This is a genomic window from Rhizobium zaerense, assembly GCF_051810725.1.
GTDB classification, from domain to species: Bacteria; Pseudomonadota; Alphaproteobacteria; order Rhizobiales; family Rhizobiaceae; genus Rhizobium; species Rhizobium leguminosarum_I.
This window is the reverse complement of sequence record NZ_CM132690.1, coordinates 2,946,090-3,002,381: the sequence shown is the minus strand read 5'-3', so window position 1 is coordinate 3,002,381 and position 56,292 is coordinate 2,946,090. Positions and strand designations below refer to the sequence as shown.

The window sequence follows — 56,292 nt, the reverse complement described above, 5'->3', positions numbered from 1 at the left end:
TGGTCAGGCAAAGCCGAGCGGCAGGTTTTCCACTTTCCTGTCATTGCCGTAGTCGCGCTCATGCGGCGAGCGACTGCGGCCGTCGCGGCGAGCGGAAAGATCGATCCGGTTTTCGGCAAAGATCCCATCGGGATAGGTGCCGGTGTCATGGCAATCGGCGTCGATCTTGGGTGCAAGGATTTTCAGGATCATCGGGGTTCCTCCACGGCGCAGCATCAACAGTTGGAAAGGTTGTCTGGTTCCATTCATAATCCCGCAATTATTAATAAATTAACCATAAATGCCGGTCTTCGGCAAAGGAGATCGCCATCGGCCTAGCCGGACAGCCGCGATCGTTCTCAGGAACGTTCAATGGACGTTTGACGACGAGGACATCGACGCCAGCATTCCCTCGGTCGTGCGGACCAGCCGCACTGTGTGCGCCAGCACTTCGGCGCCGGCCTTTGTCTCGCATGCTCTCCAATCCGTCCGCCATCTCAATCAGCGCTGGCAGCATGTCGGCCCGTCCGATCACTTCGGCCGATCTGGCGAGTTTGCGCAACGCCTCCGAATAGCTCGATATCATTGTGCGTTTCCGATCTGCCGGAATATCGCAGAACGAGCGTTTTTCAGCAGGCGACAGTAGTGACATCGACATGGACGCGACCTGTTGAACCTCGAACGAGCTCGCATCCGCATTATTTGTTCCCGAGCCGGTCAATCGTCGCGAGGGCCGGCCGCTTGCATTGAAATGGAACTCCGGACCTGGATGGCCGTTGAGGTGCATGAACACAGGAGGTTTCCATGCAGCTGATCGATACTCGGGTGACACAAGCCGGCGACATCTTCACCGTGGAATTCTTGGGCGAGGGAGGAGAATCGATTTCCGTCAAATTCGACAACTCCCATGGCGAGCTCGACGATACGACGGCGGTCGAGCACGCCAAGGTCATGATGGTTCAGCTGACCGCCTTTGCCGGCGGCGGAGCCGACGGCAGCATCAACCGTTACGATGCCTTGAGCAACGGCAATTTCGACGAAGGCAGCAAGGGCTTGATCGGCCAGCCGAGCGCGCGTTCGGCCGGCGACAGGCAAACGCTGGAAGAGGAACTCGACGAAGGCCTCGAGGACAGCTTTCCTGCAAGCGACCCTGTATCGGCAACGGTATCGTCCATTCCCGCAAACGCGCCACGGCACTGATTGCAACGCAATGTTGCAGGCGCCCGCATGTTCTTAATTCCAAACACCGGCCAAGGCTGCTCCGGTTTCCACGCGCTGCCTTGGTCTGCATGACAGATTGATGTCAAAACTGAGAAACAGCTGAAAACCTCAGCTGTGTGATTGACATGGGAGCCTTCTAGAGAGGGCAGGAGAAGGGAGCGCGGGTGACGCGCTGCCGAGGTCTCGGAGACGCGCCCATGAAAATCATTCAGATCACCGACACCCATTTCAGTCCCGGCAAGCCGCATTTCAACGGCAACTGGGCACCGCTTCTGAGCTGGATCGAAGCGACCGGCGCCGACCTGATCGTCCATACCGGCGATCTCACCGTCGACGGCGCCGATAAGGACGACGACATCACCTTTTCGATGGATCTGATGCGCCAGGTGTCGATCCCGATGCTGATCGTCCCCGGCAATCACGATGTCGGCCACCTCAAGGGATCGGATCAGCCCGTCAATGCCGAGCGGCTGTCCCGCTGGCGCAGCCTTGCCGGCGACGACCGCTGGCTGGAGGATGCGGCCGGCTGGCGCTTCATCGGGTTGAATTCGCTGCTTCTCGGTCATGAGGATGACGAGGAGGACGCCCAGTTCGAATGGCTAGCTCAGGCGCTTTCCGACAGGGCAGGGCGACGCGTTGCGCTTTTTGCGCACAAGCCGCTATTCGTAGACGCGCCAGATGAAGGCGATACCGGATATTGGAGTGTTCGCCCGTCTGAGCGCCGGCGGCTCTACGATCTGATCGCTGCCCATGACGTGGCGCTGTTTGCAAGCGGCCATCTCCACTGGGCCTGGCAGGGGCGCTTTGACAATACCCAGCTGACATGGGGTCCGTCGGCCGCCTTCATTATCGACAAGATGGAGCGCGAGATGCCGGGTGAACGCCTGATCGGCGCGGTCGTCCACGAGTTCGATACTGCTGTCGAAAGCACGATCATCGCCGTTCCCGGCATGACTGCGCATGTGCTCGACCATGTCGTGCACGAGGTCTATCCCCAGGCGCTCAAGCAGCGGGAACCCGCCGAATGAGCGCGCTCTCGCTTCGCGGCATCAGCAAGGCTTTCGGCGGCAACCAGATCCTCAATGGCGTCAGCCTGGATGTCGCCGCAGGCGAATTCATCGCGCTGGTCGGCCCTTCCGGCTGCGGCAAGAGCACGCTGTTGCGCGTCCTTGCCGGCCTCGATCACGCCGACCGGGGCGAGATCCTGATCGGCGGACGAGATATGTCCGGCGTTGCGGCCGCCGACCGCAACATCGCCATGGTCTTTCAGTCCTACGCGCTTTATCCGCATCTGACGGCCTCTGAAAATATCGCCGTGCCCTTGGCGATGCGCCGGCTGTCGAGAATGCAGCGGCTGCCCTTCATCGGGTCGCTGATACCGGGCCAGCGCGCCACCCGCAGGGCGATCGCCCGCGACGTTAGGGATATGGCGACGTCGCTGAAGATCGACCACCTGCTTGACCGCAAGCCCGGTCAGATGTCGGGCGGCCAGCGTCAGCGCGTGGCGCTGGCCCGTGCCATGGTGCGCCAGCCGAGCATCTTCCTGATGGACGAGCCGCTCTCCAACCTAGACGCCAACCTGCGCGTCCACGCCCGCGGCGAGATCGTCGATCTGCATCGCCGCGCCGGCGTGCCGACACTCTATGTGACCCATGATCAGGCGGAAGCGCTGTCGATGGCCGATCGTGTCGCCGTGATGATGGGCGGAAAGCTGCTGCAGATCGCCAGCCCTGAGGTCATCTACGATGATCCCGCCCATATCGAGGTCGCTCGCTTCATCGGCCAGCCGCGCATCAATCTGCTGCCGGCCTTTGCCGAAGGCGGCGTCATTCTCTGCGGCGGCCTGCGCCTGATGCTTGAAAACGCAGCCGACGGGAAGACGCCGGTCACGCTCGCTATTCGCCCGGAATTCGTTTTTCTCTCCAAGAGCCGGCATGACGGCCTTGCCGCCCGGATTGAACGCGTCGAATTCCTGGGCTCCGAGGTCATTCTCCATTGCCGGCTCGACGCGATCGGCGAGACTATCGTCGCCAAGGTTCAGCCCTCCGAAGCCTCGGGCCTCGCGGCCGGCGATCCGGTCGGGCTGCGGCTTTCGCCCGGTCGCACGCTGATCTTTGCCGAGGACGGCAGCCGGCTGGCCGGCAGCGTTGCAACAGGCGATGCCGGGCTGATTGCGGGCGACTCTCAACGGGAGAGGGCGCATGGCTAGCATCGTTTCCATGGCCGTGGGGTACGATGCCGCCGTTGCGCATCGGCGCAGCGAGGCCCGTATCGCCTGGATGCTGGTGATGCCGGCGATGATCCTGCTGTCTCTCTTCGTTCTTTTGCCGGTTGTATCAGTCATCGTGCTCGGCTTTACCGATTTCGAACTCGGCTACGGCAAGTTTCGTTTCGTCGGCTTCGAGAATTACGCGCACTTGATCACCGACCGCACGTTTCGCAAGTCGCTGTGGAATACGACGGTCTATACGGCGATCGTCGCACCAATTTCGATCCTTCTCGGCCTTGGCATCGCCATGCTGATCGAGAGCGAGACGAAGGCGCGCAGCTTCTTCCGCACTGCCTATTTCCTCCCGGTCGCCTCGCTGATCGTCGCCATGGCGACCGTCTGGCAATACATGTTCCACCCCACAATCGGGCCGCTCAACGCACTGCTCGCCCTCGTCGGGATTCCCGGCCCGAACTGGCTCGGCAGCTCCGGCACGGTGCTTTACAGCCTGTCGATCATCGGCGTCTGGCAATCGGCCGGCTTCAACATGGTGCTGTTCCTGGCCGGGCTGACGGCGATCCCGCGCGAGCTCTATGCGGCCGCCGAGGTGGACGGCGCCAGATCCTCCCTCGACCGTTTTCTGCTGGTGACCTGGCCGATGCTCGGGCCGACGACGCTCTTCGTCGTCACCATCAGCATCACCAATTCAGTCAAGGTCTTCGAGACCGTGAAGACGCTGACCGAGGGCGGTCCGAACAAGGCGTCGGAAGTGCTGCTCTTCACGATCTACCAGGAAGGCTTCGTCTATCTGCGCGTCGGTTATGCCTCGGCGATGACGGTGGTCTTTCTGCTGATCCTGGTGGTGCTGATGTTCCTGCAGTACCGCATTCTCGATCGCCGGATGCATTACACATGATGACGAGCGCTTTTTCCCTCGGCAGGATGATCCGCCTGACCCTGCTTTCGCTCGGCGCGATCATCTTTCTGTCGCCCTACGTCTTCATGATCTCGACGGTAGGCAAGGCCCAGAGCGACATCTTCACCTCGTCGCTGTCGCTGATCCCGGCGCACTTCACCTATGCCGAGAATTTCGCCAAGGCCTTGAGCCGGGTGCCGATGGCGCAGCTGTTGTGGAACGGCGTCGTCGTCTGCGGGCTGATCTTCTTCTTCCAGGTGCTGGTGGCGATCCCTTGTGCCTACGCCATGGCAAAGCTGCGCTTCGCCGCCGCCCGCGCCATGATGGTGCTGGTCATGCTCGGCCTTCTGGTGCCGATCCATGCGACCGCGCTGCCGCTCTATGTTGCCTTCGACCGCGCCGCGCTGCTCAACAGCTATGCCGCCCTTGTCGCGCCCTTCACCATTTCGGTTTTCGCGATCTTCATGTTCCTGCAGTTCTTCCGCGCCATGCCGGATGATCTGATCCATGCCGCGCGTCTCGACGGCATGTCGGAACTCGGCATCGTCGCCCGCGTCATCCTGCCGAATGCCTGGCCGGCGGTTACCGCCTTCGCCATCTTCTCGGTCGTCGCCCATTGGAACGATCTCTACTGGCCGCTGATCGTCATCAGCAAGCAGGACTATGCCACACCGCCGCTTGGTCTGATGTATTTCCGCGCCGCCGAGGCCGGCGACGATTACGGCGCGCTGATGGCGGCGACCCTCATCATTACCCTTCCCCTCGTCATCGCCTTCCTGCTTGCGCAGAAGCGCTTCGTCGAGGGCATCACCATGACCGGTCTCAAAGGCTGACCGGTTTCAACCCAGGAGAACGAGCGATGAAACATATCACCCAGCTTCTCGCCGCAGCGGCCGTCTCGATGGCAATCGCGCTTCCCGCGCACGCCGAGACGACGTTGACGGTTCACTACCCGATGCCGGGCTTCTTCAAGGACGTGATGGACACGATCTCGAAGAAGTTCATGGAAGAAAATCCCGACATCAAGATCCAGTTCGCCAGCCCGTCGGCCACCTATGAAGAAGGCATCCAGACGATCCTTCGCCAGGTCGGCACCAGCGAAATGCCTGATATCACCTTCATCGGCCTCAACCGCCTGCGCATGCTCGATGAGCGCGACGTCGCCGTCGATCTCGGCCCGCTCGTCCAGAAGGATGGCAACATGGCCGAGCAGGGCTTTTCCGACACGATCCTCAAGCTCGCCCAGGTCAAGGGCAAGCAGGTGGGCCTCGCTTTCGCCACCTCCAACCCGATCATGTATTACAACGCCGATCTCGTGAAGGCGGCCGGCGGCGATCCTGAAAATCCGCCGAAGACCTGGGACGAGGTCATCGCGCTCGGCGGCAAGATCAAGGCGCTCGGCAACGGTGTCGACGGCATCGATTTCCGCTGGCAGGGCGACGACTGGATGTTTTCGGCACTGCTCTTCGGCGCCGGCGGCAAGATGCTGAGCGACGACGAAAGCAAGGTCGCCTTCAACGGTCCGGAAGGCCAGAAGGCCTTGCGGTCGCCAGCGAGCATCCTGCCCGGAATGCGACCTGCTCCAACGTCGCCATCGAAAGCGCCTCCTGGTGACAGCATCGAAGCGCAATCCTTTAGGCGGGTTCGATGACATTGGTCTGACACTCAGAGCATGATGCCGAAAAGTGTGAGCGGTTTTCGGACGACATCATGCTCTAACTCTTTAATTGAGAACAGGATTCAGATTTTAGGCCGACCGGGCCTAAAATCATCCTGTTCTAAGCAGAGTTATCTACTTCTTATTCATTTCATTTGTTCACACACATGGAAGTTGCTGGGGAATGCAACCTGTGGAATAGTAAGGTTGACGCCATCTACCCTCTTCATTCTCATCACTTGGACAAGAATGTCTCACAAAAAAATGGAATGCTCCACGGCGTGGTGGTTTTTTGCGACGGCCTCGCTCGTTGCAAACTTCGCGTTGCCAGCCTATGCGGACACCCCGTCCGTGCCCTGGCCACAAACGCAAAGCGACATCCAAGCCGAGTCCGATGTGCATTTCGGCACGCTCGCCAACGGTATGCGGTTTGCGATCACGCGCAATGCCACGCCGCCCGGACAGGCAGCTATCCGCTTTCGCATTGGCTCCGGTTCGCTCGACGAAAACGACGACCAGCAGGGCCTGGCGCATGTTCTCTAGCACATGGCCTTCAAGGGTTCGACACATGTCGCCGAAGGGGAGATGATCCGTATCTTGCAGCGCAAGGGCTTGGCCTTTGGACCGGACACCAACGCCCATACCTCTTATGACGAGACCGTCTATGCGCTCGATCTGCCCGAGGTCGATGCAGACACGATTTCGACGGGCCTGATGCTGATGCGAGAAACGGCGAGCGAGCTGACCCTCGATGCCAGCGCTTTTGATCGCGAACGCGGCGTCATTCTGTCGGAGGAGCGGCTGCGCGACACGCCGCAGTATCGCGCGTCACTCGGAATCATGAATTCGCTGCTCGCCGGCCAGCGCGCGACCATACGCGCGCCGATCGGTAAAGCCGACATCATCAGCAATGCGCCCGTGGACCTCGTCCGTGATTATTACCGGACCAATTACCGACCTGACCGGGCAACGCTGATAGTGGTGGGCGATATCGACCCCGCTGCCATGGAAGTCGAAATCCGGCAGCGCTTCGGCGACTGGAAGGCCGTGGGTCCGGCGCCGACAAAAGCGGATCTTGGCGCGCTGGTGACGAAGGGCGAAAGCGCCGAGGTCATCGTCGTTCCCGGCGGCATGACCAGCATACAGATCGCCTGGACGCGTCCCTATGACGCCGCGCCTGACACCTTCGCCAAGCGCCGCGCTGGGCTTATTGAGGATCTCGGTTTTCTGGTGCTCAAACGTCGGGTGAGCGCCGTGGCCAGCAAGGCGGATGCCCCTTTCATCAGTGCGGACGTCGGCTCCCAGGATCTCCTCGATTCCGCCCATATCGTCCTGATCGCGGCGAATTCGGAGCCGGACAAATGGCAGGCGGCGCTCACGGCCATTGACCAGGAACAGCGCCGAATCCAGGAGTTCGGCGTTGCGCAGGCGGAGATCGATCGCGAAATCCGCGAATATCGCTCGGCCCTGCAGGCTGCTGCGGCCGGAGCCGCGACGCGGATGACCACCGACATTGCTTCCATGTTGGCTCGCAGCGTCGATGACGATCAAGTCTTCACCTCGCCCGCCGAAGACCTCTCAATGTTCGAGACCATGACGAGCGGCGTCACGGCGGACGAGGTCAATCGGGCCTTGCAGCCTGCTTTCTCCGGCAACGGTCCGCAGGTCGTGCTACAGACCGACCAATCACCTAAGGGCGGGGCCGAAACGGTTCGGCAAGTCTATGACGCTTCAAATGCCATTGCCGTCTCGGCACCATCCGGTGCAACTGACGTCGCCTGGCCCTACACCCATTTCGGCGAACCGGGCGCTGTGGTCGAACGCCGTGCGGTTGAAGATCTCGGCTTGACCATGGTGCGCTTTTCCAACGGCGCACGGCTTACCGTCAAGCCAACCAGGCTGCGTGCCAACGAAGTGCTGGTGCGCGAAGATATCGGCCGCGGTCGGCTGGACCTGCCGCACGACCGTTCCGCCGCGATCTGGGCATCTCCGGCCGTCGTGCTGTCTGGCGTAAAGGCCATGGATTACCAGGATATACAGAAAGCGCTGACGGCCAACATTGTCGGCGTCGACTTCTCGGTCGGCGACAGTTCCTTTAGGTTCGACGGTCGTACACGGACTGAAGATCTTGCGACGCAGCTGCAGCTGATGAGCGCATATACCTCCGATCCCGCCTATCGCCCCGAGGCGTTCAAGCGTGTGCAGCAGGCCTATTTGAGCGGCCTCGATCAGTATGACGCGTCGCCTAGCGGCGTTTTCAGCCGCGATTTCGCAGGTCTCGTGCATTCCGGCGACCCACGCTGGACCTTCCCCGACCGCGCGCAGTTGTCCGCCGCCAAGCCAGACGAATTCGAGGCGCTCTTCCGGCCTATGGTTTCCAATGGTCCCATCGACATCACCATCGTTGGCGACGTGACGGTGGACGACGCAATCCAGCTGACGGCTGAAACCTTTGGCGCTTTGCCGCCGCGCCCGGAGACGGGGTCGAGCAACGCTCGGGACGACGTGCATTTTCCGGCAACGACCGAGAAACCCGTTTTACAGACCCATAGCGGCAGGGCAGATAATGCCGCCGCCGCCGTAGGGGCTTCCATCGGCGATTTGCTCTCCGATCTGCCGCGATCCTTCACCGCCAATATTGCCACCCAGATTTTCCAAAACAGATTGATCGACCAGTTTCGCATTGCGGAAGGAGCAAGCTATGCCATGCAGGGCGATGTTGAACTTTCAAGAGAAGTTCCCGGCTACGGCTACGCATATTTCTACGTCGAGACCGACCCGGCAAAGGTTGCGCGCTTCTATGCACTTGTCGACGAGACCGCCAATGATCTGCGGTCGCATGACATTTCCGAAGACGAACTCGCGCGTGCCCGGAAACCCATCATCGAGACATTGAAGCATCAGCAGCAGAGCAACGAATATTGGATCGCATATCTGCACCACGCCCAGACGGACTCGCGTCGTTTGGACCGGATACGCGATAGTCTCAGCGGCTACGGCAAGGTCACCGCCGGGGATATCCGCGCGTTTGCCGCGGCCTTTTTCAGCCCGGAAAAATTCTGGAAATTCGAAGTGCTGCCGGTGGCTGTACGATAGGTGGTGAGCACCGCTCAGGACCGGCGTTTGACCACACGCATGTTCATCTCGGAGCGAAGCGCGAAGCCGTGTGTCTTGTAAAGCGAAATGGCGGATGTGTTCGCCGCATAGGCATGCAGATAGGCCGTGTCGCCGCTGGATGCGATTTCGCTGGCGACGAAACGGAAGAGCAGGGTGCCGAGGCCGCATCCCTGGAAATCGGGATGGGTGCAAAGCCCGCTGAGCTCGATGAAGCCAGTCTGCCGCATCCGCTGCCCGGCCATCGCCACCAGGCGGCCCTCGCTTCTGATCCCCCAGAAGCTGCCGAGGCTCTGGGCTCGCAACGTGAACGGCCCGGGTTTGGTCAGTGTCGCCAAATCAAGCATGTCGGCGGCATCGGCCTCGGTGAGCGGCTGGATGCGGGAATCCGAAAGCCTCTCATGGGGCCGCTCGGCTACCATCTGGACCAGCGATGCTTCTGTGACGACGGCAAGACCCGGTGGAATGGCGATCGGACCTGATTCGACGAGGATCATGCTCTCCTCAGGTAAAGGAAGGTCCTCCAATGCGTCGAGGCTCTCCGGCGTATCGTCGGCGGACGCCGCGAAGGGAACGATGGAAGGTGGGTAGCGCCGCGCGGACTTGCCGCCTTCGGCAAGATCGGTATGCGCGGTCTCCAGCGCGGTCCAGATCGGCCGGTCGAGGATATGAGGCATTATCGTTCCTCCTTGGCGGCGTTGCGGCGCGCAAGCGATGCCACCGCAAGCCCGTCCTCGATAGCGGCCAGCTGTTCGAGGATCGGTCCGTCGAGATCGCCGCAGAGATCGGCAACGGCGGCGGCGATGCGCGGCCAGATCACCTTCTTTGAATGATCGATGAGATCCTGTCCCTTGTCGGTCAGCGAGACCAATCTGCGACGCTGATCATCCGGTGCCGGCTGCATGTCGACGTAACCGAGTTCGAGAAGCTGGCCGATGGTTCGGGTTGCGCCGGGCTGGGTAATGCCCACCGCCCGCGCAAGCTCGCCGATCGTCAGCGGCCCGGCCCGGTCGATCGCCGCAAGGAACGGATACTGGCCCGCTTGGATGCTGAGACCGGCCTCGTCGATGACCTGCTGCGTATCGGCCTGCAACCTCTCACCGATGCGCCGCAGCCGGCTGCCCATGCACAGAAACCCAAGCGTTCGGACCACATCCTCGACCATGCCGATCTCCATTTGTATGGGATGTTATATAACATGTTATGGATTAAATCGCAATTGTTCTGCGGAAGGGGCCGGCATATGAAGCCGGGGGCAGGGCGGCACGAACAAGTGCCTCGATCAGCCTCGCCATCTCCTCGCCATCAGCAGCACCACCAGCACACAGCTGAGCAGGCCAAGGGATAATGGCAGGCCCTGATGTCCGATCAGTTGCATCGCCAGTCCTGTTGCCGGCGAGCCGACGATGCCGCCGATACCCCATACCAAGGCGAAGGCCGCGTTACCGGCGATCAGAGCTTGGCCGGTGAACCGCTCGCCGAGTTGGATCAGCGACAGGGTGTAGATCCCGAACGAGACTCCGCCCCAGGCGAAAACCAGTGGCCAGATCAGCCAGGTGGTGAAGACCGGCGGCAGCAGCAGGCAGCCGGTGAGACAACCCAGGACGCAGAATGACATCGTCCGCGTCGAGCCGAACCGTTCGGCGATGCGCCCGAGCAAAATCTGCAGCACGGCATTGCCCGCGATGAAGCAGGTGATGAGCGACGCGATGCGCTCTTCGGCGCTGCCGAGCGCTGCGCCATAGACCGCGAACAGGGAAAGCAGGATCTGCTCGAAGGCGGCAGCCGTGAAAACCGCAAACAACAGCAGCGGCGCCAGTGGGAAGAAACCGCCGACCGATGTTGCCTCGCCTTCATCAGGCATGCCGGGCAGACGAGGGGCGACCGCAAGCACGATCAGGCCGCAGAAAAGGAAGGCCGCAATACCGATCATGAAGGGCGGCCAACCCTCGGCGCCGGTAAGGCCGAGCGACAGTGGGCCGATGGCAAAGCCACCCGAAACGATCGATGAATAGAGGCCCATGATACGGCCCCGGCGTGGCGCCGGCGTGAGCGTGATCAGCCAGGTCTCGCTGATCACGTAAAGCGGATTGGCGAAGAAGCCGAGCAGGAAGCGCAGCAGCATCCAGGCCCATACGTCCTGCATCCATGCAATTGCAAACAGGGTGAGAGCGGCCAGGATCGAACACAGGATCGCAAGCCGCCCTCCGCCGACACGCCGCGAAAGCGCCGGAATGAACGACGCTGATATAATGAAACCCAGCGGCGTCATCGCCGCCGACAAGCCGATCAGGCCCGATGTTGTTTCCTGCCGCTCCAGGATGAAACTCAGCAGCGGATAGGTCAGCCCCTGTGCCACGGCGAACACCGTGACGGTCGCGATGATCCCCGCCATTGCGGCCCAGGGGATCCGATCCACGCGCGGTGATGTGACGCTTTCGGCAGCCATGCAGATGTCCTCGTCAGACCGTATGGTTGAAGGTCCGGGTAAACCTCAACCTCAATGAGGATGAATTCTGCAGGAGGCGGGGAGCGTCGTACTTAAGTTTTTCCAAAAAGTTCTCAAAAACGTCCAAAGGGACTAAACAGGTCAGCATCAAATTTTGCCCCGACCGCAAGCCATCACCACGAAAATTCCGCCGGACATCATCAGGACCATCTGGAATGACCGCTTCACCTTTCTTTCTCGGCCTACCCTGTCACCTTGCCGATGGGCGTTTGCCCCGTGTGGTGATCTTCGCAGCCGCTCACGGCAGCACCTATCCCGGCAAGGACAGCAGCGGCTACGCCCTGGCCGCTCATGCGATCCGCGCTGCGAGCCAGGACGATGCCCCGCTCGTCGAGCACTGGGATTTCGATCTCGGAGGGCCGCTGTTCGACGGTGGGCCGGTCTCATGCATCGACGCCGGCGACATTCAGACCACCATGCACGATAATGCCGGCAACCGGGCCCGGATCGAGGCGAAGACGCGCGAGGTGCTGGAGTTGCCGGCTATCCCGATCCTGCTCGGTGGCGACTGTTCCGTGACCTTTCCCTTCCTCGCCGGCTTTGCGGATCAAGGGCCGGTCTGGGTCCTGCAGATCGACGCCCATATCGACTGGCGCGATGACGTGCATGGCGAGCGCTACGGCTATTCAAGTCCGATGCGTCGGGCGAGCGAGATGCCGCATGTCGCCGGCATGGTGCAAGTCGGTCTTCGTAGTGTCGGCAGCGCGCGCGCCACCGACGTCGAGGCGGCTCAGCACTATGGCAGCCGCTTCGTGACCGCTCGTGAGGTTCACGCTGAGGGCGTCGAAGCTGCCCTCCAGCATATTCCGGAAGGAGCCCAGGTCGTCGTCACCCTCGATTGCGACAGCATCGATCCCAGCATCATGCCGGGCGTGGCGGCGCGTACTCCCGGCGGCCTCACCTACACTGAGGTGATCGATCTGATCGCTGGCCTCGGCAGGCGGGCGAGGATTGCGGGATTCGACCTTGTCGAGCTCTATCCTCCCGCCGACATAGACGGCCTGTCGGCGCTAACCGCCGCGCGCATTCTCGTCAATGCGGTCGGCGCCATCGTCCGGCAATATTGAAACCCTGCTTCCTCTGAGCAAGCAGTGCATGGTGCTGCATTTCGCCTCTAGGCGACCTTGCTAAGAGGTGGCTCCGTCCCAGCCAGAAGCCGCCGAATGTTGGCGCAATGTAGTGCAATCACGTAAATGCCGTCGATACCATGCGACCTAAGCGGACGAACAGTTCCATCCAAGCTTTAAAGACTCTAGGATGCGCCCTATGCAGGGGTCACGCTTTGCTTTTGGTCCGTTTGTGCTTGATCCGGCTGCGGGAACGCTTCTTCGGAATGATGATCCCGTTGCCGTTGGCCACCGCGGGGTAAAGCTGCTTGCAGCACTCGTCGCGCGGCCCGGCGAAATCCTCGGCAAGGCCGAGTTGATGGATGCGGCCTGGCCGGGCAGGATCGTCGAGGAAGGCAACCTCACGGTCCAGATCGCGCAGCTGCGCAAGCTGCTCGGTCCGGCTACCGATGGCGGTGAATGGATATCCACAGTGCCGCGCGTCGGCTACCGCTTCGTAGGCGCCGTCATTCAGCTCAGCGGCGTGAAGCGAAAAGCTTTGGCGTTGCCCGACAAACCATCGATATCAGTGCTGCCCTTCCTCAATATCAGCAACGATCCCGAACAGGAATCCTTCGCCGATGGGCTGACTGAAGACCTGGTCACAGACCTCTCCAGGATACCGGGCCTGTTCGTCATCGCCCGCAACTCGGCCTTCGCCTACAAGGGAAAGGCGATGGATGTGCGCGAGATCGCCGAGGAGCTTGGCGTGCGCTACCTGCTGCAGGGCAGCGCAAGACGCGTCGAAGCGCGCGTGCGCATCAACGCTCAGCTGGTCGATGCGGCAAGTGGCGATCATCTATGGGCGGAACGCTTCGACCGCAGCCTGGACGATATCTTTGCCGTTCAGGACGAGGTGACGGCCAAGATCGTCGAGGCGCTGCTCGGCCGGCTGCGCGCACCGCCGCCGCGCAACCGGCCTAAAAATCTCGAGGCTTACGATCTCTGTGTGCGGGCGCGCAGGCTGATGGATGACACGCGGCAGGCGGCGCGGGAAGCGCATCTGATGCTGACGCGCGCGATTTCGCTCGATCCCGACTATGCCGAGGCCTATCGCTGGCTTGCCATGAACCACTGGATGGGAGAGGTGCATTCCGCCGGACCAACGCAACCCACCCGAAGCCTTGGTTTGGAGCTGGCGCGCAAGGCCGTCGCGATCGACCCCAATGACGCCGGCTGTCGCTGGGTCCTGGCTTATCTGCTCGCCTATGAGCGCAGCTTTGCCGAGGCGGATGCGGGATTCGCCAAGGCGATCGAGCTCGACCCGAACGAGGCCGATACCTTTGCGGCATTATCCGACATCACGGTCCTGGCTGGGCGGGTCGGGGAGGGTCTCGAGCATATCGCCAAGGCCTTCCGGCTGAACCCGTTTCCGGCAAGTTGGTACTATCTGGCGCTCGGCCAGGCGCAATATGCCGCCGGCCAATACCAAGCCGCTGTCGAGACGCTGCGCAGCGACGAGACCTATCGCACGAGCTCACGCCGTTTCCTGGCAGCAAGCCTTGCCCAGCTCGGCCGGCTCGACGAGGCGCGCGCCGAGGTCGAACTGTTCCTTGTTGCCAACCCGCGTTTTTCAATCCGCCATTGGGCTGCGACCGAGCCATTTCGTGAAGCTCGGACGCTTGCACATTTCATTGACGGCTACCGCAAGGCCGGGCTCCCAGAGTGATGCCGGCGCGCCTCAAAGACGGCCGGCCGGTCGACTTCCGCGTCACCGATAAAGACCTGCCCGCGAGGCTCTGCATCGTCGCAGAGCCTCCGCGCATATGATGGGATCGGGATGCGTTGACCACGGGAGGGGAAATGCGCCGAGTCCTTCTGTCTCTGATCCTTTGCGCGCAGTCCGCATCCATGTCGGCGGCGTCTGGGCATGTCGTCTTCCACACCACTTCGTTCGGCAGCGGCCGCTCGGTCAGTCTCGGTCTGGCCGGGGGCGGGCCTGCCCGCGATCCCGCCTTTGATTTCGACGTCGTCATCACACTCTCGGAATTCGACGGTGGCGGGACAGTGATCTATCGGGACGGAGGAAGACACGAGGCGAGCGTGCGCTGCGGTTCGCCCGCCATGGTGCGGATCAATTCAGCCGACTATAGGGTTGACGTGTCGGCGCGGGCAGGAACGGACTGGAAGCATGATCTCTGGGCGGCGCTCTGTGCCGCTCCAGTTTCCTGAGCGCCATCTCGGCCTTGATTGATCGAGGGCATCAGCCCTTCCGGGGACGAACCTCCATGAACACGTATGGCGCGCCGGTTCCCGAGGGGACCGCATACACCGCATAGAATGCCTGCGGATCGTCGCCCATTCCCAAGGAGCCAGGTGGCATGCCCGGCACGGCCAGCCCTCGGACTGGCGGCCGCTCCTGCAAAAGGCGTCGGACGGCCTCGAGCGGCACGTGTCCCTCAAGGTAGTATTTCTCGATGACGGCGGTGTGGCATCCCTGCACGTCGGCCGGCACGCCCAACTGCGCCTTCAGCGCTGCAAGATCGTCGGTGTCGCGGGCTTCAACCGAAAATCCCGCTGCCGCCATTGCCTTCGACCATTTATGGCAGCAGCCGCAGCTGGGATCCTTGTAGACCGTCATCTTCGCCGGCGCGGCGGCGTGTGCCTCTCTGCCAAAGAACGCCAGGGCGAATGCCGCCATTGTAATGAAGCTTCTCCTGTACATCGTCTCCACTCCGTGATGTCCTGCCGCCCGGATCGGGGCCGGGCGGCAGGAGCCCACTATTTTACTTCAGTGACGGTGAGCTTGCCATTCACGCGCTCTGCGACAAACTCAATATTCGAACCTTCCTTCAGTCTTTCCAGCAGGGCCGGGTCTTCGACCCGGAAGACCATCGTCATCGCAGGCATGTCGAGGTTCTTCAGATCCTCATGTTTGATAGTGACCTTGTTCGCCTTGGTGTCGACCTTGTTGACGACACCCTTGGTGAATTCCTGGGCAAACGCGCCGAAGGCCGCGCTGGCAGAGAGCAGGGCGGCTAGGCTGATTTTGATCATGGCAGTTTTCATGTTCTTGGCTCCTTTTTCGCGGATTATTTCCCGGCGACGGTGACGTCGCCGTGCATGCCGGCTTCATAGTGGCCGGGGATCAGGCAGGCGAACTTGAACTCGCCGTCGGTGGTGAACTTCCAGACGATCTCGCCGGATTGACCGGCCGGAAGGCGGATGGAATTGGCGTCGGCATGTTCCATCTCCGGAAACTTCTCCATGACCTTCTTGTGCTCCAGAATCTTGTCTTCCTGATCGAGCACGAATTCGTGGTCGACAGTTCCGGCATTCTTGATCGCGATCTTGACCGTCTGCCCCTTGCGGACATTGAAGACGGCAGGGGTGAATATCATCCTCCCGTCTTCGGTTTCCTTCATCGTGACGCGGACCGTCTGCGTCGCCTTGGCCTTGTCGCCGGGTTCTCCAACAGCCATTTTTTCACCGTGGCCGCCGGCGTGATTGCCGGAAGCCAGGGCAGGGGTTGCGAGGGCGAACAGCGCTAGTGCCAATACATAATTCTTCATGCGTAAATCCTTTTTTGGATGTGGGAGGTTGAGCCTCAGCCGTTTTTCGGTTTCGGCGTGATTTGCGTTTTCGCGTCTTTGGCCTTGGTCGCGTCCGGCAATTCGCCGGTCCATTCCCAAGCCTGGGTCCCGGGTGGGTTTTCGTACCAACCCGGATCTGAGTAATCGTCCGCCGAGATACCCTCGCGGACCTTCACGACCGAGAACATGCCGCCCATTTCGATCGGACCATGCGGCCCCCAGCCGGTCATCATGGCAACCGTGTTCTCGGGGATGGGCATTTCCATCTCGCCCATGTCGGCCATGCCCTTGGTGCCCATGGGCATGTATTCCGGCTGCAGCTTCCTGATCTTCTCGGCGACCTTCGATTTGTCCGCACCGATAAAAGTCGGGATGTCGTGACCCATGGCATTCATCGTGTGGTGCGACTTGTGGCAATGGATCGCCCAGTCGCCGAGATACTTGGCATCGAACTCGTAAGCACGCATCGCGCCGACCGGGATGTCGATGCTCACCTCGGGCCACCGCGCCTCCGGCCGTACCCAGCCGCCGTCGGTACATGTCACTTCGAAATCGTAGCCGTGCATGTGGATCGGATGGTTCGTCATGGTGAGGTTGCCGACCCGCACCCGCACCCTGTCGTTCCTGGAAACGACCAGCGGGCTGATGTCCGGAAACACGCGGCTGTTCCAGCACCACATGTTGAAGTCGGTCATCTCCATGATCCGCGGCACATAGGAGCCGGGATCGATGTCGTAGGCGTTGAGCAGGAAGACAAAGTCGCGATCGACGCGCATGAACGTCGGATCCTTGGGATGGACAACGAAGAAGCCCATCATGCCCATGGCCATCTGCACCATCTCGTCGGAATGCGGGTGGTACATGAAGGTGCCGGATTTCACGAGGTCGAACTCGTAGACGTAGGTCTTGCCGACCGGAATGTGCGGCTGCGTCAGCCCGCCGACGCCGTCCATGCCCGATGGCACGAGCATCCCGTGCCAGTGGATCGTCGTGTGCTCCGGCAGCTTGTTCGTCACGAAGATGCGGACGCGGTCGCCTTCGACCGCCTCGATGGTCGGCCCCGGAGACTGTCCGTTGTAGCCCCAGAGATAGGCGGTCATGCCGTCGGCCATCTCGCGCTCGACTGGTTCGGCGACGAGGTGAAACTCCTTGACGCCGTTGTTCATCCTGTGGGGCAGGGTCCAGCCATTGAGGGTGACCACCGGCTGATAGTCCGGACCTGAGGCCGGGTGGAGTGGCGGCTGCATGTCCGCGGATTCCATTGTCGGTGCGTCGGGCAGCCCCATCGCCGACGTCTTCGTCCAGGCGGCTGTGGTGAGCAGAGCGGCGCTGGCTCCAAAAAGTTGTCGTCTGTTGAACATGATGTGTCCTTTCTTAATGACCGCCGCCAGCGCTGCCTTCGGAAGCAGCGGCGACCTCGGTCTCTGCCGACACCTTCGTCGCGCCGCCGCCGTAGATCGCAGGCGCGAGGTTGGCTTCGGCCAGCCAGAACTCGCGCTTTGCGTTGACGGAGAGCAGGATGGAGTTGATCTTGTCACGGGTGTCGGTGAGCAGCTCGAACGTGTTCGAGATCATGCCATTGTAGGTCAGCAGGGATTCTTCCTCGACCTTGGTGCGAAGCGGTACGACGTCGTTGCGGTAGTGCCGCGCGATATCGTAGTTCGAGCGGTAGGCTTCGTATGCCGATCTCGCCTCCGAACGGACATTGACGGCCTTCTCCGCCAGCAGATTCGCGGCCCGCATATATGCGACTTCTGCCTTGCGCATCCGGGCCTTGCCCGTATCGAAGATCGGGATTGCGAACTCCAGTTCGACCTGAGCGGTCGTCCTGGTCTTCTTCTCGTCGTCCTCGATTTCCCGTTCCGTTTCGAAGCCCGTCAGGATTTCGAGGTCGGTGACATAGCGCGTTGCTTCGGTCAGGCCATACGACCTGGCAGTGGCTTCGAGTTCGAGCTTTGCGACCTGGAGGTCTATCCGATTTCGGAGTGCTTCGGCCTCGATGGTGTCTCGCCTGGCGACGGACTTGGGTAGCGGGGGCAGGCCGTTGGGAACCTGGTAGTCCAGGTCAGTGCCCCAGAGGCCCATCAGCCGCGTCAACTCCTCCTTGGCGAGACGGGCCGCCAGCCGGGCCTTCGCTGTCTCTCCGGCGAGTTCAGCAACAAACACATGTTCGCGGGCCTGGGCGCCCTTGGTCATCGCACCGGTCTCGCCCAGCTTCTCCGCGAGCTCGGAAGCGGCGTCCGCCGCGGCCTGGGCACGCTGGAGCTGCGCGACGTTCTCCCAGGCCGCGACCGCGCCGATCCAGGCCCGCCGGGTGTCGGCAGCGACCTGAAGCGTCTTCACGGCCGCGGTCAGTTGCGACTGCCGAAAGCGAGTGTCGGCGATCGCGATATCCCTGTTTCTCGTGGCAAGCGCCAGGATGTTCGTCGTGATCATTCCCTCGATCGTCTTGAACGCCCCCAGCTCCGGCGTCCCCATGCCGGTCGTGCCGATGGAGACGGTCGGGTTGAGGAACATCGTCGACTGCCAGGCGTCGGCGGCGCTGTCGCCAAGATCGGCGTAGGCGGCCTGCAGACCCTTGTTGTTGAGCAGCGCGATCTGGACGGATGTTTCGACGTCGAGGGTCTTCCTTCGCGCGAGCAGGCTTCTGACCTGCGCGGCCGCCGACCGGGCTTGGTTCTGGTTCTGGATCCAGACGGTCTCTTTCGCCGTGACAGTGGCGGTCTTGTTGAAAACGGCGGTGAAGCCCGCTTCCTTGCTGGAATACTCGGCGTCTGTGGCGCAGCCGCTCAACACCATCGGGAATATCAGCGCCACCAATGTTCTTCTTGGCTCGATCATGAGGCGTCTCCATTCGCTGGAGACTGCAGATCGTTCTGTCTACGCCATGGCTTGGGATCGACGGGCTGCCTGGTGACGTAGCCCGAGATCGGCGACCGGTATGCGGCCGGGCGCGCGGTTGGCTGTTCGACCGCTGCGGGGGACGCCACCACGTCGGGAGGAAGCGTGGATGCGCAGCCGCCGACAAGAAGCGGCAGCCCCACCACGAAAAGCGAGGGTTTCATTATGAAATTTCCGAATAAGAGATAGCCTACGGTGCGCCCGCCCGAATGCGGGGCAGGCGACCGACTGGACCCGATCGAGCGGGCGCGTCTCTATTCAGATATTGGGGGGACGGTGGAGAGTCGGAAGTTCCCCAAGTGTCGTCCGGTCGTCAATAAATTCCCGGATGGAATTCACGATGGGTCCGCCGACTTCGGGACCTTCACAAATGATGCCAAGCCCGCCGCAGAAATCCTTGCAGCATTCCTGCTTGACCAGCTTCGATACGCCATCTGCATCATCACCGACGTCGCCCTGCGAATGGTCATGAGCAGCCATCTTCGTCATGTCATGGCCATCGTGATGCTGCATTGCATCGGACTCGGACAGTACCGCTGCCACCTCGGGGAAGGAGGAGCCATGCATCGCGGCGCTGGCGTTCGACAGCGAGTACCCTGCCAGTGATACGACGATCACCAGCCGCATCATCACGAGCAGCCTGCTCATTGCGATTCGGTACATCTTGCCCATGCTCCTCGAACTACATGCAAAGCAGATCGATTTCAATTGCGACTCATCTGTCGTCGATGTTCGCGTCCTTTATGTGGCACGGAACCGCCCGTCCCGTTCAGTCCTGGTGTTCTCAGCCATGAGCGGCCGCTGCGTCGTGCTGATATTCGCCACGTTACAGATCCTCGGCTGACCGCTTCCGGCGCGGGAACACCATCCGGTCGACTGTCTCGTCACGGACGACGAGCGTGTGCCAGATCGCCGCGGCGAGATGCAGCGCCACCATCGCCAGGATGATCTTCGACCCGACGACGTGGTACGGCGCGATCTCGAACCAGAAGTAGCTCGCGACAAATCCCATGCAGGCCTGTCCGATGATTGCGGCGTAGAAGGCGTGATGAAGCGTCGCGGCGGCTCGCCCGGTCCATGTGCCGGGCGCGCCGGTCTCGGGCGGGTGAAGGACACGAAGAGCCAGCCGCAGGCCCATCAGCAGGCCAATCGCCATTCCCGCGTAGTTGTGGAGCTGGTGCTGGACGACGTCCCAAGGCGATGGCGTCATGCCCATGTGGACGGCGTGGTGGGTTCTCTCGATGCTGCCGCCCGTCAGATACTGGACCGGCACCAGGAGGGCGATCAGCCAGTGAAGTCCTATCTGGGCTAGCGAATAACCAGGTTTCATCGAATTTTTCCGAGCGAGAGGCGCAGACTAGCCGGCGATCGTTAATGCTTCCTCATAGGCCGTTGCCAAAACGCAAGGCCGCCACAGATCACTGGTACTGTGGAACATTACCGCTGCCGCACAGTTCGGCGCCCGAAGGAAACCCAGCCGAATGAGACTTGGAAGCATCTTCCGGTACGCTCAGCTTTTGGTCGTCGCTCTCCTGGTGACGGCAAATCCTTTCGGCATGGCCACGGCGCGAAGCGTTCCAAGCCAGCACTGTGCCGTCGTGGGTGAGCGTGATCACCATGTGCGGCACGCCCACGGCATGCAGGCCGGGTGCTGCTCGGCGATGCACTGCTGTCCGATCCTTCCGGAACTTGCCAAGGTCGCGGCTCCGCGCTTTGAACCGGGGAAGCATGAAGCGACGCAGTCCGTCGACAGGCCGCTCCTGCTGATCCGTGCGATCGATCCGCCGCCCCGATTTCAGACGGGCTGACACGGACCAAACAATCAACCAGATTTCGGAGATCGAAACATGAAGACGTTCACCAAGCTTGCCTTGTGCTCGGCAGTCGCCGCCTCCTTCGCAATCCTGCCGTCGGGCGCTTCCGCCCAGTCGACGATGGCCTATCCGGAGAAATGCAAGTCCGAAAGCATGAACACCGACATGTCGAAGATGGACATGTCGGGCGGCATGCCGATGGGCGACATGACCGAGTACCAGAAGGCGTCGATGGACGGCATGAAGGACATGCACATGAACATGATGCAGGGGATGATGAAGAAGGACGCCGACGTTTCCTTCGTCTGCGGCATGATCGCCCACCATATGGGCGCGATCAGCATGTCGGAGGTCGAACTCAAATACGGCGACAATGAAGAGGCCAAGCAGATGGCCAAAAAGGTCATCGAAGCCCAGAAAAAGGAGATCGAAGAGATGTCCAAGTGGGTGGACAAGGAAGCCAAATAGGAGATTGAGCCATGCATCGCATGTCGACCGAGATGAAAGCCTGCATCGACAACTGCCTCGCCTGCTACAGCGAATGCCTGTCGATGGCCATGGGCCACTGCCTGGAACTGGGCGGGGAGCACACCAAGCCTCCGCACTTCAAGCTGATGATGGCATGCGCGGAGATCTGCCGGACCTCTGCGCACTTCATGCTGATCGGCTCGGAGCACCACAAGCATTTCTGCCGGGAATGCGCAGAAATCTGCGGCCAGTGCGCCGAAGACTGCGCGCGGGTGGGCGACATGCAAAGCTGCGTCCACGCCTGCCGCCGTTGCGCCGATAGCTGCCGCAAGATGGCGGCGTGATCGGGGAAGGCGGTCTCCGTCCGCCCTCTTCCTGCCCAAATGAGAACGGATATCCGGTGAAGCCACGGATATCCGAAGCAAGCGGCATGGCCCGGTTAGGAGCGCAGCGTTTATGAAACAGGCCGCTTACATGAAGAAGGTTGGACTGCTCTCCGTCGTGGGAGCAGTCCTGATGGCGAGGGTTCCGTCGCCAGCCGCGGAGGACCTCGTCTCCCGTCGACAGGCGGACATGAAAGCCATGGCCGCCGCGGCGAAGACGATCTCCGGCATGTTCAAGGATCCGGCCGCCTATAAGGCCAGCGAGTTCAAATGGGCGGCCGACACCATCCGTGACAAGTCCGGGAGCGTTCTCTCCGCACATTTCGCCTCCGAGGCCGCCAATCTGCAGTCGAAGGCCGGGCCGCAGTCGAAGGCCAGGCCGAACATCCTCGAAGAGCGCGACCGGTTCGACCGCATCGCCAACGATCTGCGCGACTACGCCGTCGCACTGGATGCCGCCGCGCAGAACAACCCCGGGCCGATGACTGCCAGCATGCGCATGAAGCCCGGAGAGGCCATGGGCGGCGGTCCTTTCGGCACTCATGTTCGCAACGAGCAGGAGCTGCTGGCAATGCCGGCGGAACACGCGTTCCACCTCATGCTTCAGACCTGCACGACCTGCCACGCCAGGTTCAGGATGGAATAAGGGCGATCATGCGGGACCGGGAATGGCTCGCCTTGTTCAAGCGCCCGACCTTTCAAGCACGGCCTCATTCGCTTCAAACAGCCATGTTCGACGCTGCCGACATCACTTCCCGAGGGGCGGGACCGCCGAACATATGGCGGCCATCCTCCTCGACTTCCGTGAAACACCAGCGCACGACGCCATCTCGATCGAGCAGGAATTCGCCGACGAGTTGGCCGTGGCCGGTGGCGATCATCTGCTTGTCATCCTCGGTAAACTCATAGCCGTCCGCCTTGTCGAGGAATTCCGACGCCGCCATCGGGTCCATAGGCGCTGGAAGCTCGCCCGGCATGTCGATGCGCATCGACATCACCGTGTTCATGCTGACTTTGCGCGGCCACTCATTCTCATCTTCGGTGAACTGCAGATTCGGCAGGCCGAAGGCCCTGTGCGATACCCGTTCCGGGTCCGAGGCCGCCAGCAGATTGGGAAGCGGATGGTAGCGGAAATAAAGGCGGGCGCGCTCGATCGGCGTGTTGACGACGGTCAGGCTATCGATGCCCTTCTCCTGCAATGCGCCGGTGAGTTCGGCCATGGCGGCGATTTGCCGGCGGCAGAAGGGGCAATGCAATCCGCGGAACAACCCGACGAGCACCGGCTTCTGGCCGCGAAAATCGTCGATGGCGACCTTGCCCTGGCGGGTGATCGCATCCAGCACCACGTTCGGCGCGCGATCTCCCGGCTGCAATGGTCTTGCGGCGTGGTTCTCCTGCATGTTTCGTTCCTCCCTTTATGTTTTTGAATCGATTTGCCAAATCGATCTCCGGCGATCACTGCAACGAGGACAGGTCAGTCGAGAAACGGCAAGACGACGAGCGTGCCTGGATCGAGGTTGTGGCGGATGCACACATCCTGCGCCAGCGTGAAATACCGTTCCGCCTCGTCCATGTCGTCATGCTCAAGGCTGAGTGTCGCCAAGCCATCATAGCACGGAAAGAGCAGTTGCGGTTCATCAATTTCCTTCGCAACCTCAAGGGCTTCCTCGTAATACTTATGAGCTAGCTTCGGCTGCCCGTGGCACTGATGAATCTGGCCCAGCACGATCAGCGGCACGGAGAGATGGTCGCGTTGATCAAGCGCCCGGTCGATTTCGACGGCCTTCTCCGCCGCCGGTACACCTTCGGCGGCGCAGCGATCGGTGAAGGTACAGCATGCAACCGCGAGGTTGGCGAGAAGGCGCGCCTGGAAGCTGAGATCGCCGATACGGGTCGCAACCTCCAGACCGCGCCGGCAGATTCTGATGGCGTTGGCAGGATCGACAATCGTGTAGAGAACACCGAGATTGGAATAGGCGCGACAGGCGGCACTTTGCAGATCGGCCTTTTCGGCAACCGAGAGGCTGCGCTCCACTTCCTGTACGGCCTCGCGGCGACGTCCGAGTCGCGCAAAGGCCGCACCCTTGGTATTCAGCGCCTCCGCCATCGCTCGCGCTGTCTCCCGTCCGGCCTCGGTCGTCCCGTCGATCGGCAGCGTCTGCAGGCATTGCAGCGCCTGCGTCGCCCACTCGGCGGCAGCGGCCTGATCCCCCATGCGGAAAGCCAGATGGCCGCGCTCCTGCAGGACATGGGCACGTTCGACCGGCGCATCGATCGTTGCGATCATCACTTCGGCTTCGGCCAAATGTGTCTCCGCTAGATCGCGGCGTCCTGCATCGAGATGCAAACGGCCGATCTTGCGCAATATCCTCGCTGCGGCAATAGGATCGTCTTTGGTGCGGTGGATCGCCAGCGCTCGCTGATAATGGTTCAAGGCGGCGTCGCGCAGGCCCGCCGGGCCGCAGAGATCGGCAAGACGCTCCAACAGCGCCAATTGCTCCGATGTCACCTCCGCCTCGTTCGCGAAGGCCGCAAGGGCCTGACGGTAGAGGCGCATTGCGTCGTCATTGGCGTAGGCCTTGCGCGCCAGATCGCCCGCCGCCATCAGATAGGTAGCGCCCTTGGCCTTTTCGGTGGTCATGCTGAAGTGATGGCCGAGCTGCGCCAGATGCTCGGGCCGGTCGGGCGCCGCACCATATTGACGTTCCAGAACCCGGCCGATCCGTTGATGAAGCTCCATGCGCCGTTGCAGCAGGAGATTGTGATAGATGACGTCATGCATCAGCGTCTGGCTGAAGCGATAGCCCGGCGGCCCGCCGGCATCCGGCCCACGCAATTCCTCTATGATATTCGCATCGCAGAGATGATCCAATGCGGCATCGATGGCGGCTGGGTCGGTGGCGATGGTGCGGAGCAGGGCGGTATCGAATTTCGGGCCGACCACCGCCGCTTCTTGCGCCAGCCGTCTGATCTCCTGTGGCAGACGATCGACGCGGGCAAGCAACAGGGCTTGCAGGTTCACCGGTATATCGACATCCGTGTCTTCCGCTGCGACATGCCAGCGCTGGCCGTCATTGTGCAACGTGCCCATGTCGATCAGCACCCGAAGGATTTCTTCGATGAAAAGCGGATTGCCGCCGGCGCGGTCGAGGATGCGCTTGCGCATCGTCGCCGGCAACTTGGCATAGCTCTCGCCAAAAAATGCAGCAAGCAGCTTCTGCCCGTCGGCCGCAAAGAGAGGGGCAAGACGCTGCACGGTGACGCTCACACGATTGGAGTCCAGTGGGTCGGTCTGCGATGTCGGCCGGTAGATCGCAAGCAGCATCAACCGGCTGCGCTCCAGCCGGTCCATCATGAAGCGAAGGACTTCCAGCGAGGCAGCGTCCGCCCAGTGCAGATCCTCGATGACAAGCAGCAGGGGACCTTGCGCCAGCCGCCGCTCGAAGACGGTGCGGACGGCATAGAAGATCTGCCGCCGCAGCTGCTCCGGCTCGATGTGCCGCAACGCGCCATCGGGATCGCCGAGGCCGAGGACATGCAGAAAGAGCGGCAAAAGTCCCTCGACCTCCTCCTGCGTCAGATCGAGCGCGCGGAACCCTGTTGCCAGCAATTGCCGCGCCCTGTCGAGATCGTCTCGCTCGCCGATGCCATAGGCGCTGCGCACGACCGCGCCGAGCGTTCCATAGGATTGTTCGCCGAGGGGAGAGCAAGTCGCTTTGCGGATGGCGAGGCCCTGGAAACGAGCGGCATTGCTGGCTATCGCGACGAATTCGTTGACCAGCCGCGACTTGCCGATGCCCGCTTCGCCGATCAGGCGGACAAGCTGCGCAGCACCACCGCAGGCAAGATCGAGGCATGTCAGCAACCGCGATATTTCCGTATCCCGTCCGATCATTGGCGCCTGAAGGCCGAGACTCTCGAGCCCGCGCGCCGTGTGCGGCGCTTCCGACAGCCCTGTCAGCCGATGGACAAGGACGTTTCCGCTTTTGCCGCGCAACGCCTGCGCACCGAGACTCTCGAAGGCGAAGGCATGGCGGGTGAGGCGATAGGTCAGCGGCCCGACAAGGATGTCGTTTTCGCCGGCCATGGATTGCAGGCGTTGGGCGGTGTTTACCGTGTCGCCGGTCACCGAATAGGATTTTGCACTGACCGCGCCGAAGCCGCCGGTAACGACAGGGCCGCTATTGATGCCGATATGCAGACGCAGCGGCACGCCGGCGCGGGCGTGCCAGCGCTCGCCGACCTGCGTCGCCCGACCGATCATATCGAGTGCGGCACCGAGCGCCCGGACCGGATCGTCCTCATGAGCGACCGGCGCGCCGAACAGCGCCAGCAGCGCATCGCCGACGAACTTGTCGACGAAGCCGCCATAGGCCTCGACTGCCTGGGTCATCTCTTCGAACAATTCGTTCTGCAGCACGCGCATGACTTCGGGGTCGATCTGCTCGCTCAGCGTCGTGAAGCCGCAGAGATCGGCGAAGAGCACGGTTACCGGCCGCCGGTCGGCGTCGCCCTCCGATTTAGACAGTGCCGTCTCGATCTTAGGCTTCGTTGCGGGTTGGACTTTACCGGAAATCGGCGCGCCACATTGGGGGCAGAAGGCGAAATCGGGCTGACAGGGATTGCCGCAGGCGGCGCAGGAAAACGGCTGCCTTGCGCCGCATCGCGGACAGAAAGCAAAACCGCTCTGAATATCGAAACCGCAGCCGGCGCACTCCATCGCACGCTTCTCACGAAAGCCCAAACTGTTACGGCTATTTCAGCCGCAATCAGCGGGCCTCAAAACAGGGACAAGCATGAACCTGCTGCCCCAGGCCCGCAAGCGCTAAACAAGCGGCGGACCGACGATGATGATCTTGTTCAAATGATCCCTGAGACAGCCAGGCTGCCGAGCGGGTTCGAAAGACCATATCGCGATCAAATTCTTTGTGATGAATATTGACGATATATGCTACGCTTCCCACGATAGAAGAAGAGCAAAAGGGTAAGCCGATGGCATCAGGCAGCATTCATGTGAAGGTCAGCGGCGCGCTGCAAGACCACATTCAACAGCAGATCGGTGACGACGGCCTCTATGAGAATGCGAGCGAGTACATTCGCGCCCTAATCCGACGCGATTTGCAAACGCGCGACGAGGCATGGGATGGCCTGCAAAAGGAACTTGCACCTGCGATGCGTGCCGACGACAGCGAGTTTGTCGCCGTTTCCGCTGAAGACGTTATCCGCCGCAACAAGCGCCGCTGAGCATGGCAGCTTATCGGTTTTATCCACGCGCTGATGCCGCGCAAGACAAGATTTGGCGCGACACTTTCGAGGCGTGGGGAGAAAAGCAGGCAGATGCGTACATTCTCGGACTGCATGTTTATTTGCAGCGTTTATGCGAAGATCGGCTGATCTGGCGACAGCTTCCGCAACGCCTGGCGGTTCCCGCAGACATCAGGCGTCGGGCCTATTTCAGCCGCTATGAGCATCACTACCTATTCTTTCGGGAGCTTGAGAACGGTGATCTCGGCGTCATGAGCATTCTTCACGAACGGATGGATTTACCGGTGCGGCTTAAAGAGGACTTGGCCGCGCTTTCAAACAAAGAGTCATGACACAGTATCTTTGATCGGAGGGCGGGTATCTGGAATTTCTCGGGCAGCAATTCGGCGTGTCTGCGGGCTGAAGAAAATCGATCCCATCAAACGGTACAAAGACATGATCGAGACGCCAGTCTCGATCATGAGGTCCTTGGCCAGCATCGATGATGACTGCGGTTCGCAGGATCGCACGGCTTGCTTTTGGCCTGTTCGATCACCGGCCCTTACAGCCGATCGGTGCCGGCGCACCTCGCAACCCGGCAGTGAAGGAGCACCGGCCGGTCCGCGTCGATCATCTCCTCGATCCTGCCGTCGAGTTCGCTCGGGCTCTGGCAACGAAGGCCGACGGCGCCATAGGCTTCCGCGAGCTTGGTGAAATCGGGCAGTGAGGCCGAATAAGAGCGCGCTCGACTGTTACCATCCGGCATCGGATCCCATTCTTGCGCCATGCCCGGATACTCGTTGCTCAAGACGAAAATCTTGATCGGCGCTTGATGCTGTATGGCCGTCGACAGCTCTTTCATCGTCGTTTGCACCGAAGCGTCGCCGGCAATGTCGATGACAAGGCGCCCGGGATGTGCGATCTGCGCGCCCAGCGCGGCGGGAAGACCGAAGCCCATCGTCCCCAATCCACCGGAGGTAATCCAGCGATTGGGTTTGTCGAAGCCGAAGAACTGCGCCACCCACATCTGCTGACCGATCTCCGTGGCGATGATGGGGTCGTGCGGCTTTGTCAGTGCATGCAGGCGCTCCAGGGCATGTTGCGGCATGATTGCATGGTCCAGCCGCTCGTAGGAAATCGAATGGGGAGCTCGCCAATGATCGATCTGTGTCCACCACGCACGCAACCGCTTCTGGTCGGGCACGGTGGAAAGCGACCGCCAGGCATGGATCATATCCGCCAGCACATGCGCGGCGTCGCCCTGAATGCCGATGTCAACGAGAACGCGTTTGTTGATCGACGAGGCATCGATATCGATCTGGATTTTCTTCGAACGAGGCCAAAACTCATGGACGCGCGAGATCGCAAGATCGTCAAACCGCGCGCCGATGGCGACCATCAGATCGCAATCGCCAATTGCCATATTCGCTTCGTGCGATCCGTCCTGTCCGGCGACCCGTAGCCAGTTCGGCCCGGTAGCCGGATAGGCCCCAAGCCCCATGATGGTGGACGTTACCGGAAAGCCGGTGAGGTCGATAAACTCGCGCAACAATCTCGACGCCTCCGGTCCGGAGTTGATGATGCCGCCGCCCGTATAGATGATGGGTCGTCGGGCTTCGGCCATCAATGCGACAGCTGCCCGGATCGCGTTCTGATCGCCATGCATTGCCGGCTGATAGCTCGGCGGGGGAGCTACCTTGTCAGGTGCGACGTAGGTTCCGCTGGCAAACAGCACGTCCTTCGGCATGTCGACGAGAACAGGGCCGGGCCGACCGGCCGCCGCGATCCGGAAAGCCAGGTGGATCGTTTTGGCCAGATCGTCGACGTGTTTGACCAGGAAATTGTGCTTCGTGCAGGGACGAGTGATGCCGACCGTATCGCATTCCTGAAAAGCATCCGTGCCGAACATCCGTGCCGATCAGACTAGTCGGCACCTGGCCAGCGAGGCAGACGATCGGAATGGAGTCCATAAGGGCATTCTGCAGTGCGGTAACCGCATTTGTAACGCCCGGTCCCGATGTCACCAGCATGACGCCAACTCTTCCGGTCGAGCGGGCATAGCCTTCGGCCGCGTGTCCGGCGCCTTGTTCATGGCGTACCAGGAAATGTTTGATGTCCTCCTGTTGGAAGATTTCGTCATAGATCGGCAGCACCGCTGCGCCGGGGTAACCGAAAATATGTTCGACACTATTGTCGCGCAGCGCTTGCAGAACGATCTCGCCGCCGTTCATGCGACGATCAGAAGGGGTGTTAAGGGAAGAGTTGGCTTTCTCGCCGGTCATATCTGGGTTCCGTCGTGAGTGAGGTGATGGGTGCGACGGGGCATAAAAAAAGGCCCCGTCAGGGACCAGTTTTCGGCGCATGGGTGGCTATTGCCGGACGATCAGACCGTCCTGCCCATGCGCGATATCACCACTACGAGAACCATTGCGATTTTCATGGCGCTAGAGCTAGCTCCAAATCTACACGTCGTCAACGTCGCCTCTGCGCAGATTGTATCTGTGGTTGAGATTATTTGAGATCGGTGGTTCGTCAGTGACGACGCAAGGGCAGGGCGATCCGTTCGCCAGCCTATTGACCAAAGGCAAGCTCTGCCCGTTCTATCGCTCGGGAAGTGATTTCGACCACTTCCTCCAATGTGCGCCGGTCAGGGGTTCCGAGCGAGCTGGGCTCCACTCAGCGGATGAGTGGCCCGGCGCGAACGCTATGGCGACGTATATGCGCCATCGAGGATCTGCCGCGCCTCGGCTCGCGGCGCGGCGACGGAATGACGCTTGACGAGCGAGCATTCGAGCTTCGCAATGGGATAGCGCTTGCCGGGCGTATTATCCGGGTTGAGATGTTCGATTGCCCATTGCCCCATGGCAAGATGTGGAAGGACCGAGGTCGTCAGAGGGGGTACGAGATGTCGCGCAATTTCTTCGTCGTCATAACCCACCACCGACATGTCCTGGGGAATGCGAAGCCCTGCATCCTTGAGCGCTTCGTAACACCCGATGGCAGTGCGGTCGTTCTGGCAGAAGATCGCGGTGGCCGGCTCTTTCAGAGCAAGCAGTTTCATCGTGGAGGCATAGCCGGCACCGGCCGACCAGTCGCCTTCAATAACCAATTCCGGATCGAAAGGTATATCGGCGGTCGCTAGCGCGCGGCGATATCCCGTCAGCCGGTCCTGCGCCGCCTGCATCCAGATTTCGCCGGTGATCGTCGCGATACGATGGTGTCCGTGCATGATCAGATGGCGGGTGGAGCTCTGCCCCCCGCGATCTCGCTCGGCACCACGGCGGGAAAGGCATGGTCCGCCGTATAACAGTTCAGCAGGACCGTCGGGATATTAAGCTTGCGGACATAGGAAGGAAGCTCCACCTGGCGGGTATAGATTGTCATATATATGAGCGCCGATATGCCTCCGCTCGTCAACGCCTCGATTGCTTTCGGCTCCATCACGGGATCACTGAGCGTTTGGGTTACCAGAAGGACGTTGCCGGCGTTCCAGGAGGCTTGCCGCGCGCCTTCGATCGCAACGATCGCTTCCGGGCTGGTGGCCAGTTGATCCACGGCGAAACCGATGACGTTGTCCAGTCCCGAATAAGAGGCCTTCGTCGTATAGGTCTTCTCCATATAGCCGAGCGCGCGCGCCGCCTCCAATACGCGATCACGCGTCTGCTGTGAGATGCGGGTGCCGGGTGTGTCGTTGAGGACGAAGGAGACGGCCGCCTGCGAGCAGCCAGCCGCCGCCGCGATGTCCATCATCGTCACGCGCACAGGCTTATTTTCGGTCTTGGGCTTTCGCATTCGTGGAAACTGTCTCTGCTTGGGATAACCGTTCAGGGTTGTTGATCGTCGTTTTTGCTAATTAATATTAGCATCTATCTGAAAGCGCTGGCAATTGCATGAATTGTTGCAACACTATCGATTGTTGGCAATGCCATTACAAAATTACCATCCCAGCCATTGCCCGATGAAATGTTTTGATCTGCATTGATAATACTATTTACTAATTAAATTTCTTGTATACCGTCAGGGAGCGATCGGAACCTATGCCACTCGTCGCTTTGCGACGGCCCTGGGAGGGGGCGCGCATCCGGCCGGCCGTAAATCGGAAACGGGCCCGTGCAACTGCGGCCCCTCGGGAGGTGTATTATGAAACAGCTGAAACGCAATGCAGCCTTGTTTTTCGCCGGGTTGATGCTGAGCGCGGCGCCGATTGCCGTATCGCATGCTGCCGACAAGCCGACACTCGCATTTGTCGTCAACGGTGCATCCGACTTCTGGAAAGCCGCAGAGGCGGGCGTGAAGAAGGCGCAGGGCGAGATGCCCGACTACCAGATGGAGCTGAAGTACCCTGAGCAGGCATCTGTCGCCGTTCAGCAACGGCTTATGGAAGACTTGGTCAGTGCCGGCGTCAAGGGGATCATGGTTTCCGCAGTCGATCCCAAGACCCAGACGGACGGCTTGAACAAGATCGGATCGCAGACTGCTCTCTTCACCACAGATAGCGACGCGCCGCAGACCAACCGCGTCGCCTATATCGGCTCATCGAATATCGACGCCGGCATGCAGGCCGCCGAAATCGCCAAGAAAGCGATGCCGGACGGCGGCAAATGCATCGGCTTCGTTGGCCTGCTCGGCGCCGACAATGCCAAGGAACGCATCCAGGGCATGAAGGACGGCCTGAAGGGCACGAAGATCGAGCTGACAGATGTACGCGGCGACGATATCGACCAGACGCGCGCAAAGAAGAACGTCGAGGACGCGCTGGTGGCCAGCCCCGACGTCACCTGCATGGTCGGTTTCTATTCCTACAATACGCCGCGCATCTATGAGGCGTTGCGCGACGCCGGTAAACTCGGCCAGATCACCGTCGTCGGCTTTGATGACGATCCGATCACGCTCGGCGGCGTCAAGGAAGGCACGGTCGCAGCGACCGTCGTGCAACAGCCGTTCGAATGGGCCTATCAGGGCATGAAGCTGATGGCGGCCTACCTCAAGGGCGACAAGTCAGGCGTTCCTAGCAACGGCTTGATCATCATACCGACGGTAATCATCGGCAAGGATGACGTTGACAAATATGCCGCCAGCCTGAAGGCCATGGCTGGAAAATAACTCTCCGTCGCGGCGGCGGCACTCGCCGCTGCCGCGAGGGACGTCCCATGCCGACAGCATTAGCAGCTATGGACAGGCGATGAACCACAGCTCCGACTTCCCGTCACCGGACGCGCTTGCAACGCCGTTCCTTTCGCTTTCCGGCGTTGGCAAGACCTATCCGGGCGTCGTTGCGCTTGAGGGCCTGTCGATCGACATCATACCGGGCGAGGTCATCGGCCTCGTCGGCGAGAACGGAGCTGGAAAATCGACGTTGATGAAGATTCTCGGCGGCGTGATCGCACCCGACCGAGGCACGATTCTGCTCGACGGAGCAGAGCTTCGTTTCCTCACTGTGGAATCGAGCATCGCATCCGGCATCGCCTTCGTTCACCAAGAACTCAATCTCTTTGAGAATCTCGACGTTGCTGCCAATATCTTCCTGGGCCGCGAACCGCTGAAGGCGGGACCTTTCAAGCTCGTCGATCGCAATCGGCTGCGAGACATGGTGAAGCCGCTCTTGAAGCGGGTAGGGGCTCATTTTTCCGCCGACACACCCGTGGCATCGCTTTCCCTTGCCGAGCAGCAGATGGTGGAAATCGCCAAGGCGCTGTCCATCAACGCCAGGCTCGTCATCTTCGACGAACCCACGTCCAGCCTGCCGCTGGCCGAAACCGAGCGTCTCCTGAGCATTATCAAATCGCTGAAAGCCGACGGCATCAGCGTGGTTTTCATCTCGCATCGCCTCCACGAGGTTGAGCGCGTCGCAGACCGGGTCGTAGTCCTGCGCGACGGCACGCTTGTGGGCACGCTTGCCAAGAAAGACATCGGTCACGACCAGATGGTCAAGCTGATGATCGGCCGGGTGCTTGCGGCCCGGACCGCAAAACCGCAGCGCTCGCCCGGCTCGGTTGCGCTGAAGGCTAGCGGCGTGCGCACCGAGGCCTATCCCGGCCGTCCCGTTGATCTGGAAATCCGGTATGGAGAAATCATGGGACTTGCAGGGCTCGTGGGGTCGGGCCGCACCGAGCTTGCAAGGGTACTCTTCGGCATTGACCGCAGCTACGGCGGAGCCATTCTGCAGGACGGGCGGCAAATTGCGATCAGGTCTGCCCGGGACGCCGTTGCTCGTGGCATTTTCCTGGTACCGGAGGATCGCAAGCGCAACGGCATTCTTCTTGATTTCCCGATCGCCCAGAACATAACCCTTGCCGATCTCCCCAAGCTCTCCAGCCGCTTCATGCTTTCTGCTGAGCGGGAGAGGGCGGCCGCCGAAAAGCAACGCGTTCGCCTCGGTATCAAGGCACCCTCCGTTTCGTCGCGAACCGGCACCCTGTCCGGCGGCAACCAGCAGAAGGTGGTGCTTGCCAAATGGTTGTCGATGAGCCCGAGGGTGATGATCTTCGACGAGCCGACACGCGGCATCGATATTGGCGCGAAGAACGAGATCTATGGCCTGATGCGAGCGCTTGCCGATGCCGGAGTGGCGGTCCTGATGATCTCCAGCGACATGGAAGAGGTGATCGGCGTTTCTGACCGCATTGCCGTCATGCACGAGGGCCAGATCGCCGGCATATTGGAAGAGGACGAAATCAGCCAGGAAAGCGTCCTTTTGCTTGCCGTCGGCAAAAGGGTAAAATAGCGAATGCGGCCAGCATAAATAAGTATCGGGGGATGGATTTCGAATGATCAAAAAAGATCTCGGACTGCTGCTTTTGATCGTCGTCGTCGGTATCGTCGTCGCCATCATCAACCCGCGCTTCCTGCTGCCGATCAACCTGGCCAACACCGCCAACCTGATCGGCCTGTTCGGCATCCTGTCGATCGGCCAAGCCTTTGTCATCATCACCGGCGGTATCGAGCTTTCCGTGGGTTCGCTCGTAGCACTTCTCGGCGTGCTGTTCGTCGATTTCATCGCGGTCCAGGATATGTCATGGATGCTGGCGCTACCGCTCATTCTCGCGCTCGGCGCGGTCATCGGCGCCGTCCACGGCTGGCTGATCACCAGGCTCAGCCTGCAGCCCTTCGTCGTCACCCTCTGCGGCCTCCTGATCTATCGTGGGGCAGCGCGCTTCTATACGGCCGACGGAACGGCGGGCTTTGCTTTCGGCCAAAATTTCCCGGACCTCGAATTCCTGACCGCCGGACGGTTTTACGGCGTTCCCAACACCTTCATCGCACTCGTCATCATTGCCGTTGTCATGTGGGTCATGCTGCATCGCTCTGTCTTCGGGCGTTATCTTTACGCGATCGGGAAGAACGAGGAGGCGGCCCGCTATTCCGGTATCCGTACCGGCCGCATGGTCATGTCGGCCTATGTCATCTGCGGGCTGCTGACGGCGCTATCGGCGATTTATTTCGCCATGTACACGCGCTCGATCTCGCCGGCGAGCCATGGCCAGTTCTACGAACTCTACGCGATTGCCGCTGCCGTGCTTGGCGGCTTTTCGCTCCGCGGCGGCGAGGGGTCGATCGTCGGCGTCGTGCTGGGAACGGTCCTGCTCCAGGAGTTGCAGAATCTCGTGAATCTACTGGGTATACCCTCGTCGTTGAATTTCGCTGTCATGGGTGGCGTGATCCTCATCGGCGTCCTGATCGACCAACAATGGCACGCGATCCGCGCAAAGCGCCGCCTCGTCTTTGCCGCCCGGCAGGCCGAAACCCGTCTTTCGAACGAAAGCAGTTTGCCAGTGGTTGCGAATCAGGACTAGGTCAGTGGATGGGGGCAATGCGTGTCGTGACCTTGCCCCGTTGAAATAATCCGATTTGCAAGATCAGATCGAGCGGGTGAGGGGCACTGCCGCTTTCACGGACATGAATCCGTGATCGGCCGCAAAGGAAAAGGCCTTTTTTGTGAGCGATAACGGACAAAAGATGCGAAGATATCTACTTAGCTTGATAAAAATCCTTATGATAAATTAGAAGAAATATGGATTTTATGCCATTCTATCCGGGCTTTTAATTTCCGTATTTGCGTGGATTCCTCTTGTAATTGTGGCGACAACTTTGTCCTCTGAGTTCGCAATCGGGCCGGTGCTTGCGAATTTGTGTGTCCTTCTTGTATTTGCGCCTGTTGTTATATTATTTTATGTTTCATTTGCTTTGTTAGTTGATGAGGTTTCCGGATATTTAACGAGGCGAACCGTGATTGGAAAAGAACATGGTTCTCTTAAACGCAAAATTCGGCAGATGGTGGGGTCGGAAAGAGATGCGTAAAGCAGACGGCAAAAGCAGAAACGGAACATCGTCACCTGCCAGGAAGCGATGAACGCCCGCGACGGCCGCTGGCTCATGACGGCCGGCCTCGTCCTTGTCCGCCAGAAGCCCGGCTCCGCCAAGGGCGTCATGTTCCTGACGATCGAGGACGAAACCGGCCCGGCGAATGTCGTCGTCTGGCCATCGCTTTTGGAAAAGAGACGCTGCGCTGTGCTCGGCTCGTCGATGATCGCGATCAACGGAAAGATTCAACGAGAAGGCGACGTCGTTCATCTGGTCGCTCAGCAGTTCTTCGATCTGAGCGGTGACCTATCGGGTTTGGCGGATCGCGGCATCGCGCCGGCCGAGTGGCTGGAAAACCCGCTTCTTGCGCTCGCGTCGCGAGACTCAGATGCTGGCCTCGGTCATCCATTGCCGCAGCGTCTCCTTGGCGACCGAGATCTAATGCGGCTCGATCAGCTTCTCGCGCGCCAGCGCCGGACCGAAATCCAGATAGCGTTCGCGGATGAGATCCAGCGCCGCATTGCGAAACTCCTCGCTATGGCGCCGATTGCTCGGCTGCGATCGCTTCTTGGAAACAAGGCCGGCTGGACCATCCAGGTCATAGGCCTGCAGCAGCCGATGAACCTGACTTCGACTGAGGTCGAGCAGTTCGGCGGCCTGGACGACGCTCAGGCGCTGATCACGGATCTTCTGGATGACTTCGAGGCGATGCAGTTCTTTCTGCGACATGGTGATCATAAAGGACATGGCGACTCCGAACGCTCATGGTCTCGACCAGGCTGAAGGTCGTCATCCTTGCTCCCGACGTTGGCATTGACCAGAGCGTCGAGAGGCGAGACTGTCGCATCTCTAACTGGCCCAACTGTCGCATTACTAAATAGCCTCTACATACATTGTGGCGGCAGGATTGAAATGTCCGCCGTTGCGCAAAGTTAAAATGTCACTTTGGGCGCGGTGTCAGCCATTTAGAAATGCGACAGCCGAGCGCCGCCGACCAGCCCCCGACCGGACCGGCTGGACCGGGTTGCAAGGGAAGGGAGGGGGCGGGTGAGATGCTCCCCTTCGGCTTTAGCTTTGACAATTGGAGCAGCCAGTCATTCCGCCGCATCGAGGTCAGAGAGCGCTTGTCGCCGTCGGGCAATGACGGCGGGATCGTTCATGAAATCCTTCCGGCGTCCGGGCCCACGAGCACGCGGCACATAGCCGTTCTTCTCGCTGTTGGTCTTCACCTTCGGCGTTGGCAACTGATCCTGCCGCTCCTTGATGTAGGCCAGCACATCGCCGAGCCGCTTGTTCTCGGTGATCGCCGCATGCGTCACCCGCTGGTCCTTGTCGAACGTCCTGTAGGGCAGGGAATGCCCCTTCCACCGGACATCCAAGCGACCATCCGCATAGGCATAGGTCTCGACATAGCGACCAGCCAAACCACGCGTCACCTCGGTCTCCTCCAGCATGATCCGCTTGCGTTCAAACGAAAACGTCAACTGCGCCCCGACATAACGCTGCTCACGCTTGCACAGAATGTCCTTCAGCCGGTCCGACGCAAGATTCATCGGCCGATGCAGATTATCGGGCCGGGTAGGGACAATCGCAAATCGCGCATTGTAGCGCTCGATGAAACCGGACAGGAAAGCGTTGCCGTCGTCCATGCCGGAAATCCCCGCCAGCCGCAGTTCTTTGACCAGCCGATCCTGCAGCGTCCGGTTCATCCGCTCGACGCGACCTTTCGCCTGGCTCGAATTTGCGCAAAGAATCTCGATGTTTAGCTCACAAAGCGCCCGCCCGAACTGGGTCATGCCCTGGCCGCCCTTGGCATCCTTCTTCGCCACCCGGAACACCGAATGCTTGTCGGAATAGAAGGCGATTGGGGCGCCGTGATGCTTCAGATAAAGCGCCAGCGCCTCAAAGTAGCTGAAGGCGCTTTCCGAGCGCACAAAGCGCAACTGCATCAGCTTGCCCGTCGCATCGTCGACGAACACCAGCAGCGAGCATGGGTCGCCGCGATCCTCGAACCAGCGATGTTCGGACCCGTCGATCTGCACGAGTTCGCCATAAGCCTCGCGGCGCAGCCGCGGCTGATGAAACGTCCGGCGCTGCTTGCGCGACAGCCAAAGCCCAGCCTCCGTCATCCATTGCCGCAGCGTCTCACGCGACACCGTCAGCCCATCGAGCTCGGCAAGCTTCTCGGCGGCCAGCGTCGGACCGAAGTCGGCATAGCATTCGCGAACCAACGTCACGGCGTAATCGCGAACCCCGTCACTGATCCGATTATTCGACGGCCGGCCGATCGCTTTGTGCCGGATCGACGCCGCACCACCCGTGTTGATCCGCTCCAGCAGACGACGCACCTGGCGCGTACTCAGATCAAGCACATGTGCCGCCGACACCATCGTCATCCGGCCGGCGATCACTTTCGATAGAATCTCGATCCGTTGCAGGTCGCGCTCGCTCATCGTAATCAGTCCCATCCGCAATCTCCCAGGTCATCAAACCCGGGGAGAGTGACATTCCAACTTTGCAGAAACAGGACGCTTCAACTTTGCGGCTACATACATATATCGCATAAGATAGATTATGGAACCACCGAATGCCTTTTGATTACAATGTCATACCTTCGTCATCCATCTCATGCACCCACTCTTTTAAAATCGGCCTGCTCGAATTTGCATCTTGACGATCCAGCACATCGACGAGTTCATCTGCGGACGTGCCCTCATGGAACAGCTGATCCCAGCCAGCAGACTCTTTCGAAACCCGTGTCTCGGACGACGCCCACTTGGTGACAACGTCCGGATCAGACTGTTGGGCATTGACGGGATTCGACGGAAAGCTCGCCGTTGCTACTCCTCAAGTGTCGGGATGGCTTTCGATGGTCTTTGCAGCTCCGAGGCGGCAGCGGTTGCCGCTGCATCGGCGGGACCGCCGGAAACATGGACGGTCGGCGTTGCAAACTGGATGCCTTTTTCTGCGAATGTCTTCTTGAGCATGGCGAGCGCCTTTCGGCGAACGCCGAACTGTTCGCCGGGTTTCGTCATGAACTTCAGCCGTATCTGCACACCATAATCCGCCATCTGCTCGATCCCCTGCATTTTCAAGGGCTCGATGATGTTGGGGCCGAGTTCGGCATCCTCCAGAAGCTCAACGCCGATGCGTTTAATGGTCTTGCGGACCTCCTCAAGGTCGCTGTCATAATTCAGGGTGAGCGTGATGATGTCGATGACCCAGTCACGGCTGAGGTTTTGCACCGCTCCGAGTTCGCCGAAGGGAACGATGGTGACCGGACCGCGGTGATGGCGCAAGCGGATCGATCGCAGCGAGAAACCTTCGACCGTGCCTTTATATTTCGCCGCCTGGATGTATTCGCCGATGCGAAAGGCATCGTCGAACAGATAAAAGACGCCGGAGATGATGTCCTTGACGAGTGTCTGCGCACCGAAGCCGACGGCTATACCGACGACGCCAGCGCCCGCCAGCAGTGGTCCGATCTGGATGCCAACGGCATCCAGGATCATCAGGAAGCCGACAGCGCCGATCGCCAGGAACAGCACATTGCGAAGAATGGGAAGGAGGGTATTCAACCGCTGACGCCGGCGCGCGTCGGGTCCGTCCTGATGTCCCCCCTGCTCGCTTCGCGACGCCACCGCCATCTGGCTGTCGATCAGCGTGCTTGCGAGCTTCCAGATAACGTCGGTCACGAGCAGCACGATAACAATGCGGATTCCTGCGCGGATCAAACGCGTGGTCACCGTTTCGGCTGCGGCGAGATCACTGAGATTGACATTCCACGCGCGGGCAATGAGCAGCGCGGCGACCACAATGAGGCCGTTCCGCAGCGTTTGCATGATGACAGCAGACCATCCGACGATGGCCGGATCTTCCACCGCCTGCTCGTCGCCGGATTGTATGATGCGACGAATGATATCATGAGCCACCGAAACGGTGAGCGGCAGAAGCGTGACGACGACCACTGTCCAGAATGCCCCGCGGAGCCCGGATACCCATAACAGCCACGATAGCAGGATGCTCGCGCTGAAGCCGACACAGACAAGCCGGTTGACGGGCGGCCCGTCAGAACGAAAGTGCCGCAGCCAGATCATAACGATCAAAGCGATTGAAACGACAACAAGCCATACTGCGGCAAAGAGATCGGCCAAGATCGGTGAAGCGCCGATCGTCCCGATCACTTCAATGGTGGCCCAGCCAGCCGCCAGCACTGCGACGATTCCGAGGAGCCAGTAGTACCAGAACCAGGCAAGCGAGGTAACAAGCGTCAGAAGCCGCATATGCGGCAGGCGGGCGCCTGGCGCGATGACAATGCGGCCCACAAGCACGCCAAGGCGCACCATGAGCGCGGCTGATAGCAGAATGAGCGCGATATCGCGAAATACGGCAGGCCATGGAAAGAGGATAAACGCGCCGAGGCTTCCGATCAGGTAACCGACCAAGGCGAGAAGACCCATTGAAAGCCGGGCGGCGTGGAGCTTGATCCGCTGCCGGACGGTTCCGGCAGGTGCGTTCAGCACGAAATGGAGCAGCCCTCGCCCTGACCACCAGGCAAGGCGCTGGGCTACGAACCCGCCCGCGACGAAGAGTATGACCGCCAAGATCAGGCCGAGAGGTTCGATACGATCATCCGTTTGGAAGACCCGGATCGCCGACTGTATCTGCCCGGGAAGGGTCGGAACGGCATCGACGAGTGTGATCAACCTCTGGCGCAAATCCTGTAGCGATGTTGCAATCGACGTCGGTGCCGCCTCTTGCGAGACTGCTACCGACTGCGCCGGTTCCTGATTGCCCGGAACGATCCGATTGACCAGCGCTCGTCCGGAATCATCATTCGGCAATTCGATAATAACCCGGATTGGCGCCGAGGAATTGGTCGGCTCAGCCGCCGAGGCGGGGTTTGCGCTCGCGAGCAGAAGCGTTGAAAGTACTAGCGTCAGAAACGCGCACACTCTGCGGAGGGGATGACGGTCGTCGATGATGCGCATGTGGCCGTGGTCCCCGCGACGGTATCGTCGCTTTTGCCGGGTTGGTCGAAACTTCGGACTTTGTGAAGCGTTGCACGACCAACGTCAATCGACGAACCGGTCTCTAATCAAGCAGCTTCCGTATGGCCATATTCCCTTTTGCAGCATCCGACCAGGATTGACGCCAGATCAACACGCCGACGCTGAGGATGGTGGCAACAGCGAAGGGGATTGGCCCGATAAACCAGAAGGCGGCTGCGATGGTGAAATAGTAAGACCGGACACCGGCAGCTCCAAGTGTCTATCGCCGCCCTGCCCGTCAGATCGACAGGCCTATGTTCGGTCGTCCTATGGTCCGTCGTGGATTGCCGCGAGGTAACGGGACATAGTCGAAGCCCGAAGCCGAATGTGCTCGATCGCCTGCTGCGGCGTCACGGCCAGGAAACCGACATGGTCGCGTGGGCGCAGCTGAACGAAGGCGTCCAGATCGCAATCCACCACCGTGGCGATCTTGGGATATCCTCCGGTCGTCTGGTGGTCGGCCAGCAGAACGGTGGGAACACCGTCTCCGGCGACCTGTACCGAGCCCCGCACGATCGCTTCCGATGGCATGTCCAGCGCCGCACTTGGCGCAAGCGACGGACCTTGGAGGCGTACGCCCATGCGGTCATAGGCGTCGCTCAGGCGGAAAGGCGACGAAAGGAAATTCGACAAGATTTCTTTCGAGAAGAACCGATCCTGCGGACCGACCACCACATGCAGCTCGGATCGCGGTCTTGCGATGACCGGACATGTGATCGGACCATGTCGATCATCCCGCACGTCCGGATCGGCTATAGTGAGCGTCTGTCCGGCTGCAAGGCGCCCGCCGCCGAGCCCGGACAGGCTGTGCGTCGACATGCTGCCCAGCCAGGTCTTCGCCTCGATATGACCGGCGAAGGCCAGATACGTCCAGCTTCCCCAGTATCCCGGACGGATCGCCAGCCGCTCCCCTGCCCTCAAGGTGGCGACCATCCATGCGCCGCGCTTGTCGCCGGCATGCTCGACGATGAAGCCTCCTCCGGCGACGGCGAATGTAACCTCCCCCGACAGGCAGTCGAGAACCAGGCCGCCCATGGAGACTTCGATTGCCGGCTGACCGGCAGGATTGCCGACGGCGGCGTTGGCGGCGGCAAACGAGGTCCTGTCCATCGGACCGGAGGCCGGGACGCCATAGCGCATCAATCCGTGACGTCCTTCGTCCTGGACAGCGACGTGAGGACCCGCGAAGTTGATTGCAAGGACAGCTTCGCTCATGCGGGGCACCTCGCGTCGAATTCGGCCCTCGATATGCGGCGGAAACGCACCGCGTCGCCGACGTCGAAAAGGAACGGACGGTCGTCGGAAGCGGCGTCGAGAATCTTCGTCGGAGAGCGGCCGATGATCCACCAGCCGGTCGGCATGGTGAGCGTGCTCACCAAGCATTGCGGACCGGCGATCAGCACGCTTCCGGCGGCGATGCCGCGAATAGGCGCAGGCTTCCTCGGCTGCTGAATGGCTTTGGGCACGCCTGCGAGGTAGGCGTATCCTGGAGCGAAGCCGTACATGAAGACGCTGTAGTCGCCAGAGAGATGGGCGGATATGACGTCTTCCAGCGATAATCCGCTCGCCTCGGCGACGGCGGCAAGATCGGGCGCAAGATCAGGGTCGTAGCAGACTTCGATTTCGCGCATCGCTCCAATCGTCTCTGGAACCTCAGCCGCCAGAAGCTCGGCAATGGCCGCTTCCGTCGTCCGGTGATCAGCCACGAGCGGATCGAAGCATACGAGAATGCTGGCATAGGCCGGAACGGCTTCGACGAATCCTTCAAAGGGTGCCGCCTTCAAGGCGGCATCCAGCTTGACGACCTGATCGTGGATCCGCTTATCGATGGTCGCGCCGAATTCGACGAGCACCGCGTGGCCGCCCACAGGACGATAGTTCGGAACGCTGCAGGGGGATGCGGACGGCTCCTGTGACAAATCAGCCGGCGCCTTCGATCAGAATGAAATCCGCATCCGCTGCCTGCGCGCAGGTCCCATAGGCGTCCGGATCGGTGACGGTAACCTCGGCAATAAGATAGCCTTTTGCCATCACCTGTTTTCCTTTGTCGGTTGGAGGAATGGTGCCACCTCGATGCCAGCCTTTTGCAATTCCCTGCGCACGTGGACGGCCATGGCGAGCGCTCCTGGGCTGTCCCCGTGAACGCAGATCGAGTGCGCATCGAGAGTGATCGGAACGCCGTCGACCGTCGGCATGAGGCCGCTGGACAGGTACTCGATCAATCTCGAAGCTGCCTCCGCGGGATCATGGATCATCGCTCCCGGCAAGTTGCGCGGGACGAGCCGACCGGTGGAGAGGTAGCCGCGGTCGGCAAAAATCTCGCTGAACACGGTCATTCCTGCATCGCGGGCCGCATGCTCAAGCTCTGTCCCGGAGATCGCCAGTATAGCAAGTTCCGGCGAAATCGCTCGGGTTGCGCGGATGATGGCGTCGGCGACCGGCCGTTCGTCGGCCGCCCAATTGGCGAGTGCCCCGTGCGCCTTGATGTAACGGACTCGGGCGCCTGCCAGAGCCGCAGCTCCCATCAGCGCCCCTATCTGCGTCGCCACAAGCTGCTCCACTTCCCGGATGCTCAAGGGGATGAGGCGTCGTCCGAAACCTTCGCGATCTGCAAAGCCCGGATGAGCACCGGCGACGACACCCCGCTCGCTTGCAAGGGTAAGCGTCTCCACCATGGTTGCCGGATCTCCTGCGTGCCCGCCACAGGCGATGTTCGCACTGGTGACGACGTCAAGGATCGCCTTGTCGTCGCCCATGCGCCAGGGTCCAAATCCCTCCCCCAGATCAGAATTGAGATCGATTTTTGTCATGATTTCCGTCAACCCTTCGCGCCGGTCTTGTCAGCTTCGTCGCATTCTGGAGCGTCGAAGCCGAGGTGGAGCACACCTTCGCCCTGCGCGTCAAGAAAACGACGGCTGCTGGCTGCGCGTGGCGAGCTTATGTGGCGGTCTCGGGCCGCCTTTCGCGTGGGGCTTCGGTGGCAAGCTTACCATTGATCCGGCACAGATCGAACCCATCAAGCGTGGGTTCCTTCCAAGCGAGGAATCCTTAAATCGATTCCGATTTGAAGAATTATGCAGTAAGATCGGCGGCGAAATGGTCGAGCACGTCGTATTCTCTCAAGAGCCGATTTGATCGACGAGCAGCAGTGGCGCGCAGAATGTGGATGCGGAATGAACCTTGTCGACAGCATCGGCACGTCCGAATTTTCCGTTGCCGAAGAGCCTGGCATATTCACCTGGGAATTGGCGACCGACAAGGTTTATGCGGATTCGGCGCTGGCAAACCTCTTTGGGCTCGATCCGGAACAGACCCTCACGGGGCTGCCGGTCATACGATACCTCGACCGGATTCACCCGGACGACAAGCCATCTGTGGCCAAGGCGATTTCAGAATCGGTGATCACAGGAAATCCGTATCGCTGTGATTATCGTGTATTTGATCGAAGCGGGCAAATAGTAGCCGTGGCTGCCTTCGGCCGCTGCTTCAGGGATGAAGCCGGAAACCCGTCGCAATATGCGGGCATCGTATTTCCGACGAATGATCACGGGGAGCAGGACGAATTATCTGCTCACTGCAGGGCGGCACTGAAAATTGCGCGGTCATCCGGCCTGCAGGCGACAGCCGATGCGCTAGAAGCGATTCTCAAAGAGCTTGCCAAGCCGATGCCTTCGGACACCGTGCAGGTTCATTGATTCCTTCGGCGCACTGGTAGCTTTTAAAGCATGTCACGCTGAAGGGCGGCGTTGGCAATCGGGCACTCACGTCCGTCACTGCCGTCTCATCTCCTGGATATTACCGGCAAATCCTGCAAGCAGCACGCCGAGCGGAAGACGCCGAACCAGCCTGGCGGCAATGAAGGTTGCACCGATCGCCGCGGCAAGTTTAAGCCAGGGATAGTCGCCGAGCTGGACATGGGCGCTTGCATCGACCGATGTCGCCTTGGCTTTCAGCGCCGCTTCTGCATCCTCGCGCAGCACGCCGATGCGGGCATTCAGCAGCCTGACTTCATGCTGCAGGGCGTTCAGGCTCTCGTCGGCCTTTTCACGCGCGGTCTGCTCCGCGGCATCGGCAAAGGGCGGATCGCCTTCCTCGATCAGTTCGTCGGGGTCAGGCGGAAGGCCGTGGCGGTTGATGGACGATTGCATCGACATGTCCTCGAATAGGTGAGCGAGGGAAATGAGGCCCGGCATTGCAGCCGGCCCCTGATATCAATGGTCGCGCTGGAAACCCTGGCTCTGGTGAGATCCGCCTTGCGATTGAGTTTGGGATTGGCCTTGGGATTGGCGATTGGCTTCGTCCGTTGACGTGGTGCCAGGGTCGGGGAAGGTATAGGCGCGCACCTTGGCACTTCCATGCGCGGTGTCCCGCATTGCCACCGGGCGCGCATCGTCGAATGCGCTCTCGGACACGGCGAGGTCTTCCGAGGCTTTGCCGCCATGCGTCGATCCGGCAAAGCCGGTATTGGACGCGCCTTGCTGTCTGTCCTCCAACGACCAGAGATCCGCCCGCTCATCCATATCGATACTGCCTTCGTCGTCCAGAATATCGTGGACGGTCTCATAAAGTGCGTCATCGATATCATTGACCTGGACGAGGAAGCCGCCTCGCCGTAGCCCTTCTGCATAGACCGCACGATCTTCATCGGGGAAGAAGAAGTCTGCCAGCGCGTCGAAGAAGCCGCTGCGGTTGTCGCTCATGCCGCCGGCATTTTTTCTGTCCGCCTCATATCCGGGCATCAGCCTTATTCTCGCAACCGGCACGCCCGCGTCTTCAAGACGGGAGACGGCGGATTCGGCGTCCGATCGGCTGTCGAAGAATGCGGCAAGACTGCTGCGCCCCGTCGGGCTTGAAAAGGCCGGGTTGGTATCATTGTAAATGCTGCCCATTTGGCTCTCCTCTCGGTGTGCAGATCCAGCCGCCAATCCGAAGTCTGGCCAATATCTGGCCGAAGGCTGGCTGACGCCTGGTTTCCTGACCTGAAGAACCGGTGGCTGAGGTGAATGTTCCACGGGAATTGCGATGCTCTGCCATATCGCCTGCGGTTCCATTACGTCGCCTGCCATCAGATGCGCAGAGCCATAAATTGCGCCGGCTGCGAAATCCCTCAGCGGTTGACGTCAAACCTTCGAAACGCTAGCACGGCTTTGACGCATTGGGGACAATTCATATGGATATCTTTACGGCAGCCGGTCTGACGGCTTTGCTGCAGGTCATCGCTATCGACCTCGTTCTCGCCGGCGACAACGCCGTGGTTATCGGCCTTGCCGCTGCCGGCCTGGAGGCCACGCAACGCCGCAAGGCGATCATCGTCGGCATTTTGGCCGCGACCGTACTGCGTATTCTCTTTGCCAGCGTTGCTGTCTATCTGCTGGCGATCGTCGGTCTGCTGCTGGCCGGCGGCCTGCTGCTGCTCTGGGTCTGCTGGAAGATGTGGCGCGAACTTCGCGCCGGTCACGGCGAGAACCACGAAGCGGCGGGTGCCGAAGGCGCGCCGAGAAAGACCTTCTTGCAGGCGGCGACCCAGATCGTCATCGCCGATGTCTCGATGTCGCTCGACAACGTTCTGGCCGTTGCGGGTGCTGCACGCGAACATCCGAGCGTGCTGGTCATCGGTCTTGCCCTGTCGATCGCGCTGATGGGTATCGCCGCAAACCTGATCGCCCGCTTGCTCAACAACCATCGCTGGATCGCCTATGTCGGTCTGCTGATCATCCTCTATGTCTCGCTTGACATGATCCACCGCGGCGCGGTCGAGGTTCTGCCTTATATGCAGTGACCCTGCACTCAGTGCCGGGGCTCAGGCCCTGGCTCTGCCCTCGATCTCGAAGCTCATCTGGTCATACGCCGGCACCACATGATCCGGCGTCTCAGCCATCACCGCGTCGTAATCGAGCGGCGTGTGCATATGGGTGAGGATCGCCTGTTTCGGCTTCAGCCGGCCGATCCAGTCGAGCGACTGTTCCAGCGACAGATGGCTCGGATGATAGCTATATTGCAGCGCGTCGATGATCAGCACGTCGAGATCTTTAAGCTTCTCGACAGTTTGCGGCGGGAAGTCATTGATATCGCTGCAATAAGCCACATCGCCGATGCGGAAGCCGAGAGAGTGGATATCCCCGTGCTGCTGGATATGCGGATGAAACGGGATCGTGCCTCCAGGGCCGTGGATTTCCAGAGGTTCATCGAGATTTTCGATGACGATCGGCAGCACGATCGGCGGATAATTGCTGCCCGGCGGCGTCTCCAAACAATAGCCGAATGCTTCCCGCAGCCTGTCCATCGTAAATTGGTCGGCAAAGATCGGCACCCGGCGGCGCGTATTGTGAAAATAACCGCGCAAATCGTCGATGCCATGAATATGGTCGGCGTGCGGATGGGTGTAGAGCACCGCATCGACATGATCGACACCTGCCCTGATCATCTGCTCGCGGAAATCCGGCCCTGTATCGATGACGACGGTCGTCACCTCGCCATCCGGTGCGAATTGCTGCACCATGAAGGCGGCGCGCGTGCGCCGGTTCTTCGGATTGTTGGGATTGCAGGCGCCCCAGTCGCCGGTGATGCGCGGCACGCCCGGTGACGACGAACAGCCGAGAATGGTGAAACGCCGCCGGTAGAGCACGCCGCTAGATCCTCGGCATCTTCGAGAACAGGCGGAAAGCGTTCTCCGTCGTAATCCGCGCGACCTCTTCATGGGAAAGGCCGATCGTATCGGCGAGCACCTCGGCCGTGTTAACAACATAGGACGGCTCATTGCGCTTGCCGCGCCAGCGCTTCGGCGCCAGATAGGGCGCGTCCGTTTCCACAAGCAGCCGCTCATGCGGGAGCGTCTTGGCGATCTCTCGCAGCTCTTCCGATTTCGGGAAGGTCAAAATGCCGGAGAAGGAGATGTATCCGCCGAGCGCGACTCCGGTCTTGGCAAGTTCGGGGCCTGCCGAGAAGCAGTGCAGGATAAAGGGGAAGGCCCCCTTCCCGCTTTCCTCGGTCAGGATCTCAGCCATGTCCTCGTCGGCGCTGCGGCTGTGGATGACGAGCGGCAGCTGAGTCTCGCGCGCCGCCGCAATATGGCGCCGAAAGCCGGTCTGCTGGTCCTCAGGCTTTTGCGTGTCATAGAAATAGTCGAGACCGGCCTCGCCGATCGCCACCACCTTTTGATGGGCATTGGCGAGACGCACCAGCTCTTCCGTCTGGATATCCAGCTCTTCGTCGGCATTGTTCGGATGCGTACCCACGGAGCAGAATACCGAGGGATATTTCTCCGTGATGGCAAGCAATGTATCGAGCTTTCGCACCCGCGTCGAGATCGTCACCATCTGCGCAACACCAGCCGAATGGGCGCGCGCGACGATCTCGTCCCGCTCCGCCTCGAAGTCGGCGAAATCAAGATGGCAATGCGTGTCGATCAGCACGGCCTTAAGCCTCCGGAGCCACGTAGCGCGGGAAGACCGGCGTCGGCGCTTCGAGGGCCGTTCCGGCAACCAGACGACCGGCTTCGCCGAGGGCAGCAAAATCGCGCTTGTCTGCAGCTGCCGCGACAAGATCGAGCAGCTTGGCCGAGGATTCAGGCATGAAGGGCTGAAGCAGGATGGCGATCTGGCGCACGACTTCGGCGGTGACGTAAAGCACGGTGCCCATACGCTCCGGATCGGTCTTCTTCAGCGCCCACGGCGCCTGGCCGGCGAAATAACGATCGGTCTCGGAAACGACCGAAATGATCGAGGCAAGCGCCCGATGGATCTGCTGCTTGCCCATGTCTTCGCGGGTCGAAGCGTGCAGCGCGTCGACCTCAGCCAGCATCGCTCTGTCCTCGTCGCTGAGCGCGCCGCATTGCGGGATCTTGCTGTCGCAATTCTTGACGATCATCGACAGCGACCGGCTGGCGAGATTGCCGATGCCGTTGGCGAGGTCGGAGTTGATGCGGGTGCCGATCGCCTCTTCGCTATAGCTGCCGTCCTGGCCGAAGGAGACTTCGCGCAGGAAGAAGTAACGCACCTGGTCGAGGCCGAAATGGTTCACCAGATTGACCGGATCGACGACGTTGCCGAGCGACTTCGACATCTTCTCGCCCTTGTTGAGCAGGAAGCCGTGGGCAAAGACCCGCTTCGGCAGCGGCAGCTTCGCCGACATCAGGAAAGCCGGCCAGTAGACGGCGTGGAAGCGGATGATGTCCTTGCCGATGATGTGCACGTCGGCCGGCCAGTATTTCGCCCGAGGGCCGTTCCTGTCCTCGATATAGCCGGTCGCGGTGATGTAGTTGGTCAGCGCGTCGACCCAGACATACATGACATGGGCCGGATCGTTCGGCACCTTGATGCCCCAGTCAAAGGTCGTGCGTGAGACCGAGAGGTCCTTGAGGCCCGACTTGACGAAGGAGATCACCTCGTTGCGGCGCTCGGCCGGACCGATGAAATCGGGGTTCGCCTCGTAATGCGCAAGCAGCTTCTCCTGGTATTCGGAGAGCTTGAAGAAATAGCTTGCCTCTTCCACCCACTCGACAGGCGTGCCCTGCGGCCCGTAGCGCACGCCGTCGGCGCGCTGCTCCGTCTCGTTTTCCTGGTAATAGGCCTCGTCGCGCACCGAATACCAGCCGGCATAGCTGTCCTTGTAAATGTCGCCATTGTCGGCCATCAGCTTCCAGATGTTGCGCGACGTCTCGTGATGGCGCTCCTGCGTGGTGCGGATGAAATCATCGTTCGAAGCGTTGAGCAGCGTCGCCATCGCCTGGAATTCGCCAGAGTTGCGGTCGGCGAGCGCCTGCGCGCTGATGCCCTCGGCGCGTGCCGTCTGCTGCATCTTCTGGCCGTGTTCGTCGGTGCCTGTGAGGAAAAACACATCCTTGCCGTCGAGGCGCTGGTAGCGTGCCATCGCATCCGTCGCGATCAGCTCATAGGCATGACCGATATGCGGCTTGCCGTTAGGGTAGGAAATCGCGGTGGTGATGTAGAAGGGTGTTCTGTCTGTCATGGCGGCCAATGTCCGGCTAACTCTATAAAAATGGTCAGCCGCTCTTAGCGCATGTCACCGTCAAGCGAAACCTCAACTTTCCAGTTGCCGATGTTTTCCGGGACGGCGAAGGCATGAACTTGACTCAGCTTCTCACCCAATCTACCCGTCATAAGACAGAGGGCGGGACAGGAACGAAGTGCCAGTTTTCATTTGCCGGGTTTGTGGTGGCCGCGCGCCGTCAGGGGCGCTTGTTTGACATTCGAGCCGCTCTATTCGCTGTCAGGTCTGTTCGTGGGCGCGCTCGTCGGCATCACCGGCGTTGGTGGCGGTTCGCTGATGACGCCCCTGCTGGTGCTGCTCTTCGGCGTCCATCCCGCCACCGCCGTCGGCACCGATCTTCTTTATGCGGCGATCACCAAGACGGCCGGCACCGCCGTTCACGGCATGCATGGGCGCGTCAACTGGAAGATCGTCGGCAGCCTCGCAGCCGGCAGCCTGCCGGCCGCCCTGCTGATGCTATGGCTGCTGGCTGGCGTCGATCGCAAAAGCATCGGCGTAACCAATACCATCACCACCGCGCTCGGCTGGCTTCTGGTCATGACCGCGATCATGCTGGTCTTCCGGGGCCCGATCCTCGAATTGGCGCGCCGCGCCATCGGCGATCGCACGCCGCCGAAGCCGACGACCATCCTCATCCTCACCGTCGTTCTCGGATCCGTTCTCGGCGTCCTCGTCACCTTGACCTCTGTCGGCGCCGGCGCGTTGGGGGTGACGATCCTGCTGATCCTTTATCCCAGGCTCGATGTGCGCCAGATCGTCGGTTCCGATATCGTCCATGCGGTACCGCTAACCTTGATCGGCGGCACGGGCTATTGGCTGATCGGCGAGATCGACTGGCCGATGCTGCTTGCCCTGTTGATCGGCTCCATCCCCGGCATCATCATCGGAAGCCTTCTGGCGCCGAGGCTGCACGAACGCACTATCCGCATCGTCCTTGCCGCCACGCTTGCCGTCGTCGCAGGTAAGCTGCTGACTGGCTGACAATGCATGTCGCCCAAAAGTGTGCAGCGGTTTTGGGATAACGACATGCATAAATCAGAGAATTAAAGCGGTTTCGCGCTTTAAACGCCCGGCTGCTTGATATCGGCGAGAATGCTGATGATCGTCTGCTTGCGGTCGAGATTGTAGCCATCTGAAATGGTGAGCCGCTCGGTGATCTCGGAATAGAGCCGCGCCAGCCGCTCTGCCGCGGCGATCTGCCCCGCGCCTGCCGCCGCGCGCGCGCGGTTCATGATGTCGTCGCCCACATGGCTGACGAAGAAATCGAAGATCGTGTCGCTTTCCCGACCCGAAAGTGCGTCGGCCAGCCGATGCATCGCCTTGCGAGCCGTCGGCCCTTCGGCGGCAAGCATCTCGTCATAGGCGGCGATGATGTCGCCGCCGCCATAGTTCAACAGTTTCAGCGCCTCGCCGACGCTGCCTTTGGCGGCCGAAAGCACCGTTCCGCCCTCGCCTGATATGCCGAGATGGGCAAGGGCCGCGACGAGTGCTTCGTCGGTAAGCGGCGCCAGTTTCAGCGGCAGGCACCGCGAGCGGATCGTCGGCAGCAGCCGTCCCGGCGCGTGCGAGAGCACCAGGAACAGCGCCCGCTTCGGCGGTTCTTCCAGGATCTTCAGGATAGCGTTGGCTGCATTGCGGTTCATGTCGTCGGCAGGATCGATGATTACGATCCGCCAGTTGCCGGTGCCAGACGTCTGCGAGAAGAACTTGCCGGCGCGGCGCACCTCGTCGACGGTGATTGCCGATTTCACCTTGCCGGTCTTTTCGTCTACCGGCCGAGCAAGGTGTAGCAGATTATGCGAGGCACCAGAGGCGATCTGCCGGCTGACGGGAGAGGCAGGATCGGGATCGCCGATCGTCTCCGGCGCTGTCTCGGGATCGGGATGCGAGAGCACGTGATTGGCGAAACGGAAGGCGAGCGTCGCCTTGCCGATGCCTTCCGGCCCCTCGATCAGGATGGCGTGGTGGCCCTTGCCGGACCGGTAGGACTGGGCAAGGAACACCTCCGCCTCTTCATGGCCGAACAGTCTGGTATTTTCCCCCGGCCAGATGGCGCCGTCGAGCAGTCCGGGCCTTTCCTCACTCATAATGGGCTTCACTCATGATGGGCGGCTTCCGGCATTCGCAAACGGCCCGCGGGCGACAACAGCTGTTTGACGATCGCCAGGATCTCGGCGGCGATCGCCTCCTCCGTCTGCATGGCGTTGACCACGTGGCAGCGCTCGGGCTCGCGGGCGGCGATATCGAGAAAGGCCTCGCGCCGTTTCTCGTGCGTTTCCAGCCGCTCTTTTTCGTAGCGATCGGGACCGTCAGCGGCAGCGCGCTTCTGCGCCCGCTCCAGCCCGACCCTGGCGGGGATGTCGAGGATCACGGTGCAATCCGGCATGACGCCGTTGATGGCGATGCGCTGCAGCGTCTCAATGAAATCGGGCTCGAGATTGCCGGTGATGCCCTGGTAAACGCGGGAGGAATCCATGAAGCGGTCGCAGAGCACGACCTTGCCTGATGCAAGGGCTGGCCGGATCACTTCTTCGACATGGTCGTTGCGCGCCGCCGCAAAGAGGATCGCCTCCATCCGCGTGCCGAAGGCCTCGGCAGCGCCCGACAGCAACACGTGGCGCACGGCCTCGGCACCCGGCGAACCGCCGGGTTCGCGCGTCACCAGCACGTCGTGACCTTCGCCCTTCAGCGCCTCGGCGAGGCGACGGATTTGCGTGGATTTCCCAGCGCCTTCCCCGCCTTCAAACGTAACGAACAATCCCGTACCGGATGACAATGACAACTTCCCGCATTCCAGGCGCCGCACGCGCCCCGCTCCTTCTATCTATCCGAAGATATCATGGAGGAAAACCTTTCGCCGCGGCGACATATTCACCTTTCCCGGCAAATTGCATTGGAAACCGAATGTTCAGCCGGGCGCGGACTTGTCCCAGAGCCAGGAGAAGAACAGCGATTCGCCGAGTTCCAGCATGGCGTCGACCGCCCGGCTGCTGAGCGAGCCCTCGCCGACTGCCTGCACCGTATAAAGCGGCACCTCCCTGAGCAGCCGGCTGCCGGCGAAAATCCTCAGCGTGCCCGCCTGGGTATCCGGCATGACTGGCGCCGTCAGCGGCCAGTGATAGATGATGCGCGCCGACAGCCGGTCGGGATTGCTGATCGGAATATAGACGCTGACCGGCGCCTTGGCGACGAGATCGACGGTGCGCGACGTGCCACCATAGACGCTGGCGGCACCGATCACTTCCTTCTCAGCGAAGATCTGCCGGTTCTCGAAGGCCGTCAGTCCCCACTCGAGCACCCGCTTGGTCTCCTCCGTCCGCTCCTTGTCGGAGGCGATGCCTGCGAGTGCCAGAAACAGCCGCCTGCCGTCGCGCTCGACCGAAGCGACGATCGAGTAGCCCTCGCCCTCGGTGAAGCCGGTTGCCAGCCCGTCGGCGCCGAGATCAAGCCCGAGCAGCGGGTTGCGGTTACGCTGGAAGATCTTGTTCCACTCGAAATCCGGTTGCGCAAAATAGGGATAGAGATTCGGATAGGATTGCTGAAGGGCGGCAGCGAGCGTCACCATCTCGCGTGCGGTCACCTTGCTCTTGCCATCGGGAAGGCCGGTGGAATTGCCGAACTCGGCCTTCTCCATGCCGAGTTCGCGGGCACGCCGGGTCATCGACGCGGCAAATTGCTGCTCGCTTCCGGCCATGCCCTCGGCGAGGATGATGCAGCTATCATTGGCGCCCTGGATGGCGACGCCCTTGATCAGGTCCTCGACGCGCACGCGTGATTTGAGGCTGGCAAACATCGTTGCCGTCCGCGACGGCGCGCCGCCCGTCCGCCAGGCATATTCGGATACGGGATATTCGGTATCGAGCGTGATCTGGCCCTTGGTCACCGCCTCGAAAACCAGATCCATCGTCATCAGCTTGGCGAGCGAAGCCGGCGAAAAGCCCTGGTCCTCGTTCTTGGCGAGAAGCACCGTGCCGGTGGCGGCCTCGATCATATAGGCCTGCGCCGCCTTGGTGGCGAAGCCGGAGGCACCGCCATCGGCTGCAAAGGCGCCGGTGGCGAACGGCATCAGGCATGCAAGCAGGCGAAGCACGGGCTTCAGCATCGCAATTTCCATTGATCGAGCGGCGTATTTCAGGAGGTTAGAACGCGAGGAAATCCGATGCAATTGCCAGTTCAGCGCGCGGCGAACTTTGCCTGATGACGCTTGGCCGCGGCAAGGATGGACTCTTGCGTCAGCCCGTCATTGCGCACCATCACCGCATCGAAGGCGAGATCGACGGTCACCGTCTTCACCTCTTCGCTCTGATAGCCGAGCGCCAGCGAATTCTCGGGCCGCTCGTAGGGCATCGGACCGATCTCCGGCAGCACGACCAACTGGTCCATCGCCTGAGCGCCATTGTTGAACGACGGCGCCGATGGGGCCACCAGAACATGGGCAGCCGGCGCCAGAGCGGGTGCTGCGGCCGGTGCCGCATTGTAGCGTGCGCTGGGCGTCGAACCGGCATAGGAGGTCGCCGACATCGGCACCGGCACGTTGGCCGGCGCCTCGTAGTCTTCCGAACTCTGCAGCTGGTCGCGAGTGATCTTGCGGCTGTTGGAGGCGACCATCACGCCGGTTGCGATTTGGCCTTCAGGATTGACGCCGGGAATGCGGCTGCCCTTCGGCGAATATGAGGCCATCAGATAGGGCATGTCGTGGCCGTCCATGCGGGCGCGGCCGACATATTGCACGCGCACCTTACCGGTGCCGCTGTGCTGCAGGTCGAGCATGTCGGCCGTCTTGTTGGAAAGATCGATGATGCGGCCCTCGTGATAGGGGCCGCGATCGTTGACACGCACGATGACCGAGGAACCGCTTTCGAGATTGGTAACGCGCGCATAGCTCGGCAGCGGGAAGGTCGGATGCGCAGCGGAAAGATGCATCTGGTCGTAGACTTCGCCATTCGCCGTCAAGCGCCCGTGAAAGGCCGAACCATACCAGGAGGCGACGCCGACCTTGTTATAGGCGAAGTCTTCCTTCGGATAATACCACTTGCCCTTCACCTCGTAAGGGTTGCCGACGAGGTAGCGGCCGCCGCCCTTGGGGATGTTGTTGCCGGTGGCGACCCGCGGGCTCGCCTTGACGCCATATTCGGATTCAGAGAAATATTCTTTGCCGTGGGCTTTTTTCTTCGGCACCGCCTGCGTCGTGCCACACGCCGCAACCGTCGCACACATCGCCGAGATCGCCAGCCACCGTGCTGTCGTTGCGAAAGACGCCGCCCCGTATTCCAGTTTCATGTGCCCCACGCCGCTCAAAGATCGTTATGGTTAAGGAACCTTGCCCTATCTTGGGCCAACAACGCCTTATTCCCGCCCGCCTAATGAGGCTTTAATCTTGCTAGGTTCGTGGCAATTTTACGAACAATTTCGCGGCGATAGCGACAATTCTAATGATTATGGTTTACAAATTACTAACGCGAACCCTCCCCGCCTGCCATTCCATCGCCGTAATAGGGCCAGAAATCAACGTGCCGATGCGGGGCATATGGTGAACGTCCAGGTGCTTCCGAACGCCCCAGAAGCTCCATATTGGAACAAGGCCTGCGCGTATTTGACGAGCGGCAGGGGGTCGGCGCTTCCTTCCGTGTGGGAACGAATTGTCCGCCGCGGGCTTTGAGCGTGTAGACCTTTGGAGGATCACCATGAACGATAAAACCATGACGCAGCTCGACACGATCAGCCAGCAGTTGCACGCCCGATCTCGCGCGCTTTCCCAGCTGGATAAAGACAACGACATCGCAATCCTGATGTCGGCACTCGCCGTGACGATGGAGGCGGTTCGATCTCTCGGCGAGGATATGAACCAACTCAACGGTCCGAAGGGCCTTGGATCTGACGGAAGCTAGATCTCATGTCTCCGGCGTATTTTACAGAGAGCTTGCGCCGGGAATGAGACACGCGAAACGTTATCTTCAACATGGATGGAAACGGTGGGCGCACCACCTTTGCTGCAGGTGGACGATATCGAATCGTCTTCGCCTTTTCCAAGGCTTCGATCGTATCCTCGACGCTGAGGAGGACGGTGGTCTCCATAGAACTGAGCGCGCCTCCTGCGCCGATCGCAAGTGCGACGGCCGCCATCGATACGTTATCAGGCGCCTCTCACAGATTCCAACCATCGTGCTCGCCGAAGGCGTACCAGAACCCATGCAGCTTTCCGCCGACGGATTCGATGTAACTACGCGCCGCCTCTCGGCGATCCTCAGGGTTTTCGATCATTCGCGCCCAGGTTTCGGGCGTGTAGCTGAAGCGTGTGAGATACATGGCCATGGCTTGTTTCCTCCGCCGGAACGATACAGTTAACGCTCAAGCCTTGGAGAACGCGATTCATTTCCAATATGCGGAATAGGCCTGCCTCGGCTCACGCTCGAATTTGTTCGCACGTCGCGCCAGGGATGCCGGCAAATGCTGCAGAGCAAGTTGACGCTGCTTTCAAAGCTGCTAGAAAGCCAGCCATCGAATGATTGGGTAGCAAATCGGCAGCAACGGCCGGTTCACAGACATCAACAGAATGTTGGTGTCTCGACCTTTTCAATCAGATGGAAGAGTGTCCGAGTGGTTTAAGGAACCGGTCTTGAAAACCGGCGTGCGGGAAACCGTACCGTGGGTTCGAATCCCACCTCTTCCGCCACATCACATTGAGTTTGTTGAGTAATTTCCGATTTCTGCCCGGAAACTACAGCTTATCATAACGGCAGGTTCCATCTCAGTGGCATCGCGGTGATGTGGTAGGGCTTCCGTTTTGCTGTCGCCCCGATGATCGACTGGACGGATCGGCATTGAAGCTGGAGCCCTCAGAGCGCGTGTCGTACTCCTCGTCGTCCCGTGGTTATTG

At 60.8% G+C, this 56,292-nt stretch carries 49 protein-coding genes, 1 tRNA gene and 9 pseudogenes; 25 read left to right on the top strand and 34 right to left on the bottom strand.

Translation table 11 applies throughout. The annotated features are described in order from the left end of the window. Window positions 1-3 precede the first annotated feature (3 nt). On the bottom strand, window positions 4-192 hold the full coding sequence (locus tag ACS4RR_RS14545) for a hypothetical protein (protein ID WP_026154148.1): 189 nt from the start codon (window positions 190-192) through the stop codon (window positions 4-6). Window positions 193-348: 156 nt separating this feature from the next. After that, window positions 349-637, bottom strand: a pseudogene (locus tag ACS4RR_RS14540) (hypothetical protein). Window positions 638-783: 146 nt separating this feature from the next. Here ACS4RR_RS14540 and ACS4RR_RS14535 point away from each other — a divergent pair. From ACS4RR_RS14535 to ACS4RR_RS14505, 7 genes and pseudogenes are all read left to right on the top strand, one after another. Continuing rightward, entirely contained in the window at window positions 784-1,179 is a 396-nt protein-coding gene (locus tag ACS4RR_RS14535) for a hypothetical protein (RefSeq protein WP_260110830.1), read from the top strand. 218 nt (window positions 1,180-1,397) lie between these two features. Next, the gene (locus ACS4RR_RS14530; protein WP_456188951.1) at window positions 1,398-2,228 is read left to right on the top strand and encodes a metallophosphoesterase family protein; all 831 of its coding nucleotides are present in this window, start codon (window positions 1,398-1,400) and stop codon (window positions 2,226-2,228) included. After that, on the top strand, window positions 2,225-3,409 hold the full coding sequence (locus ACS4RR_RS14525) for an ABC transporter ATP-binding protein (RefSeq protein WP_017964299.1): 1,185 nt from the start codon (window positions 2,225-2,227) through the stop codon (window positions 3,407-3,409). Before ACS4RR_RS14530 ends, ACS4RR_RS14525 begins: the two co-directional genes overlap by 4 nt. Continuing rightward, window positions 3,402-4,325, top strand: a complete 924-nt coding sequence (locus tag ACS4RR_RS14520) for a carbohydrate ABC transporter permease (protein WP_222383961.1) — start codon at window positions 3,402-3,404, stop codon at window positions 4,323-4,325. The genes ACS4RR_RS14525 and ACS4RR_RS14520 overlap by 8 nt, the downstream gene beginning before the upstream one ends. Further along, window positions 4,322-5,158 carry a carbohydrate ABC transporter permease gene (locus tag ACS4RR_RS14515; RefSeq protein WP_456188950.1) on the top strand — a complete coding sequence of 279 codons (837 nt, stop codon included), beginning with the start codon at window positions 4,322-4,324 and terminating at the stop codon, window positions 5,156-5,158. The genes ACS4RR_RS14520 and ACS4RR_RS14515 overlap by 4 nt, the downstream gene beginning before the upstream one ends. A 26-nt stretch (window positions 5,159-5,184) precedes the next feature. Next, window positions 5,185-5,868, top strand: a pseudogene (locus tag ACS4RR_RS14510) (extracellular solute-binding protein); the annotation flags it as partial. 363 nt (window positions 5,869-6,231) lie between these two features. Further along, window positions 6,232-9,078, top strand: a pseudogene (locus ACS4RR_RS14505) (M16 family metallopeptidase). 14 nt (window positions 9,079-9,092) lie between these two features. Here ACS4RR_RS14505 and ACS4RR_RS14500 read toward each other — a convergent pair. From ACS4RR_RS14500 to ACS4RR_RS14490, 3 genes are all read right to left on the bottom strand, one after another. Further along, the gene (locus ACS4RR_RS14500; protein WP_456188949.1) at window positions 9,093-9,773 is read right to left on the bottom strand and encodes a GNAT family N-acetyltransferase; all 681 of its coding nucleotides are present in this window, start codon (window positions 9,771-9,773) and stop codon (window positions 9,093-9,095) included. Beyond that, window positions 9,773-10,261, bottom strand: a complete 489-nt coding sequence (locus tag ACS4RR_RS14495; protein WP_456188948.1) for a MarR family winged helix-turn-helix transcriptional regulator — start codon at window positions 10,259-10,261, stop codon at window positions 9,773-9,775. Before ACS4RR_RS14495 ends, ACS4RR_RS14500 begins: the two co-directional genes overlap by 1 nt. A 117-nt stretch (window positions 10,262-10,378) precedes the next feature. After that, window positions 10,379-11,545, bottom strand: a complete 1,167-nt coding sequence (locus tag ACS4RR_RS14490; RefSeq protein ID WP_456188947.1) for an MFS transporter — start codon at window positions 11,543-11,545, stop codon at window positions 10,379-10,381. A 215-nt stretch (window positions 11,546-11,760) separates the two neighbouring features. Here ACS4RR_RS14490 and ACS4RR_RS14485 point away from each other — a divergent pair, with 215 nt between their 5' ends. The 3 genes from ACS4RR_RS14485 (at window position 11,761) to ACS4RR_RS14475 (ending at window position 14,883) form a co-directional block, all read left to right on the top strand. Then, entirely contained in the window at window positions 11,761-12,672 is a 912-nt protein-coding gene (locus tag ACS4RR_RS14485) for an agmatinase (protein ID WP_456188946.1), read from the top strand. Between the two features lie 199 nt (window positions 12,673-12,871). Beyond that, window positions 12,872-14,380: a winged helix-turn-helix domain-containing tetratricopeptide repeat protein gene (locus tag ACS4RR_RS14480; protein WP_456188945.1), complete on the top strand. Its 1,509-nt coding sequence runs from the start codon at window positions 12,872-12,874 to the stop codon at window positions 14,378-14,380. A gap of 134 nt (window positions 14,381-14,514) precedes the next feature. Then, window positions 14,515-14,883, top strand: coding sequence for a hypothetical protein (locus tag ACS4RR_RS14475; protein WP_456188944.1), 369 nt, complete (start codon window positions 14,515-14,517; stop codon window positions 14,881-14,883). A gap of 31 nt (window positions 14,884-14,914) precedes the next feature. On the opposite strand, the gene ACS4RR_RS14470 is transcribed toward ACS4RR_RS14475, so the two are convergent. The 8 genes from ACS4RR_RS14470 to ACS4RR_RS14435 all read right to left on the bottom strand — a co-directional run bounded on the left by ACS4RR_RS14470 (window position 14,915) and on the right by ACS4RR_RS14435 (window position 20,475). Beyond that, entirely contained in the window at window positions 14,915-15,376 is a 462-nt protein-coding gene (locus ACS4RR_RS14470) for a DUF411 domain-containing protein (RefSeq protein WP_260111125.1), read from the bottom strand. 56 nt (window positions 15,377-15,432) lie between these two features. Further along, complete coding sequence (locus ACS4RR_RS14465) at window positions 15,433-15,720, bottom strand: copper-binding protein (protein WP_017964313.1); 288 nt, start codon at window positions 15,718-15,720, stop codon at window positions 15,433-15,435. A 23-nt stretch (window positions 15,721-15,743) separates the two neighbouring features. Then, a complete protein-coding gene (locus ACS4RR_RS14460; protein WP_260110841.1) occupies window positions 15,744-16,223 on the bottom strand; it encodes a cupredoxin domain-containing protein in 480 nt (159 codons plus the stop codon). A gap of 35 nt (window positions 16,224-16,258) precedes the next feature. Then, a complete protein-coding gene (locus ACS4RR_RS14455; RefSeq protein ID WP_456188943.1) occupies window positions 16,259-17,605 on the bottom strand; it encodes a multicopper oxidase family protein in 1,347 nt (448 codons plus the stop codon). Between the two features lie 13 nt (window positions 17,606-17,618). After that, on the bottom strand, window positions 17,619-19,085 hold the full coding sequence (locus tag ACS4RR_RS14450) for a TolC family protein (protein WP_260298705.1): 1,467 nt from the start codon (window positions 19,083-19,085) through the stop codon (window positions 17,619-17,621). Further along, a complete protein-coding gene (locus ACS4RR_RS14445; RefSeq protein WP_456188942.1) occupies window positions 19,082-19,309 on the bottom strand; it encodes a hypothetical protein in 228 nt (75 codons plus the stop codon). Before ACS4RR_RS14445 ends, ACS4RR_RS14450 begins: the two co-directional genes overlap by 4 nt. 94 nt (window positions 19,310-19,403) lie before the next feature. Further along, window positions 19,404-19,817: a hypothetical protein gene (locus ACS4RR_RS14440; protein WP_456188941.1), complete on the bottom strand. Its 414-nt coding sequence runs from the start codon at window positions 19,815-19,817 to the stop codon at window positions 19,404-19,406. A 154-nt stretch (window positions 19,818-19,971) separates the two neighbouring features. Continuing rightward, the gene (locus ACS4RR_RS14435; protein WP_456188940.1) at window positions 19,972-20,475 is read right to left on the bottom strand and encodes a cytochrome b; all 504 of its coding nucleotides are present in this window, start codon (window positions 20,473-20,475) and stop codon (window positions 19,972-19,974) included. Between the two features lie 151 nt (window positions 20,476-20,626). Between ACS4RR_RS14435 and ACS4RR_RS14430 the strand changes: the two genes are divergently transcribed. The 4 genes from ACS4RR_RS14430 to ACS4RR_RS14415 all read left to right on the top strand — a co-directional run bounded on the left by ACS4RR_RS14430 (window position 20,627) and on the right by ACS4RR_RS14415 (window position 22,456). Further along, entirely contained in the window at window positions 20,627-20,953 is a 327-nt protein-coding gene (locus ACS4RR_RS14430; RefSeq protein ID WP_456188939.1) for a hypothetical protein, read from the top strand. Window positions 20,954-20,992: 39 nt separating this feature from the next. Continuing rightward, entirely contained in the window at window positions 20,993-21,427 is a 435-nt protein-coding gene (gene copM, locus ACS4RR_RS14425; RefSeq protein ID WP_222291149.1) for a CopM family metallochaperone, read from the top strand. A gap of 11 nt (window positions 21,428-21,438) precedes the next feature. Further along, window positions 21,439-21,771: a four-helix bundle copper-binding protein gene (locus tag ACS4RR_RS14420; protein ID WP_456188938.1), complete on the top strand. Its 333-nt coding sequence runs from the start codon at window positions 21,439-21,441 to the stop codon at window positions 21,769-21,771. Between the two features lie 112 nt (window positions 21,772-21,883). Further along, a complete protein-coding gene (locus ACS4RR_RS14415) occupies window positions 21,884-22,456 on the top strand; it encodes a cytochrome c (RefSeq protein ID WP_456188937.1) in 573 nt (190 codons plus the stop codon). A gap of 73 nt (window positions 22,457-22,529) precedes the next feature. Here the strand turns inward: ACS4RR_RS14415 and ACS4RR_RS14410 are convergent, their stop codons facing one another. Together ACS4RR_RS14410 and ACS4RR_RS14405 are read right to left on the bottom strand one after the other, a co-directional pair. Beyond that, window positions 22,530-23,210 (bottom strand): peroxiredoxin-like family protein, encoded by a 681-nt coding sequence (locus ACS4RR_RS14410; RefSeq protein WP_222383978.1) that lies wholly within the window; start codon window positions 23,208-23,210, stop codon window positions 22,530-22,532. 74 nt (window positions 23,211-23,284) lie between these two features. Beyond that, the gene (locus tag ACS4RR_RS14405) at window positions 23,285-26,530 is read right to left on the bottom strand and encodes an adenylate/guanylate cyclase domain-containing protein (RefSeq protein ID WP_456188936.1); all 3,246 of its coding nucleotides are present in this window, start codon (window positions 26,528-26,530) and stop codon (window positions 23,285-23,287) included. Between the two features lie 272 nt (window positions 26,531-26,802). On the opposite strand from ACS4RR_RS14405, the gene ACS4RR_RS14400 reads away from it, so the two are divergent. Together ACS4RR_RS14400 and ACS4RR_RS14395 are read left to right on the top strand one after the other, a co-directional pair. Further along, window positions 26,803-27,054 carry a ribbon-helix-helix domain-containing protein gene (locus tag ACS4RR_RS14400; protein WP_162117165.1) on the top strand — a complete coding sequence of 84 codons (252 nt, stop codon included), beginning with the start codon at window positions 26,803-26,805 and terminating at the stop codon, window positions 27,052-27,054. A 2-nt stretch (window positions 27,055-27,056) separates the two neighbouring features. Further along, on the top strand, window positions 27,057-27,407 hold the full coding sequence (locus ACS4RR_RS14395; protein WP_407766337.1) for a type II toxin-antitoxin system RelE/ParE family toxin: 351 nt from the start codon (window positions 27,057-27,059) through the stop codon (window positions 27,405-27,407). 209 nt (window positions 27,408-27,616) lie between these two features. On the opposite strand, the pseudogene ilvB reads toward ACS4RR_RS14395, so the two are convergent. Both ilvB and ACS4RR_RS14385 read right to left on the bottom strand, forming a co-directional pair. Next, window positions 27,617-29,336: pseudogene (gene ilvB / locus ACS4RR_RS14390) on the bottom strand (biosynthetic-type acetolactate synthase large subunit). A gap of 422 nt (window positions 29,337-29,758) precedes the next feature. Further along, window positions 29,759-30,846, bottom strand: a pseudogene (locus ACS4RR_RS14385) (LacI family DNA-binding transcriptional regulator). A 348-nt stretch (window positions 30,847-31,194) separates the two neighbouring features. On the opposite strand from ACS4RR_RS14385, the gene ACS4RR_RS14380 reads away from it, so the two are divergent. From ACS4RR_RS14380 to ACS4RR_RS14365, 4 genes and pseudogenes are all read left to right on the top strand, one after another. Continuing rightward, window positions 31,195-32,157: a sugar-binding protein gene (locus ACS4RR_RS14380; RefSeq protein ID WP_017964330.1), complete on the top strand. Its 963-nt coding sequence runs from the start codon at window positions 31,195-31,197 to the stop codon at window positions 32,155-32,157. 79 nt (window positions 32,158-32,236) lie between these two features. After that, window positions 32,237-33,778 (top strand): sugar ABC transporter ATP-binding protein, encoded by a 1,542-nt coding sequence (locus tag ACS4RR_RS14375; RefSeq protein WP_407766339.1) that lies wholly within the window; start codon window positions 32,237-32,239, stop codon window positions 33,776-33,778. Between the two features lie 43 nt (window positions 33,779-33,821). Continuing rightward, window positions 33,822-34,847 carry an ABC transporter permease gene (locus tag ACS4RR_RS14370; protein ID WP_456188935.1) on the top strand — a complete coding sequence of 342 codons (1,026 nt, stop codon included), beginning with the start codon at window positions 33,822-33,824 and terminating at the stop codon, window positions 34,845-34,847. Between the two features lie 523 nt (window positions 34,848-35,370). Further along, window positions 35,371-35,682: pseudogene (locus ACS4RR_RS14365) on the top strand (OB-fold nucleic acid binding domain-containing protein); the annotation flags it as partial. 60 nt (window positions 35,683-35,742) lie between these two features. Here the strand turns inward: ACS4RR_RS14365 and ACS4RR_RS14360 are convergent. The 7 genes and pseudogenes from ACS4RR_RS14360 to ACS4RR_RS14330 form a co-directional block, all read right to left on the bottom strand. Then, window positions 35,743-36,102 (bottom strand): annotated as a pseudogene (locus ACS4RR_RS14360) (helix-turn-helix domain-containing protein); the annotation flags it as partial. A gap of 347 nt (window positions 36,103-36,449) precedes the next feature. Beyond that, complete coding sequence (locus ACS4RR_RS14355) at window positions 36,450-37,823, bottom strand: ISNCY family transposase (protein WP_456188934.1); 1,374 nt, start codon at window positions 37,821-37,823, stop codon at window positions 36,450-36,452. A gap of 372 nt (window positions 37,824-38,195) precedes the next feature. Further along, entirely contained in the window at window positions 38,196-40,346 is a 2,151-nt protein-coding gene (locus ACS4RR_RS14350) for a mechanosensitive ion channel family protein (protein ID WP_456188933.1), read from the bottom strand. Window positions 40,347-40,449: 103 nt separating this feature from the next. Further along, a pseudogene (locus tag ACS4RR_RS14345) lies at window positions 40,450-40,617 on the bottom strand (DUF599 family protein); the annotation flags it as partial. A 56-nt stretch (window positions 40,618-40,673) separates the two neighbouring features. Further along, the gene (locus ACS4RR_RS14340) at window positions 40,674-41,630 is read right to left on the bottom strand and encodes a 5-oxoprolinase subunit C family protein (protein ID WP_456188932.1); all 957 of its coding nucleotides are present in this window, start codon (window positions 41,628-41,630) and stop codon (window positions 40,674-40,676) included. Then, entirely contained in the window at window positions 41,618-42,325 is a 708-nt protein-coding gene (locus ACS4RR_RS14335; protein WP_170278032.1) for a 5-oxoprolinase subunit B family protein, read from the bottom strand. The genes ACS4RR_RS14340 and ACS4RR_RS14335 overlap by 13 nt, the downstream gene beginning before the upstream one ends. A gap of 111 nt (window positions 42,326-42,436) precedes the next feature. After that, window positions 42,437-43,216, bottom strand: coding sequence for a LamB/YcsF family protein (locus ACS4RR_RS14330; RefSeq protein ID WP_260058601.1), 780 nt, complete (start codon window positions 43,214-43,216; stop codon window positions 42,437-42,439). Window positions 43,217-43,579: 363 nt separating this feature from the next. On the opposite strand from ACS4RR_RS14330, the gene ACS4RR_RS14325 reads away from it, so the two are divergent. Beyond that, the gene (locus tag ACS4RR_RS14325) at window positions 43,580-44,101 is read left to right on the top strand and encodes a PAS domain-containing protein (RefSeq protein WP_017964342.1); all 522 of its coding nucleotides are present in this window, start codon (window positions 43,580-43,582) and stop codon (window positions 44,099-44,101) included. 75 nt (window positions 44,102-44,176) lie between these two features. On the opposite strand, the gene ACS4RR_RS14320 is transcribed toward ACS4RR_RS14325, so the two are convergent. Next, window positions 44,177-44,554, bottom strand: a complete 378-nt coding sequence (locus tag ACS4RR_RS14320) for a hypothetical protein (RefSeq protein WP_026154153.1) — start codon at window positions 44,552-44,554, stop codon at window positions 44,177-44,179. Between the two features lie 63 nt (window positions 44,555-44,617). Further along, window positions 44,618-45,295, bottom strand: a complete 678-nt coding sequence (locus tag ACS4RR_RS14315) for a hypothetical protein (RefSeq protein ID WP_260111127.1) — start codon at window positions 45,293-45,295, stop codon at window positions 44,618-44,620. Window positions 45,296-45,576: 281 nt separating this feature from the next. Between ACS4RR_RS14315 and ACS4RR_RS14310 the strand changes: the two genes are divergently transcribed. Then, on the top strand, window positions 45,577-46,185 hold the full coding sequence (locus tag ACS4RR_RS14310) for a TerC family protein (RefSeq protein ID WP_017964345.1): 609 nt from the start codon (window positions 45,577-45,579) through the stop codon (window positions 46,183-46,185). Window positions 46,186-46,206: 21 nt separating this feature from the next. Here ACS4RR_RS14310 and ACS4RR_RS14305 read toward each other — a convergent pair whose 3' ends face one another. From ACS4RR_RS14305 to metG, 3 genes are read right to left on the bottom strand one after another with little or no spacing between them, the layout of a single operon-like run. Then, complete coding sequence (locus ACS4RR_RS14305) at window positions 46,207-47,031, bottom strand: MBL fold metallo-hydrolase (RefSeq protein ID WP_260110859.1); 825 nt, start codon at window positions 47,029-47,031, stop codon at window positions 46,207-46,209. A 4-nt stretch (window positions 47,032-47,035) separates the two neighbouring features. Beyond that, window positions 47,036-47,818, bottom strand: a complete 783-nt coding sequence (locus tag ACS4RR_RS14300; protein ID WP_260110860.1) for a TatD family hydrolase — start codon at window positions 47,816-47,818, stop codon at window positions 47,036-47,038. Window positions 47,819-47,822: 4 nt separating this feature from the next. Next, the gene (gene metG / locus ACS4RR_RS14295; protein ID WP_260110861.1) at window positions 47,823-49,373 is read right to left on the bottom strand and encodes a methionine--tRNA ligase; all 1,551 of its coding nucleotides are present in this window, start codon (window positions 49,371-49,373) and stop codon (window positions 47,823-47,825) included. A gap of 234 nt (window positions 49,374-49,607) precedes the next feature. Between metG and ACS4RR_RS14290 the strand changes: the two genes are divergently transcribed. Beyond that, window positions 49,608-50,396, top strand: coding sequence for a sulfite exporter TauE/SafE family protein (locus ACS4RR_RS14290; protein ID WP_260110862.1), 789 nt, complete (start codon window positions 49,608-49,610; stop codon window positions 50,394-50,396). An 80-nt stretch (window positions 50,397-50,476) separates the two neighbouring features. On the opposite strand, the gene ACS4RR_RS14285 is transcribed toward ACS4RR_RS14290, so the two are convergent. The 4 genes from ACS4RR_RS14285 to ACS4RR_RS14270 form a co-directional block, all read right to left on the bottom strand. Then, a complete protein-coding gene (locus ACS4RR_RS14285) occupies window positions 50,477-51,502 on the bottom strand; it encodes a DNA polymerase III subunit delta' (RefSeq protein ID WP_260110863.1) in 1,026 nt (341 codons plus the stop codon). A gap of 8 nt (window positions 51,503-51,510) precedes the next feature. Beyond that, window positions 51,511-52,191 (bottom strand): dTMP kinase, encoded by a 681-nt coding sequence (gene tmk / locus ACS4RR_RS14280; protein WP_170263107.1) that lies wholly within the window; start codon window positions 52,189-52,191, stop codon window positions 51,511-51,513. Window positions 52,192-52,323: 132 nt separating this feature from the next. Next, window positions 52,324-53,517 (bottom strand): D-alanyl-D-alanine carboxypeptidase family protein, encoded by a 1,194-nt coding sequence (locus ACS4RR_RS14275; RefSeq protein WP_170278037.1) that lies wholly within the window; start codon window positions 53,515-53,517, stop codon window positions 52,324-52,326. 71 nt (window positions 53,518-53,588) lie between these two features. Continuing rightward, window positions 53,589-54,695, bottom strand: coding sequence for a septal ring lytic transglycosylase RlpA family protein (locus ACS4RR_RS14270; protein ID WP_222279468.1), 1,107 nt, complete (start codon window positions 54,693-54,695; stop codon window positions 53,589-53,591). Window positions 54,696-55,099: 404 nt separating this feature from the next. On the opposite strand from ACS4RR_RS14270, the gene ACS4RR_RS14265 reads away from it, so the two are divergent. Next, a complete protein-coding gene (locus tag ACS4RR_RS14265; RefSeq protein WP_170263105.1) occupies window positions 55,100-55,303 on the top strand; it encodes a hypothetical protein in 204 nt (67 codons plus the stop codon). Between the two features lie 100 nt (window positions 55,304-55,403). On the opposite strand, the pseudogene ACS4RR_RS14260 reads toward ACS4RR_RS14265, so the two are convergent. Then, window positions 55,404-55,727: pseudogene (locus ACS4RR_RS14260) on the bottom strand (GYD domain-containing protein); the annotation flags it as partial. Window positions 55,728-55,998: 271 nt separating this feature from the next. Here ACS4RR_RS14260 and ACS4RR_RS14255 point away from each other — a divergent pair. Next, window positions 55,999-56,088: transfer RNA gene (locus ACS4RR_RS14255), tRNA-Ser, on the top strand. Window positions 56,089-56,292 lie beyond the last annotated feature (204 nt).

Coding starts and splice junctions, on each gene's coding strand:
- ACS4RR_RS14545 (WP_026154148.1), bottom strand. CDS start 192: ATGATCCTGAAAATCCTTGCACCCAAGATCGACGCCGATTGCCATGAC.
- ACS4RR_RS14535 (WP_260110830.1), top strand. CDS start 784: ATGCAGCTGATCGATACTCGGGTGACACAAGCCGGCGACATCTTCACC.
- ACS4RR_RS14530 (WP_456188951.1), top strand. CDS start 1,398: ATGAAAATCATTCAGATCACCGACACCCATTTCAGTCCCGGCAAGCCG.
- ACS4RR_RS14525 (WP_017964299.1), top strand. CDS start 2,225: ATGAGCGCGCTCTCGCTTCGCGGCATCAGCAAGGCTTTCGGCGGCAAC.
- ACS4RR_RS14520 (WP_222383961.1), top strand. CDS start 3,402: ATGGCTAGCATCGTTTCCATGGCCGTGGGGTACGATGCCGCCGTTGCG.
- ACS4RR_RS14515 (WP_456188950.1), top strand. CDS start 4,322: ATGATGACGAGCGCTTTTTCCCTCGGCAGGATGATCCGCCTGACCCTG.
- ACS4RR_RS14500 (WP_456188949.1), bottom strand. CDS start 9,773: ATGCCTCATATCCTCGACCGGCCGATCTGGACCGCGCTGGAGACCGCG.
- ACS4RR_RS14495 (WP_456188948.1), bottom strand. CDS start 10,261: ATGGTCGAGGATGTGGTCCGAACGCTTGGGTTTCTGTGCATGGGCAGC.
- ACS4RR_RS14490 (WP_456188947.1), bottom strand. CDS start 11,545: ATGGCTGCCGAAAGCGTCACATCACCGCGCGTGGATCGGATCCCCTGG.
- ACS4RR_RS14485 (WP_456188946.1), top strand. CDS start 11,761: ATGACCGCTTCACCTTTCTTTCTCGGCCTACCCTGTCACCTTGCCGAT.
- ACS4RR_RS14480 (WP_456188945.1), top strand. CDS start 12,872: ATGCAGGGGTCACGCTTTGCTTTTGGTCCGTTTGTGCTTGATCCGGCT.
- ACS4RR_RS14475 (WP_456188944.1), top strand. CDS start 14,515: ATGCGCCGAGTCCTTCTGTCTCTGATCCTTTGCGCGCAGTCCGCATCC.
- ACS4RR_RS14470 (WP_260111125.1), bottom strand. CDS start 15,376: ATGTACAGGAGAAGCTTCATTACAATGGCGGCATTCGCCCTGGCGTTC.
- ACS4RR_RS14465 (WP_017964313.1), bottom strand. CDS start 15,720: ATGAAAACTGCCATGATCAAAATCAGCCTAGCCGCCCTGCTCTCTGCC.
- ACS4RR_RS14460 (WP_260110841.1), bottom strand. CDS start 16,223: ATGAAGAATTATGTATTGGCACTAGCGCTGTTCGCCCTCGCAACCCCT.
- ACS4RR_RS14455 (WP_456188943.1), bottom strand. CDS start 17,605: ATGTTCAACAGACGACAACTTTTTGGAGCCAGCGCCGCTCTGCTCACC.
- ACS4RR_RS14450 (WP_260298705.1), bottom strand. CDS start 19,085: ATGATCGAGCCAAGAAGAACATTGGTGGCGCTGATATTCCCGATGGTG.
- ACS4RR_RS14445 (WP_456188942.1), bottom strand. CDS start 19,309: ATGAAACCCTCGCTTTTCGTGGTGGGGCTGCCGCTTCTTGTCGGCGGC.
- ACS4RR_RS14440 (WP_456188941.1), bottom strand. CDS start 19,817: ATGGGCAAGATGTACCGAATCGCAATGAGCAGGCTGCTCGTGATGATG.
- ACS4RR_RS14435 (WP_456188940.1), bottom strand. CDS start 20,475: ATGAAACCTGGTTATTCGCTAGCCCAGATAGGACTTCACTGGCTGATC.
- ACS4RR_RS14430 (WP_456188939.1), top strand. CDS start 20,627: ATGAGACTTGGAAGCATCTTCCGGTACGCTCAGCTTTTGGTCGTCGCT.
- copM (WP_222291149.1), top strand. CDS start 20,993: ATGAAGACGTTCACCAAGCTTGCCTTGTGCTCGGCAGTCGCCGCCTCC.
- ACS4RR_RS14420 (WP_456188938.1), top strand. CDS start 21,439: ATGCATCGCATGTCGACCGAGATGAAAGCCTGCATCGACAACTGCCTC.
- ACS4RR_RS14415 (WP_456188937.1), top strand. CDS start 21,884: ATGAAACAGGCCGCTTACATGAAGAAGGTTGGACTGCTCTCCGTCGTG.
- ACS4RR_RS14410 (WP_222383978.1), bottom strand. CDS start 23,210: ATGCAGGAGAACCACGCCGCAAGACCATTGCAGCCGGGAGATCGCGCG.
- ACS4RR_RS14405 (WP_456188936.1), bottom strand. CDS start 26,530: ATGGAGTGCGCCGGCTGCGGTTTCGATATTCAGAGCGGTTTTGCTTTC.
- ACS4RR_RS14400 (WP_162117165.1), top strand. CDS start 26,803: ATGGCATCAGGCAGCATTCATGTGAAGGTCAGCGGCGCGCTGCAAGAC.
- ACS4RR_RS14395 (WP_407766337.1), top strand. CDS start 27,057: ATGGCAGCTTATCGGTTTTATCCACGCGCTGATGCCGCGCAAGACAAG.
- ACS4RR_RS14380 (WP_017964330.1), top strand. CDS start 31,195: ATGAAACAGCTGAAACGCAATGCAGCCTTGTTTTTCGCCGGGTTGATG.
- ACS4RR_RS14375 (WP_407766339.1), top strand. CDS start 32,237: ATGAACCACAGCTCCGACTTCCCGTCACCGGACGCGCTTGCAACGCCG.
- ACS4RR_RS14370 (WP_456188935.1), top strand. CDS start 33,822: ATGATCAAAAAAGATCTCGGACTGCTGCTTTTGATCGTCGTCGTCGGT.
- ACS4RR_RS14355 (WP_456188934.1), bottom strand. CDS start 37,823: ATGGGACTGATTACGATGAGCGAGCGCGACCTGCAACGGATCGAGATT.
- ACS4RR_RS14350 (WP_456188933.1), bottom strand. CDS start 40,346: ATGCGCATCATCGACGACCGTCATCCCCTCCGCAGAGTGTGCGCGTTT.
- ACS4RR_RS14330 (WP_260058601.1), bottom strand. CDS start 43,216: ATGACAAAAATCGATCTCAATTCTGATCTGGGGGAGGGATTTGGACCC.
- ACS4RR_RS14325 (WP_017964342.1), top strand. CDS start 43,580: ATGAACCTTGTCGACAGCATCGGCACGTCCGAATTTTCCGTTGCCGAA.
- ACS4RR_RS14320 (WP_026154153.1), bottom strand. CDS start 44,554: ATGCAATCGTCCATCAACCGCCACGGCCTTCCGCCTGACCCCGACGAA.
- ACS4RR_RS14315 (WP_260111127.1), bottom strand. CDS start 45,295: ATGGGCAGCATTTACAATGATACCAACCCGGCCTTTTCAAGCCCGACG.
- ACS4RR_RS14310 (WP_017964345.1), top strand. CDS start 45,577: ATGGATATCTTTACGGCAGCCGGTCTGACGGCTTTGCTGCAGGTCATC.
- metG (WP_260110861.1), bottom strand. CDS start 49,373: ATGACAGACAGAACACCCTTCTACATCACCACCGCGATTTCCTACCCT.
- ACS4RR_RS14285 (WP_260110863.1), bottom strand. CDS start 51,502: ATGAGTGAGGAAAGGCCCGGACTGCTCGACGGCGCCATCTGGCCGGGG.
- ACS4RR_RS14275 (WP_170278037.1), bottom strand. CDS start 53,517: ATGCTGAAGCCCGTGCTTCGCCTGCTTGCATGCCTGATGCCGTTCGCC.
- ACS4RR_RS14270 (WP_222279468.1), bottom strand. CDS start 54,695: ATGAAACTGGAATACGGGGCGGCGTCTTTCGCAACGACAGCACGGTGG.
- ACS4RR_RS14265 (WP_170263105.1), top strand. CDS start 55,100: ATGAACGATAAAACCATGACGCAGCTCGACACGATCAGCCAGCAGTTG.